Below are 54562 nucleotides of genomic sequence, written 5' to 3' on the forward strand. Positions count from 1 at the left end.
ATATATTCCTCTCAGCCCGCCAATCCAGGCGGCAAGGGAGGGGAATCCACTTGCGTAGAGCACCGGTGCGACGCTTACTCGTTTCGGCCACAGTGTTGGCCCTCGGGGCAGCAATGACCGCTACTTCCTATGCGGTTGAGGAGCCGGTTGGTACACCTCCTGAGGAAGTCACGTCAGATCAAATTGTCACCCAGGAGACGAGCAGCACTGCGGTCGAGGGGCCTGTGATGTCGGCCCAAGAGATGGCCGCCGAGAGGGAGCTCAACGCTCTGCCAGAAGTGACGGGCGAGGGTGATGTAGGGACGCAGCGTTGCGACAATCCCTACAAGAAGTGGTACGCGCTTTCGGGTCGGAAGAAGAGCTATCACATCCCGTCCTGGTGGAACGGCACCTCATACAAGGATGGGCCGGGTGGGACGATGACGGTCGAGGTCACGAAATCCGGAAAGATCAGCCTTGAGGTGAGCGGGACCATCTCGGCCGAGGCCGGTGTTCTCCTCGCGAAGGCCAAGACGGAGTTTGGCGCCAAGGTGGTTGGCGAGCTCGGAATTGGAACGGGGCACAAGTACACCCAGCGCATCAGGAGCGGGTACTACGGGCACATGCGGTACGGCTCCTGGGGTGAGAAGTATAACTGGGTAAAGTACGAAACTAGTGCCAACCGCTGCGGCAAGAAGAAGCTTGGGTCCGGTAGCGTGAAGATGCCGACCAGGGAGGAAGGGTGGCGTTACTGGGAAACGCGGACATGATCTACGGAAAGTGGTTCACGCGCCGCGGTGCTACCCTCCTCGTCCCGATCCTGTCTGCTGCCTTCCTCGTTGGATGCAGTGGCGAGTCTGAGGATAATGGCGGGCCGTCAAAGAGTCCCAAACCCAGCGCTTCCCCCTCTGCGACAAGTGACCAGAGGAAGGTTCTCGAGAAGCGGGCGGAAGAGGCGCTAGGGATTGTAGAAATCGACGAACTTGGCGACCTGTTCGTACAGTCGGGATTGGAGCGCGTAAGCGACGGAATCCACCACCGCCCGGTCCTGTCGAGCGGCAAGTCCTACACGCTTGCTGTTGTCTGCTCAGGGGCAGGGGAGGTCCGCCTCACTGTGACCATGAAACGCCCAGAGCGGCAGACCGTGGCATGCGACAGTGTCCCGGTCCGTCAACGTATTATGGATGTCACGGCGCAAATCGAGATCGATGTCGATGGACTTGCGGGATCATCTGGAATCGTTGGTTGGCGGATCGATGAACTAGCCAAGTAGGCATCAGGGACGACTGCGCTCCGCATCAGATACTCTGCTGCGGAGCGCAGTTGCCTGCACGGGGGAGAACCGCATACGTGAATCCTGCCGAGCGTATACATGTGACATTTGCGGAGTGATCCCGGGCCCTTGCTGCTCCTAGGGCTAAGCCGTTCTGCAACAGGGCCGTAGCCGTCGGCACGGGCCTGATGTTTTGGGCGTCTCGGCCGCCCGGACTGGTTCGCGACCGTAGCCACTCGTCCTGGTCTCAATCCTGGTCTCAATCCTGGTCTCAATGTGCCCTGATTCCACTGACGTCCGTTGGTGTCTGAAGCCGGAAGACCTGCCTGAGCGGCGATGTCTCACGCTTCGCGAACTCCGGCGGACACCACCGGATCAAGATCCGACAACTTGTGATGCGTAGGTCGTCGGTTCGAATCCGACAGGGGGCTCTCTCACTGCCCAGGCCGGAGCTTTCCGGGCCTGGGCTTTTGGTTCAGGTGGTGGGCCATGCCCAGGTGGGTGGGGTCGAGGGGGCGTTCGTCCTCGATGTCCCACAGGGCGTTCTGCAGGAGGCGGCCGAGGGTCCAGGCGTGGGCGCGGGGGCGGTCCAGGGCGAGGATGTCGGTCATGGCGTCGAAGCGCCAGCGGACGTCGTCCGGGTCGTAGCGGTTGGCGAGGGCCGGCCAGAGTTCGAAGCCGGGGTCGCCCGCCAGGGGCTTGGGATCGATGGCGAGCCAGGGGGCGCGGTCGGAGGCCAGGACGTTCTCGTCGTGCAGGTCCCAGTGCAGGAGACGGTCGCCCGGTTCGTCGACGACCTCGCGTACGGCGGCCGCGCAGTCGGCGACGAGGCGCCTGGACTCCGGGTCGGGGATGCGGGTGAGGGCCCAGGGGGTCCGGTCGAGCATGTCGTGGGCGATGTCGCCGAGGCGGCGCAGGCCGGGCGGCGCCGGGGAGGCGGTGAGGTGGGCCAGGAGCTCGGCGATGGTGACGACGGCCTGGTGGGGGTCGGGCACGTGGGAGAGCATCCGGGTCTCGTCGAGGCGCTCCAGCAGCATGGTGCCGGTGGTCTCGTCGTGGTCGAGGAGGCGGACGGCCCCGTCGCCGTCCCAGAAGCGCAGGGCGACCGGTTCGCCCTCGCTCTCCTCGTCGAGGACCTGGAGCTTGAGGACCGCGGGCGCACCGTCCCGGCCGCGGACCGGCAGGACCAGGGCGGACGCGCCGTGCATGGGCGGTCCGTCGGGTGTCAGGGCCCAGTGGCCGAGGAAGTGGGCCGTCCGGTCCGGCAGGGCGGCGATGAAGGCGCGGCCCGCCTCCCCGTTGTACTTCTCCTGTGCCACGGCCAGTTCCCGGGGAATCTCGATCACGTCCGGCACGGTAGTGGGGCGCCCCCGGGGCGTCATGTGGATTTCGAGGGGCGGCCGTGCCGGGCCGGACGGGACGCCGGGTCAGGGTTCGAGGACCACCTTTCCGACCGTCCCCCGATTCTCCAGCGCGCGGTGCGCCGCCGCGGCCCCGGCGAGGGGAAAGCGCTGCACGGCCGGGGTGAGCCGGCCCGCGGCGGCCTCGGCGAGGGCGCGCAGTTCGAGGGTGCGCACCGGGTCGGGGCCGCCCGCCCTGTTCAGCATCACGGGGCCGAGGACCTGCTCCGACACCCCTTCGACCAGGTAGGGCCCGCCCTCCCGGATGCCCTCGCCGGACCAGCCGAAGACGATGTGCCGGCCGCCGGGGCCGAGCAGCGCGACGGTCTCGCGGGCCACCTCGCCGCCCACGCCGTCGAAGACGACGGTGGCGGTCCGGCCGCCGAGGTGGGCGCGGACCTTCCCGGGCCACTGCGGGTCCGTGTAGTCGACGGCGAGGTCGGCGCCGCCCGCCCGCACCCGGGCGGCCTTCTCCGGCCCGCCCGCCAGCCCGACGACGGTGGCCCCGGCGTTCCTGGCGTACTGCACGAGGAGGGTGCCGATGCCCCCGGCGGCCGCCGGGACGATCGCGACCGAGTCCGGGCCGAGCTCGGCGAACTGCACGATCCCCATCACCGTACGGCCGGTGCCGATCATGGCGACGGCCTCGGCGAAGTCCAGGTTCCCGGGGATCTCGTGCAGGCGTCCGGCGTCGGTGACGGCCAGCTCGGCGTAGCCGCCGGGGACGAAGCCCAGGTGGGCCACGACCCGTTTGCCGAGCCAGCCCGGGTCGGCCCCGGCGCCCAGGGACTCCACGACGCCGGCGACCTCACGGCCGGGGATGGTGGGCAGGACCGCCGGCTCGTTGGCCGGGCCGCCCGGCATGCCCTCGCGCAGTGCCGCGTCCAGGAGGTGGACGCCCGCCGCCCGTACGGCGATCCGGACCTGGCCGGGGCCCGGCCGGGGGTCCTCGACCTCCTCGTGGACGAGGTTCTCGGCCGGGCCGAAGGCGTGCAGGCGGATGGCGTGCATGGCGGGCTCCTCTTGTGGTCGGGATCTGCGCGCCAAGCCTGCGACCTCAAGCTTGCTTGAGGTCAAGCTCGCGCCGGCCGAGGGCCAGGGACACCGCCGTCAGGGCGCTGTTGAAGGACACCTCCGACAGCACACCGGGGGCCGCGACCTGGTCGCCGGCGAGGTAGACACCGTCGCCCCGGTCCACGGCCGGCCGGTCCCGCCAGCTGGTGCCGGGCGGGTCGACCGCGCCCGTCCGCCCGTTCGCCACGGCCTCGCGCCGCCAGGTGACGCGGTCGCGCCAGCCCGGGAAGCCCAGGTCGAGCAACTGCTCGGCGCGGGCGGTGCCGTCGGCCTTCGTCTCGTGCGGGGCGATCGGGACCTGGCCCTGGATCAGCTGCTCGCCCGCCGGGGCCAGGGTGCGGTCCTGGGCGGTGAACCGTTCCAGCCAGCCGGGCGCGTCCAGGTCCGAGACCACGAAGGCGTCCCCGCGGCGGGTGCGGACGGCCAGGTCGACCAGGACGGTACGACCGCTCGGCCAGGTCAGGGAGGCGTCGCCGAGCAGGCGCCGGGCGGCGTCGAGGGAGGTCGCGACGACCACGGGCGTGTCGGTGGGGAGCGTGTCGACGCGGGACGTCGTCTCCATCCGGACGCCCAGGTTCCAGGCGCGGGCGGCCATCCGGTCGATGACGCTCGCCCAGCCGCCGCGGGGGTAGTGCGCCTCGGGCGGCAGCTTGGTGGCGCGCCGCAGCCGCTCCTGCACGAACGCCGCCGACAGGGAGCCGGGGTCGTGGTGGAACAGGGCGACCGCGGAGTAGTGGGCGGCGGCCCGGGCGCCCTCCTCGCCCGCGATGCCGGCCGCCCAGGTGAGGAAGTCGGCGTCGACGGGCGCCTGCGCGGCGGTCCGGCGCAGCAGCTTCAGCATCGCGAAGGGCGGGGTGCGGCGCAGTACGCCCTGGTGGCGCAGCCGGAGGCGGGCCGCCTCCAGGGGCGGGAGCGGGGCGAGCGGGCCGATGAGGCCGCGCTGCTTGAGCCAGGCCCAGTGCGGGCCGCCGTTGTAGAGGGCGTGCGGCCCCTCGTTGGTGCGGTAGGGGCCCTCGGCGGTGCGGGCCCGGCCGCCGAGGGTGTGGTGGGCCTCGTGGACGGTGACCTTGGCGCCGGCCTCGGCGGCGGTGATGGCCGCGGTCAGTCCGGCGAAGCCGCCGCCGATGACGGTGATGCGGTGCATGACTGGGCGTCTCCCTCGGGTCGTGATGGCTTTCCGGTAGGACGACCGGGTGAGGCCTGCCGAATGTGACATGGGCGGTGTCCGTGCAGGTCGGAGGCGTTGTCAGTGGCGGGGTGCAGCATGGGGGCATGGCGAGGAGAGCGGCGGGCGGCACGGGTGTGAAGGGGGCGCGGCGACCGGAGGTGCGGCTGCCCCGGCTGGAGCCGTACGAGGGGGGCGGCCTGGAGCCGGACGGGGACTACGACGGGCTGGAGTTCCGCGAGCGGGACCTGCGCGGCCAGGACGGTTCGGGCGCGCGGTTCATGGACTGCGCCCTGACCGGGTGCGCCCTGGACGAGACGCGGCTGCGGCACGCCCGGGTCCTGGACTCGGTCCTCGGCGGTGTCCGGGGTGTCGGTACGGACCTCGCCGAGGCGACCCTGCGGGACGTGGAGCTGACCGACGCGCGCCTCGGGGGGCCGCAGTTGCACGGGGCGGTGCTGGAGCGGGTGCTGATCCGCGGCGGCAAGATCGACTATCCGAACCTGCGCACGGCCCGGCTCAGAGACGTCGTCTTCGAGGGCTGCGTGCTCGTCGAGCCGGACTTCGGCGGGGCCCGGCTGGAGCGGGTGGAGTTCGCCGACTGCGTGCTGAAGGGGGCGGACCTGCACGCGGCGACCCTGGTGGACGTCGACCTGCGCGGGGCCGCGTCCGTGGAGATCAGCCGGGGCCTGGACCGGCTCGCCGGGGCGGTGATCAGCCCGGCCCAGCTGCTGGACCTGGCACCGGCGCTGGCGGCGCAGTGGGGGATCCGGGTGGAGGGCTGAGGACTGAGGGCTGATGACTGAGGGCTGACCCTGGGCGGCGTCGACGGGAGGCGGGTCCCGGCGGTCGGTTGCGGCAGGCCCGGGGAGGCGGGCCCCGGCGGGCGGTTACGGCAGGCGGGGGAAGCGGGACTGGAGGGTCCAGATCGCCGGGTTCTCCGCGAGGTCGTCGTGCAGGTCGGTGAGGTCGGCGATCAGGTCGTGCAGGAAGTCCCGGGCCTCACGGCGCAGTTCGGCGTGCGAGACGGTGAGCGGGGGCTCCTCCGCGCGCATCCAGTCGGCCTCGATGTCCACCCACCCGAAGCGGCGCTCGAAGAGCATCCGGTCGGTCGACTCGGTGAAGTCCAGTTCCGCCCGCTGCGGCCGGGACGCCCGGGAGCCCGCCGGGTCCCGGTCGATCCGCTCCACGATGTCGCACAGCGCCCACGCGAAGTCGAGCACCGGCACCCACCCCCAGGCCGTGGACACCTCGTGGTCGGTCCTGGTGTCCGCCAGGTAGACGTCGCCGCAGAACAGGTCGTGCCGCAGGGCGCGGACGTCCGCGCGGCGGTAGTCGGTCTGCGGCGGATCGGGGAAGCGGTTGGAGAGGGCGTAGCCGATGTCGAGCACGCAGGTGATGGTGTCACGTGACCTCTAGGATCACGGGCGTGGCCCGATCCGTACCTGTTGTCCCCGCCCTGCTCGCCTGTCTGCTCGCCCTCACCGGGTGCGGCGGCGGAGTGCACGGCACCCCGGGTGGCTCCGGCGTACGCGACCCGTTCTTCCCGAAGGCGGGCAACGGCGGCTACGACGTCTCCCACTACGATCTGCGCCTCGCCTACGACCCGGACGCGCACCACCTCACCGGCACGGCCACCCTCACCGCACGGGCCACCCAGGACCTGTCGGCCTTCAACCTCGACCTGCTCGGCCTGGAGGTGGGGAAGGTGACCGTCGACGGCGGGACCGCCCGTTTCAACCGCGCGGGGCAGGAGCTCACGGTCCGGCCGCGCGAGGAGATCGGCCGGGACGAGACGTTCCGGGTGACCGTCCGCTACGCGGGCGCGCCCCAGACCGTCACCGACCCGGACGGTTCCCGGGAGGGCTGGCTGCGCACCGCGGACGGGGTGCTCGCGCTGGGCGAGCCGACCGGGTCGATGACGTGGTTCCCCGGCAGCCACCACCCCTCCGACAAGGCGGCGTACGACCTCACGGTGACCGTGCCGCGGGGGCTGCGGGCCGTGTCCAACGGGGAGTTGCGCAGCGAGAGGACCGCGCGGGGGCGGACGACGTTCGTGTGGCGGACCTCCGAGCCGATGGCGAGCTACCTCGCCACGCTCGCGATCGGCCGCTTCGACATCAGCCGGTCCCGGGCCGGGGGCGGGCTGCCCGTGTACACGGCCCTCGACCCGTCGGAGGCGGCGGCGAGCCGGCCGGTGCTCGGCCGGATCCCGGAGGTGCTGCGCTGGGCGGAGCGGTGGTTCGGGCCGTATCCGTTCTCCTCCACCGGCGCGATCGTCGATCACGCGCCCGACCTCGGCTACGCGCTGGAGACCCAGACCCGGCCGGTCTTCCCGGGCGCCCCCGACATCACGCTCCTCGTCCACGAGCTCGCCCACCAGTGGTACGGCGACTCGGTCTCGCCCGGGAGCTGGCGGGACATGTGGCTCAACGAGGGGTTCGCGACGTACGCGGAGTGGCTCTGGGAGGAGGAGCACGGCGGGCGGAGCGCGCAGGAGACCTTCGACGCGCTGTACTCCGGCGAGTACTTCGCCACGGCGGAGGCCGGCGAGGCCGTCTGGGCGTTCCCCCCGGCGGACCCGCCGAGCGCCGCGCGGATCTCCGACCCGCCGGTGTACTGGCGGGGCGCGATGGTGCTGCACGAGGTCCGCCGGGCCGTCGGCGACGAGGAGTTCCGGCGGATCCTCAAGGGCTGGGCGGCCGCGTACCGGCACGGGAACGCCGACACGGCCGACTTCACGGCGTACGTGGAGCGGCGGGCGCCCGGGAAGGACTGGGCGGGCCTCTGGGACGACTGGCTGTACGGGGAGGGGAAGCCGGAGCGGGCCTGAGCTCTGCCCTGGGCCTGACCGCCCTGTGGGGCGGTCCCGCTACGGCGTGAGCAGTTCCTTGCGCAGCACCGCGCAGGGGCGCCGGCGTTGCAGGTCCTCGCGGTGGTCGACGGGCTCGTAGCCGAGGGACGTCCAGAAGGCCAGGGCGCCGGTGTTGCCGTCGAGGACGGCGAGACGGGCGGCGGTGCGGCCGGACGCGCGGAAGCGCTCCTCCACGAGGGCGGCCAGCCGGCGGCCGTGGCCCTGGCCGTGCAGGTCCGCGTCCACCATCAGCAGGCCGATCCAGGGATCGGGGTCGGCCGGGTCGGGGTGGTGGGCGAGGGTGACGGCGATGCCGATGAGCCGGCCGAAGCTGCGGGCGAGCAGGATCTCGGTGCCGGGGTGCTCGCGCTCCTCCGCCAGGGCGGCCGCGACCTGCTCCGGGCGGATGTCCTTCGGGTCGGGGAAGTCGCCGGTGAGGGCGTGGAACTCGTGGTTGGAGGCGTAGAGGGCGGTCAGCTCCGCGAGGAGGGGGTCGCCCAGGGGGGCCGCGGGCAGGGGGTCGAGGATCACGTGGGGAACGTACCCCGGGCGGCAGGGTTTCCACGCGGCACGGGGGCCGGGTGTTCCGCCCGGCGCGGGCCGGTGGTGGCCGCGGTGCGGCTGCCCGCGCCCGTGAACGGGAGTCTCCCCCGGGCCGGCTGTCCGGCCCGGGGGAGACTCCCTTCATCGCGCTCAGGCGTCCGTCAGACGTTCACGCCGAAGTCCTGGGCGATGCCGACCAGGCCGGAGGCGTAGCCCTGGCCGACCGCGCGGAACTTCCACTCGGCGCCGTTGCGGTACAGCTCGCCGAAGACCATGGCCGTCTCCGTGGCCGCGTCCTCCGACAGGTCGTAGCGGGCGATCTCGGCGCCGCCGGCCTGGTTCACGATGCGGATGTAGGCGTTGCGGACCTGGCCGAAGTTCTGGCTGCGGTTCTCGGCGTCGTAGATCGAGACCGGGAAGACGATCTTGTCGATGTCGGCCGGGAGGGCGGCGAGGTTGACGTTGATCGCCTCGTCGTCGCCGGCGCCCTCACCCGTGCGGTTGTCGCCGGTGTGGACGATGGAGTTGTCCGGCGTCTGCTTGTTGTTGAAGAAGACGAAGTGGGCGTCCGAGTAGACCTTGCCCTGGTTGTTGACCGCGATCGCGGAGGCGTCGAGGTCGAAGTCCGTGCCGGTGGTGGTGCGGACGTCCCAGCCGAGGCCCACGGTGACGGCGGTCAGGCCCGGAGCCTCCTTGGTGAGCGAGACGTTGCCACCCTTGGACAGGCTTACAGCCATTGTTGGGAGTCCCTTCCCTCGTGTGCGTGCGGCAAAGAAGCTGCGGCACAGAAGCTACAGCTACCCCCAACAACGTGGAGAGGGGTACGCGAGGTTCCAGGTCCTTTACTTTCTTTACCCGCCGATATTCGGGTGACGTGGACCGGACAGGAGCGGGAACATGGACGGCATGTCCGGTCCCCATGTCATCCGCGGCTCCGTCTCCCTGCCCGAGGCCGAGCTCATGTGGCGTTTCTCGCGGTCGTCGGGGCCGGGCGGGCAGCACGTCAACACCAGTGACTCCAAGGTCGAGCTGAGCTTCGACCTCGCGCGCACGCAGGCGCTGCCGGAGGTGTGGAAGCGGCGGGCCCTGGAGCGGCTGGCGGGCCGCCTGGTGGACGGCGTCGTCACCGTACGGACCTCCGAGCACCGCTCGCAGTGGCGCAACCGCGAGGCCGCCGCGGTGCGCCTCGCCGCGCTCCTGGCCGAGGCCACCGCGCCCCCGCCCAGGCCCCGCAAGCCGACCCGTGTCCCGCGCGGCATCAACGAACGCCGCCTGCGGGAGAAGAAGCAGCGCGCCGAGACCAAGCGCGGGCGCTCCGCGCAGAACTGGAGCTAGGGCCCGTCTGACCACTCCCGCCTGCCTCGCGGGCGACGACGGGAATGGTCAGACAGGCCCTAGGACAGCTCCAGCACCCCCACCCGCTGGCCCCCGCTGGTCTCGCCGGTCGGGCGGAAGCCGAGGCGCAGGTAGAAGTCCTCGGGGCCGTCCGGGCCCGGGTGCCAGGTGACGTGGAGCTGCCCGGTGCCGCGCCGGCGCAGTTCCCGCGCGACCGACTCGACGGCGAACCGGCCGTACCCCATGCCCTGCTCCGTGGCCGCGATGTTCAGCCGCCACAGGCCCGACCGGCGGACGCTGCCGTCCCCGTACCAGTCGACGCCCAGGAAGGCCATGAGGAAGCCGACCGGGCGGCCCTCGTCGACGATCAGGCGCGGCCAGGCGACCCCCGGGTGGACGTAGGCCTCCGCGAGCGACTTCACGACCGGGGCGACCGCGTGCTCCTGGACGGGGTGGACGCGGATGCCGAGGGCGGCGTCGAGGTTCGCCGGGGTGATCTCCTCGAGACGCGGGCCGGTCGTGGTCATGGGCGCACCCTAGACGCGCGGCCCGGGCCCGGTGAAACGGTTTCTCAGCCCAACTGCCGGTAGCGGCCCCGGAAGTAGGTCAGCGGGCCGCCCTCCGTGCTCGGCACGCGGGCGGTGAGGACCCGGCCGACGACCAGGGTGTGGTCGCCCGACGGCACGCGCTGTTCGGTGCGGCACTCCAGGACGGCCAGGGCGCCGCCGACGAGGGGCGCGCCGGTGTACTCGCCGCGCGTGTACGGGATGTCGGCGAACAGCAGCCGGTCGCTGACGCGGCCCTTCATGGCGAACCGGCCCGCGATGTGCCGCTGGCTCTCCGACAGCACCGACACCGCCCACAGCTCCTGCTCCTCCAGCAGCTCGTCCATGCGGGAGCCGTTGCGCAGGCTCACCAGCACCAGGGGCGGGTCCAGGGACACCGACATGAAGGCCGTGGCCGTCATGCCCACGTCCTCGCCGCCGGGCGCCGCGGGGTCGTCCGGGTCGAGCGGCGCCTCCTGCGCGGTCACCAGGACCACGCCCGAGGCCAGCCGGGACATGGCGGCGCGGAACTCGTCGTTGCTCACCCCCTCAGCATGCCCGGGACTGGGCGGCGGAATGATCGGCGACGGGGCGGCGGGAGTATTCGGCACGGTGGAAACGCTAATCTCCCTGGCGCGCGCCGCGCATCGGGCCCCCGCCCGATCACGGTCCTAGGACCAGCGGCGGACGCCGGGGCCGGCCGGAGAAGAACACGTGCGCAATCCGACAAAGTCCGCGTTCGGTGGCCGCACGTGAAGAACGCAGAAACTCCACGCAATTGTTCATGTTTGCCTGTGACTTGAGTCACAAGGGGCAGGAATTGTTGACCCTGTGTACCGAGTGGGCAGCGCGCTGTGATTCAGTGGCGGGGAAGCTGCCAGGACAGTACGCCGATGAGAACCCTTGATTCTTGATTCGCTGCGAGGTACTCGGGGGGAGGGCGAGCATGGAGACCGAGTCGGAGCCCTACGTCCGCCTTGCCTCCCTGCGACAACTGCACCAGGTCATGGCCGACATGAACACGGCCCGCAGCCTGGCGGACACACTGCAGACCGTCGCGGAGGGCGTCGTCGCCGCCCTCGGGTACGAGCTGGCGTGCGTGAACCTCGTACGGCCGGACGGCGACCTCGTCGTCGCCGCCTTCGCCGGGAACCCCGCCGCCGAGGCCCTCATCACCGGCCGGGTCGGCTCGCGCGAGTCCTGGGAGCGCCGCCTCGGCATGGGTGAGCACTGGGGCGACCTGGTGTTCATACCGCACACCGAGGGCTGGGTCCTCGACGACGACGACGTCCCGCAGTGGTACACCGACGGTCCCGCCCCCCGCTTCGAGGACGAGTGGCACCCGTCCGACCGCCTCTTCGCGCCGATGTACGCGCCCGGACCGCAGGGCAGCGCGGCCTGCGGCGAGCTGATCGGCGTGCTCTCCGTGGACCGGCCGCGCAACGGCCGCCGCCCCGGCGCCTGGGGCCGCGAGGCGCTCCAGATGTACGCCTTCCAGGCCGCCATCGCGATCAGCAACGCCCGGCTGCGCGCCAACATGCAGCGCGCCCTGGTCCGCCTGGAGCGCGAGCAGCAGGCCCTGCGGGCGAGCGAGGAGAGCTTCCGGCAGGCCTTCGAGTACGCCCCGTCCGGCATGGCCATCGCCGAGATGGGCGGCGACCAGCACGGCCGGATCCTGCGCACCAACGACGCCCTGTGCCGGCTGCTGGGCCGCCCCGCCTCCGCGATGCGCCGCTACTCGTTCTCCGACCTGGTCCACCCCGAGGACATAGGCACGCTGCTGCGCACCTCGGCGGAGGGCGGCCGGGCCGAGCTGCGCCTGGGGCGCCGGGACGGCACGTACGTGTGGGTCAGCCTGCGCAACAGCGTGGTCGCGGACGCCGCCGACGGCCCGCGCTTCCTGCTCACCCACGTCGAGGACATCGAGGAGCGCAAGCGCCGCGAGCTGCAGCTCGCCCACCGCGCCTCGCACGACTCGCTCACCGGCCTGCCGAACTCCGCCGAGCTGCGCTCCCGGCTCTCCGCGCGCCTGTGCCAGCGCGCCACCCCGCACCCCGCCGTCGCCGAGTCCCACGACGCGGCCTACGGCCACCCCGCCTTCGACGTGGTCGGGCCCGGTTTCGACTTCCGGCAGGGCGTGGAGCCGTACGACGCCTACGACCACCACGTGCACACCGTCGCCCCGGACGGGGACCACGACGACGGCACCAAGGGCCTGGCCGTGCTCTTCTGCGACCTCGACGGCTTCAAGTCGATCAACGACCGGTTCGGGCACAACGCGGGTGACGCGGTGCTCATCGAGGTCGCCCGGCGGCTGAGCAACGGCGTGCGCGACGGGGACACGGTCGCCCGGCTCGGGGGTGACGAATTCGTCATCCTGGCCGACGGGCTCGGCCGGGCCGACGCGCAGGACCTCGCGGTCCGCCTGCGCAACGAGATCATCCAGCCGATCCGCGCCGAGGGGCGGGCCGTCCGGGTGGGCGCCAGCTTCGGCATCGGGTGGGCACACTGTGGAATGACGGCGGACGAAGTGTTGAAATCCGCTGACGAGCGGATGTACGTCGAGAAACGATCTCGTCCCAAACAACACAGACGCGCGGGCTGAACCCCTGGTCAGCGAGTTGATGCGGTCTGAGTCACCCGTTTGGGTCACTGGGAGCGGGTAGGCTCGCGTTCTCACGACCCGTACCGCATGCACCGCACCTGACTGAGGAGACCAAGGGATGACGCCCGGCAACAACGGCGCGAGCACGCCCGAGGACGACGACCCGTTCGGCTATCTCTACGCCGACGGGCAGGCCAACGGAGCCCAGCCGCCGTCCGGTGGCTACGGCTACCCGAACTCGGTCAACCGGGTACGCACGGTCGGCACGCGCCAGTACGGCCAGCAGGCCCAGCAGGCGCCCTACGGGCAGGCCCCCCAGCAGGGCGTCTACGGCCAGCCGAACGCGCACTACGCCGCGCCGGAGACGCTGCCCGGCGGCGCCCCCACCACCCAGACGGCGATGGCCTCCGGCGGCCACGGCGGCGGCCGGGGCGGGCGCGGCCCGAACACCAAGGGCCTGCTGATCGGCGCGATCGCGGTGGTCGCCGCGGTCGTCATCGGCATCGGCGTGGCGATGGTCGGCGGCGACAAGGACAAGGGCGAGTCGGACAACGCGGGGGGCACGGCCCCGACCCAGTCCGAGGAGCCGACGCCGAGCGCCTCGGCCAGCAAGAGCGGAGCGGCCGAGACCGAGCTCCCGGAGATCGACGCGAAGGCCCTGCGGCTCGGCCCCGGGGTGACGACGGCCTCGGACTTCAAGGGCGCGAAGGCCGACGGCGGCGTCTACGTGACGGGCTTCAACCAGGTCGGTGCCAAGGTCACCTGGACGGTGAACGGCATCGACAAGGCCGACACCTACCGGCTCTACGTGCGCTACGGCATCCCGGGCGTCGACGCCAACGCGACCCTGCTGGTCAACGGCGAGGCCCAGTCCCGTCCCGTGAACATGAAGAACTTCGGCGGGACGCCCAAGGGAGACTGGGAGAAGGGCTGGCAGGAGACGTGGTCCAACGTCAACCTGACCAAGGGCACCAACACCATCGAGCTCGCCTGCAACGAGGGCAACCAGTGTGACGCGGTCCTCGACCAGCTGTGGATCACCCCGGAGCAGGGCTCCTAGGGCAGCGGCAGTCCGGCGAAGGGGGCCGGGACCGCTCAGGCCGCGCTGACCTCACCGGTCACCGCCACCCTGCCCAGCAGTTCCTCGTACACCTCCCGGTCGAACTCGCCGGCCACCGGTGCCGCCACCGTCGCCGCGGACAGCGCGGTCGCCCGGGTGAGGCGGTCCGGCCAGGGGAGGTGGTCGGTCAGGGCCGACAGCAGGCCCGCGACCGCCGCGTCGCCGGCGCCCGTCGGGTTGCCCCGGAGAGGGGCCGGCGGGGTGGCTCGCCAGCGGCCCTCGCGGGTGGCTGCCAGCAGACCCCCGGGGCCGAGGGACGCGACCACCGCCCCGGCGCCCCGGCGGCGGGCGTCCTGGGTGGCGCGCAGCGGCTCGTGGGAGCCGGTCAGCTCCGCCAGCTCGTCCGCGTTCGGCTTGATGATGTCGGGGCGGGCCGCGACGCCCCGGCGCAGCGGTTCGCCGCTGGTGTCGAGGACGACCGGCACCCCGGCGGCCCGCGCCGTGCGCACCAGGCCCGCGTACGCGCCCACCGGCACGCCCGGCGGCAGGCTGCCGCACAGGGCCACGGCGGTCACGCCGTGGAGCAGGTCCGCGTAGGCCTCCTGGAAGGCCGACCATTCGGCGGGTGTGATCGTCGGGCCCGGTTCGTTCAGCTGCGTCGTGTCGCCGGCGTGCTCGTCGACCACGGCTATCGTGCGCCGGGTCGCGCCGGAGACCGGCACCAGGGCGTCGGCCACCCGCGGGACCGCCGCGAGCTGCTCCTGCAGGACGCGGCCCGTCGCCCCGCCCGTGAAACCGGTCACCGTCACCTCGTGCCCGAGCGCCGCCAGGACCCGGGCCACGTTGACGCCCTTGCCGCCGGGGCGTTCCGTCACCTCGGAGACGCGGTGGGAGGCGTGCGGCCGGAGGGACCGCACGCGGTAGGTGATGTCGAGAGCGGTGTTCAGCGTGACCGTGAGGATCACCTGGGCCGACCTCCCCCGATGCGCTGGCTGACGTGAACTGTCCGGAAGCCCGATCATGCCAAAGAGACGGCGGCCGGCCCAGTCCCGGCGTCGGCCACCGTCTCCCGACTGCGGGATGGATCAGCCCAGTTGGGGACCGACCACCCATTCACCCCGGCGCATCACGCCCTTGAGCTCGTACGCGGAGTCCAGGAGCACCAGGTCGGCGTACTTCCCGGGCTCCAGTGAGCCGATCGTGTCGTCCATGCCGAGCAGCCGGGCCGGGGTGGCCGACAGTGCCGCCACCGCGTCCTCCACGGACAGGCCGTCGACGGTCACCGCCCGCTGGAAGGCCCGGTCCAGGGTGAGGGTCGAGCCGGCGATCGTGCCGTCGGCCACCAGCCGGGCCACGCCGTCGGCGACCTCCACCTCCAGGGGGCCCAGCCAGTAGCGGCCGTCGCCGAAGCCGGCCGCGTCCATCGCGTCCGTGATGAACGCGACCCGGTGGGCTCCCGCGTGGTGGAACGCCAGCTGGAGGGCGGCCGGGTGCAGGTGTGTGCCGTCGTTGATCAGCTCGACCGTGATCCGCTCGTCCTCCAGGAGGGCGGTGATCGGGCCGGGGGAGCGGTGGCCGAGCGGCGGCATGGCGTTGAAGAGGTGCGTGGCGACGGTGGCGCCCGCGTCGATGGCCTCCACCGTCTGCTCGTAGGTCGCGTCCGTGTGGCCGACGGCAGCGATCACCCCGTGGTCGGCCAGCAGGCGTACGGAGTCCAGGCCGCCGGGCAGTTCGGTGGCCAGGGTGACCATCTTCGCCCGGCCCCGGGCCGCGTCGACGAGCTTGCGGACCTCCGCGGGGTCCGGGTGGCGCAGCAGCGCCTCGGAGTGGGCGCCCTTGCGGCAGGGGGAGATGAACGGTCCCTCGAAGTGGACGCCGGCGATCTCGCCCTGCTCGGCGAGTTCGCTGAGCAGGCCCGCGCGCCGGGTGAGGGAGTCCATGTCGCCGGTGACGGTGGAGGCGACCAGGGTGGTCGTGCCGTGCAGGCGGTGGGTGTGGATGCCCTTGAGGATGTCGTCGACCGAGCCGGAGGTGAAGGAGGCCCCGCCGCCGCCGTGGTTGTGCAGGTCGACGAAGCCGGGGAGCACGTAGTGGCCCGTCACGTCGATGACCCGGGCGTGTTCCGGGGCCGTGGGGGCGATCCGGGTGCCGTCGACGGTCACCTGGCCGTTCTCGACGGTTCCGGTGGGGAGGACGACGGTCGCGCCGGTGAGGACCGTGGGGTGTCCGGCCGTTGCGGGGTGCGGGTGGTCTGTGGCTGGTCGCGCAGTTCCCCGCGCCCCTGGGGGCGTTGCCATCAGGTGGTTACCTCCGAACGGTCGGTCGATGCCAGAAGATCCCAGGCCAGCAGACCCGCCCCCAGACAGCCGGCACCGTCGCCCAGCGCCGCCGGGACGAGGGACGGCTGCTTCTGGAAGGTGATGCGGCTGCGGATCGCTTCCCGCAGGGGTGTGAACAGGGTTTCCCCCGCCTCCGCGAGACCGCCGCCGATGATCAGGGTGCGCGGGTCCAGCAGTGTCAGGGCCGTCACCAGGCCGTCGGCCAGGGCGTCCACGGCCTGCTGCCAGACCGCCCGGGCCTTCGGGTCGCCGGCGTCCACCGCCTTGGCGCAGTCCGCCGCGTCCGCGCCCGGGGTGCCGGAGGCCGCCGCCCAGGCCTCGCTGACGGCCGCCGCCGAGGCGAAGCGCTCCAGGCAGCCGCGCTGGCCGCAGGGGCAGGGGGCGCCGCCGGGGCGTACGACGATGTGGCCGATCTCGCCCGCGAAGCCGTGCGCCCCCGCCTCCACCCGGCCCTCGACACCGATGGCGCCCGCGATGCCGGTGCCCAGTGCCACGAACAGGAAGCGGTCGGCGCCCCGGCCCGCTCCGACCCGGCCCTCGGCGAGGCCGCCGGTGCGCACGTCGTGCCCGAGGGCGACCGGGAGGCCCAGCCGCTCGGCCAGCAGCCGGCGCAGCGGGACGTCGCGCCAGCCGAGGTTGGCCGCGTAGACGGCGATGCCCCCGGTCTCGTCGACGATGCCCGGGACGGCCACGCCGGCGGCGGACGCGGGCGTGCCGAGCTGCTCGGCGCCGTACGCGCGCAGCTCGGCCGCGAAGTCGAGGATGTGGGCGACGACGGCGTCCGGGCCCTGGGCGCGCCCGGTGGCCCGGCGGGCGCGGTGCAGGACCTCGCCCTCCGGCCCGGTCAGGGCGGCTTTCATCCCGGTGCCGCCCACGTCGAGGGCGATGACATGTCTCACGGAGAACAGTGTGACCCGGGGACCCGCAAGAGGTCTAGTCCACTCACGTGGTGTAGACCTTACTCCGGATATCGAAAAGTTTCGGGTGGCGGGCCGTGCCGGAGTGCGGCGCGGGACGCCAGGGTTGGGGAAGAACAGCGGTGCAGCGTCGGCGAATGGCAGGAACGATCGCGGTGGTGTCCGCCCTGGGCATGACGGCGGTCCTCGGCGGCTGCGGCGTCACGGGGGGCTCGGAGGACGTCACCCTGAAGCTGGTCGCCGCCGACTACGGCGACAGCGCGGCCAACAGCTCGAAGAAGTACTGGGACAAGCTCGTCGCGGAGTACGAGGCCGACCACCCCGACGTCACGATCGACGTCAGCGTCTACTCCTGGAACGACGTCGACCGCAAGGTCCGGGAGATGGTCTCCGCCGGTGACCCGCCGGACATGGCGCAGATCGGCGCGTACGCCGACTACGCGGCGCAGAACCAGCTCTACAAGGCCGACGACCTGCTCTCCATACCCGTGCAGGCCGACTTCGTCGGGCAGCTGGCCTCCGCCGGCCAGGTCAAGGGCGTGCAGTACGGCATGCCGTTCGCCTCCTCCACCCGCGTGCTCTTCTACAACAAGACCCTCTTCGCCAAGGCCGGCATCACCCCGCCCGAGAGCTGGGACGACCTGGCCGACGCCGCCGAGGCCCTCAAGGGCGAGGGCGTGAAGTACCCCTACGCGCTGCCCCTCGGCCCCGAGGAGGCGCAGGCCGAGACCATGCAGTGGATGCTCAGCGGCGGGGGCGGCTACACCGACAGCGTCGGCAGCTACGGCATCGACTCCGCGGAGAACATCGACACCTTCACCTGGCTGAGGAACGAGCTCGTCGGCAAGGACCTGACCGGACCGGTCGCGCCGGGCGAGCTGAACCGGGCCGACGCGTTCGCCGCCTTCGCCAAGGGCCAGGTCGGCATGCTCAACGGCCACCCCTCGCTGATGAAGATCGCCGGGGAGAAGGGCGTGAAGTACGGCATGGTGCCCATGCCCGGCAAGGAGGGCCCGAGCAAGTCCACGCTCGGCGTGGCCGACTGGATGATGGCCTTCAACGAGCACGGTCACCGCGACCAGATCGGCGACTTCCTCGACTTCGTCTACAGCGAGAAGAACGTGCTGGCCTTCTCCCGCGAGTACGACCTGCTGCCGGTCACCTCCTCCGCGTCCGCGACCATGACCGCCGCCGACCGGGACAAGCACCTCCGGCCGTTCCTGGAGGAGCTGCTGTCCTCCGAGCTGTACCCGGTCGGCAAGACCTCCTGGGCCGACGTCAGCGCCCAGGTCAAGACGCAGATCGGCAAGGCCGTCGCCCCCTCGGGCAGCCCCTCGGGCGTCCTGGGCCACCTCCAGGCGTCGGCGGTGCGGGCCGAGAGCGCCGAGTAGCCCCGCTGTCGGTGGCGGGCGTTACGGTGCCGTCCATGGACGAGCACGCCGACGATGACGCGGACGGCCGGGGTCTCGGGCGCAGGGAGCGGGACATCCTCGCGCTGGAGCGCCGCGGCTTTCCCGGGCCGGGCGCGAAGGAACGGGCGGTCCGTGAGGAGCTGGGCCTGGCCCCCGTGCGCTACTACCAGCTCCTCAACGCCCTGCTGGACGACCCGCGGGCCCTGGCCCACGACCCGGTGACGGTCAACCGGCTGCGCCGGATACGGGACAGGCGCCGGGCGGAACGCTGACCCCCGGGCGGCGGGTTCAGCCGATCCGGCCGGCCAGCTCGCGCAGCAGCGTCACGACGCCCTCCGGGCCGTCCACCACCACGTCCGCGCGCTCGCGCAGCTCGGTCACCTCGTCGCTGCCGCTGCACACCAGCAGGCCCGCGGTGCCCTCCGCGCGCAGGGCGTCGACGGCCCCGTAGGCGGGCAGGTCGCCCAGGTCGTCACCGGCGTAGAGGACCGACCCGGCGCCGGTCTCCCGGGCGAGGGCGTGCAGGGCGACGCCCTTGTCCATGCCGGGCGGGCGCAGTTCCAGGACCATGCGGCCCGGCTCGACGATCAGGCCGTGCCGCCGCGCCAGCCCGGTCAGCGGTGCGCGCAGGGCCTCGAAGGCGGCCTGCGGGTCGGGGGCCCGGCGGGTGTGCACGGCCACGGCCCGGCCCTTGTCCTCCACGAACGTCCCGGTCCCGTCGAGCAGCCCGGGCAGCTCGGCGCGGACGGCCGCCACACCCGGATGCGGCTCGGGGGTCCTCACCTCGCCGCTGCGGGCGTCCCACCGCTCGGCGCCGTAGTGGCCGAGGACGACGAGGTGCTCCAGGCCCGGCACGCCGGCGAAGGCGCCGTTGCGCACGGCGACCGCGGCGGGCCGGCCGGTGATCACCGCCACGGCGGCGACCTTCGGCGCGAGCGCGGCCAGCGCGGGCACGGCGTCGGCGTGGGCCCGGGCCAGCTCGGGGTCGGCGACGATCGGCGCGAGCGTCCCGTCGAAGTCCAGGGCGATCAGCGCCTTGCCGGGACGGGCGAGCAGCGCGTCCAGGCCCTCCCGGCCCGCCTCGGTGACGGGGGTGGGCAGTGACGGCGAGGCGGGCATCGGGCCGCTCATCCCTTCAGCGCTTCCAGCTGGTCCACGAACCACCGCGCCGGCGGCAGTGCCGTGGCCGCCGCCGCCAGCCGCTTGCTGCGCTCGGCCCGCTCCTCCGGGCGCATGGACAGCGCCTCGTGCAGGGCCGCGGCCGTGCCCGTGATGTCGTAGGGGTTGACCGTGATCGCGTCCTCGCCGAGCTCCTCGTGCGCCCCGGCCTCCCGGGACAGCACCAGCGCGCAGCCCGCGTCGGAGACCACCGGGACCTCCTTGGCCACCAGGTTCATGCCGTCGCGGATGGGGTTGACCAGGGCCACGTCGGCCAGCCGGTAGGCGGCCAGGGAGCGGGCGAAGTCGTCCTTGACGTGCAGCACGACCGGCGTCCAGCCCGGTGTACCGAACTCGGCGTTGATCTCGTCCGCCAGGCGCTGCACCTCGGCCGTGTAGTCCCGGTAGACCGCGAGGTCCTGCCGCGAGGGGTAGGCGAAGGCGACGTGCACCACGCGCTCGCGCCACTCGCCGTGGGCCTCCAGCAGCCGCCGGTAGGCCAGCAGGCCGCGCACGATGTTCTTGGACAGCTCGGTGCGGTCGACGCGGACGATGGTGCGGCGGCCCTCGCCGATCTCCTCGCGCAGCGCCGCCATCCGCTCCTCGACGTCCGGCCGGTGCGCACGCTCGCGCAGGAAGTCCGCGTCGGCGCCCAACCCGTGCACGCCGATCCGCGTGCCGCCGAGCCCGCCCGCGAACCGCTCCGCGCACGCGGTGAAGGCGTCCGCCCAGCGCTGCGTGAGGAAGCCCAGCCGGTCCGCGCCCAGCATGCCGCGCAGCACCTGCCCGGCCACGTCGTCCGGCAGCATCCGGAAGTACTCCGGCGGCGCCCACGGCGTGTGCGAGAAGTGGCCGATGCGCAGGTCCGGGCGCAGTTCGCGCAGCATGCCCGGCACCAGCGTCAGGTGGTAGTCCTGCACCACGACGACCGCGCCCTGCGCCGCCTCCTCGGCCAGCGCCTCGGCGAACGCCCGGTTGTACGTCTCGTAGGACGCCCACTGGCGCCGGAACTCCGCGTCGAAGACCGGCTCCAGCGGCGTCTGGTAGAGCATGTGGTGCACGAACCACAGCACCGAGTTGGCGATGCCGTTGTAGGCGTCGGCGTGCACGTCGGCCGGGATGTCCAGCATCCGCACGCCGTCCTCCCCGGCCCCGCGCCGGACCGCCTCCCGGTCGCCGTCGGACAGCGCCGAGCACACCCACAGGGCGTCCGCGTCCGAGCCGATCGCGGAGAGCCCCGAGACCAGCCCGCCGCCGCCCCGCTTGGCGTCCAGCGAACCGTCCTCACCGACCGTGTAGGAGACCGGGCCCCGGTTGGAGGCCACCAGTACCCGTGCAGAACCGTGCGTCGAACCCATAGGCCTCAACCTAGCCCGCCTGTAAACGCTCAAACGTACGGACCTGCCGCGTCCGGCCGAAAACGGTCCCGGTCAGGCGGCCCGCCGGGCCTGGTACTCGGCGATCTCCACCATCGGCGGGCGTTCCTCGGTGTCGACGGAGTACGTCCGCGGCTCGAAGCCGTCGCCGCCCCGCTCGAACTGCGTCAGGGACGGCCGGATCAGGTGCCCGCGGGCCAGCCGCAGCTGGGCCGTGCGGTAGATCTCGGCGGCCATCCGGCCCAGCGCCTGCCCGTCCTGGTGCCGGTGCTTGCGCACCCCGACGTCCACCTGCGCGAGGGCGTCCAGGCCCACCAGGTGCAGGGCGTCCACCAGCATGCCCAGCTCGACGCCGTACCCGACGGGGAAGGGCAGCTGCTCCAGCAGTGAGCGGCGGGCCGCGTACTCCCCGCCCAGCGGCTGCACGAACCCGGCCAGCTGCGGCCAGTGCATGTTCAGCAGCGGGCGGGCCATCAGCTCGGTGACCCGGCCGCCCTGCCCCGCGGCGCCGCCCAGCGGGCGGTCGTACATGCCCTTGACCAGGTCCACGTCCGGGTCGGTCAGCAGCGGGCCGACGATCCCGGAGACGAAGTCGGACGAGAAGTCCCGCAGGTCCGCGTCGACGAAGCAGACGACGTCGCCGCGCGTGACCAGCAGCGAGCGCCACAGCACCTCGCCCTTGCCGGGGGCGGCGGGCAGGCGCGGGAGTATCGCGTCCCGGTGCACCACCCGCGCGCCCGCCGCGGCGGCCACCTGCGCGGTGCGGTCGGTCGATCCCGAGTCCACGACGACCAGCTCGTCGACGAGCGGGACCTGCAGCATCAGGTCGTGCCGGATGACGGCGACGATGTCGCCGACCGTCTCCTCCTCGTTCAGCGCGGGCAGCACCACGCTCACCGTGCGGCCCGCGCGCTGCTTGGCAGCGAGGATCCGGTGGAGCGGACGCTCGGTCGCGGACCAGGAACGGGTGCTCAGCCAGCGCTCGACTTCTTCCAGCACCGTGGCGGCTCCTTAGCGTTCTCTCGGCGGGACGGACTGTGAGCCATCTCGCGGTTCGGACGACTATCTCAACTGTCCTGGTCGTCGGTTACAGTCTTGGACAACGCGGGTGACCATCGCATGTCCGGGGTCGCCCTCGTTCACAACCACATACAGCTCATCCAGAGGGGCAGAGGGAAACGGCCCGATGAAGCCCCGGCAACCCTCCAGTCGGTTCTCGTAGGTCACTGGCGACCACAGCGCGAGGCTCCCGGCTAGGGAAGGTGCCAAATCCGTCTCACGGCGAGATGCGTCGTGAGGAAGATGAGGAGAAAGGGCCTCGCCTCACATGGCTGTGCAGACTGTTGCAAGCACCACGAACTCCACCGTAGACCTCGGCCCGGCCGCCGCGCTGAGCTGCCGCGAGTGCGGTCACCGCGTGCCCCTCGGCCCGGTCTTCGCCTGCGAGGAGTGTTTCGGCCCGCTGGAGATCGCCTACGACTTCTCGGGCTACGACACCGAGGAGCTGCGCAAGAAGATCGAGGCGGGCCCCGCGAACATCTGGCGTTACGCCCCGTTGCTGCCGGTCCCGGCCGACGTCGCGGACAAGCCGAACATCAACCCGGGCTGGACCAAGCTGGTGCGGGCCGACAACCTCGCCCGCGAGCTGGGGGTGGACGCCGGCAAGCTCTTCGTCAAGGACGACTCCGGCAACCCGACGCACTCCTTCAAGGACCGCGTCGTCGCGCAGGCCCTGGAGGCCGCCCGCGCCTTCGGCTTCACCACCCTCTCCTGCTCCTCCACCGGCAACCTGGCCGGCGCGGTGGGCGCCGCCGCGGCCCGCGCCGGCTTCCGCTCCTGCGTGTTCATCCCGCACGACCTGGAGCAGGGCAAGGTCGTCATGGCCGCGGTCTACGGCGGCGAGCTCGTCGGCATCGAGGGCAACTACGACGACGTGAACCGCTTCTGCTCCGAGCTGATCGGCGACCCGGCCGGCGAGGGCTGGGGCTTCGTCAACGTCAACCTGCGGCCGTACTACGCCGAGGGCTCCAAGACGCTGGCGTACGAGATCTGCGAGCAGCTCGGCTGGCGGCTGCCCGAGCAGATCGTGGTGCCGATCGCCTCCGGCTCCCAGCTCACGAAGATCGACAAGGGCCTGCAGGAGCTGATCAGGCTCGGGCTGGTCGAGGACAGGCCGTACAAGATCTTCGGCGCGCAGGCGCTCGGCTGCTCCCCGGTGTCGACGGCGTTCAAGGCCGGGCACGACGTGGTGCGCCCGCAGAAGCCGGACACGATCGCCAAGTCGCTGGCGATCGGCAACCCGGCGGACGGGCCGTACGTGCTGGACATCGCGCGGCGCACGGGCGGTGCGGTGGAGGACGTGACGGACGAGCAGGTCGTCGACGCCATCAAGGTCCTGGCCAGGACCGAGGGGATCTTCGCGGAGACCGCCGGTGGTGTGACGGTGGGTGTCACCAAGAAGCTGATCGAGAGCGGGCTGCTGGATCCGTCCAGGACGACTGTGGTGCTCAACACCGGGGACGGTCTGAAGACGCTGGACGCGGTGGCGGGCACGGGGCTGACCGCGACCATTCGGCCCAGCCTGGAGTCGTTCCGTGAGGCCGGGCTCGTCTGATCGTTGCCATCTGCGGGCCGGTGGGGGTTGTTCGCGCAGTTCCCCGCGCCCCTGGGTTCGTCACCAACCGGAGGTTCCGAAGTCATGAGCGTCACCGTTCGCATCCCCACCATCCTGCGTACCTACACCGGCGGGCAGGCCGAGGTCGCCGCCGAGGGGGCGACCCTGGGCGAGGTCATCGCCGACCTGGAGAAGAACCACACCGGGATCGCCGCCCGGGTCCTGGACGACCAGGGGAAGCTGCGCCGGTTCGTCAACGTGTACGTGAACGACGACGACGTGCGGTTCGAGCAGGGGCTGGAGACGGCCACCCCGGACGGCGCCGGCGTGTCGATCATCCCGGCCGTCGCCGGAGGCTGAACCGGCCCTGGCGTTACCTGGAGTAATGCCGGTTACCGAGCGTGCATCGAATTGCCCCCACCGTGAGAGAAGCGGAGGGGGCAATTCTGTGTGATTGAGCGCGGTACAGTTGGGGAACGCGGTTCCGATCGCCTGACCGGAACCCTGAATTCCTGCCGCGAGCCCGACAAGATGTAGCCAAAGTGTGCGCGTCTTTCGTGGCTTTTGCGTATTTTGTGTGGCCCGACTTGCCCTGAATTCAGGCGAATTCTCCCCACATTCCGGACCCGGTGCGTCCAGAATTCTCGTCCGATTGACCTGTTGCAGACGGCAGTTGGACAGATACATTCAGCCGCGGTCGACGCGTTCCGGCGCACGCCCCCAACCGTGGGGGGTGAGGTCTGACCCGGGTCCGCGAAGTGTGGATCTGTGCAAGGGCCAGTAATAGGGGAGTTAGGCATGGCTCAGGGCACCGTCAAGTGGTTCAACGCGGAGAAGGGGTACGGCTTCATCGCGGTCGACGGTGGTGCGGATGTTTTCGTCCACTACAGCGCGATCCAGATGGACGGCTACCGCACCCTGGAAGAGGGCCAGCGGGTCGAGTTCGAGATCTCGCAGGGCCAGAAGGGCCCGCAGGCCGACATGGTTCGCGTCACCGCCTGAACGCGCACCACGACCAACGCGCAAGCGACAGGTCTTCTCTGAAGGGCCCGCACCCCCCGGGGTGCGGGCCCTTCGGCCTGCTCGCAGGGGGTGCAGGGGGGTGTTCGCGGGTGGCTGACGCCCCCGCCCGATCCCGGGGAGGCGCTTGCACTCACCATGCCCGAGTGCTAATCATTGCGTTAGCACTCTGAAGGTGAGAGTGACAACGTAAGGACCGGGTCGGTGAGGCCGCGGACCAGGTGGGGCAAGGAACCACCGGTCGGGGGCCGTCCGTCGCGGGCGCGGGCGCGGTCCGAAGTAATCACCCCCAGTCCTGGAGGGACCACTTCACATGGCCAAGATCATCGCGTTCGACGAGGAGGCGCGGCGCGGCCTCGAGCGCGGCATGAACCAGCTCGCGGACGCCGTGAAGGTGACGCTCGGCCCCAAGGGCCGCAACGTCGTCCTCGAGAAGAAGTGGGGCGCGCCCACGATCACCAACGACGGCGTCTCCATCGCCAAGGAGATCGAGCTCGAGGACCCGTACGAGAAGATCGGCGCCGAGCTGGTCAAGGAAGTCGCCAAGAAGACGGACGACGTCGCCGGTGACGGTACGACCACGGCGACCGTCCTCGCCCAGGCCCTGGTGCGCGAGGGTCTGCGCAACGTGGCCGCCGGTGCCAACCCGATGGCCCTGAAGCGCGGTATCGAGAAGGCCGTCGAGGCCGTCTCCGCCGCCCTGCTGGAGCAGGCCAAGGACGTCGAGACCAAGGAGCAGATCGCCTCCACGGCCTCCATCTCCGCCGCCGACACCCAGATCGGCGAGCTCATCGCCGAGGCCATGGACAAGGTCGGCAAGGAAGGCGTCATCACCGTCGAGGAGTCCCAGACCTTCGGTCTGGAGCTGGAGCTCACCGAGGGTATGCGCTTCGACAAGGGCTACATCTCGGCGTACTTCGCCACCGACATGGAGCGTATGGAGGCCGTCCTCGACGACCCGTACATCCTGATCGCCAACTCCAAGATCTCCAACGTCAAGGACCTGCTCCCGCTCCTGGAGAAGGTCATGCAGTCGGGCAAGCCGCTGCTGATCATCGCCGAGGACGTCGAGGGCGAGGCCCTGTCGACCCTGGTCGTCAACAAGATCCGCGGCACCTTCAAGTCCGTCGCCGTCAAGGCCCCGGGCTTCGGCGACCGCCGCAAGGCGATGCTGCAGGACATCGGCATCCTCACCGGCGGCGAGGTGATCTCCGAGGAGGTCGGCCTCAAGCTGGAGAACGCCACGCTCGACCTGCTGGGCAAGGCCCGCAAGGTCGTCATCACCAAGGACGAGACCACCATCGTCGACGGTGCCGGCTCCGCCGAGCAGGTCCAGGGCCGGGTCAACCAGATCCGCGCCGAGATCGAGAACAGCGACTCGGACTACGACCGCGAGAAGCTGCAGGAGCGCCTGGCGAAGCTCGCCGGCGGTGTCGCGGTCATCAAGGCCGGTGCCGCCACCGAGGTGGAGCTCAAGGAGCGCAAGCACCGCATCGAGGACGCCGTGCGCAACGCCAAGGCGGCCGTCGAGGAGGGCATCGTCGCCGGTGGTGGCGTGGCCCTGCTGCAGGCCTCCCAGGTCTTCGAGAAGCTGGAGCTCGAGGGTGACGAGGCGACCGGCGCCAACGCCGTGAAGCTCGCGCTGGAGGCCCCGCTGAAGCAGATCGCCGTCAACGGTGGTCTCGAGGGCGGCGTCGTCGTGGAGAAGGTCCGCAACCTCCAGGTCGGCCACGGCCTGAACGCCGCGACCGGTGAGTACGTCGACATGATCGCCGAAGGCATCATCGACCCGGCGAAGGTGACCCGTTCCGCGCTGCAGAACGCCGCCTCCATCGCCGCGCTGTTCCTCACCACCGAGGCCGTCATCGCCGACAAGCCGGAGAAGGCCGCCGCGCCGGCCGGCGGCGGCATGCCGGGCGGTGACATGGACTTCTGATCGACCCCGTCGATCGACGTCCTTTCCCAGGGCGGCACTTCCTGTTCGCAGGGGGTGCCGCCCTTCGGCGTGTGCGGGATCACAGGAGGCACGGGATGGCGGCGGCGGGCCGCATGGTTGAACCTGGGGTCCGATGCACGTGCACATACTGCCTGGTATGAGCATACTGTCCGTATCCGAAGGAGCCCCCACGTGACCGTCGCCTCCCGTGCCGCCGCAATCCTGTCCCGGCCCGTCACCCTGGGCGGGCTGACCGTCCCGAACCGGATCGTGATGGCGCCCATGACGCGCATGTTCTCCCCGGGCGGCGTGCCCGGCGAGGACGTGGTCTCCTACTACGCGCGCCGCGCCGCCGCCGGGGTCGGCCTGATCGTCACCGAGGGCACCTACGTCGGCCACGAGTCGGCCGGGCAGAGCGACCGCGTGCCGCGGTTCCACGGCGAGGAGCAGCTCGCGGGCTGGGCGAAGGTCGCCGAGGCGGTGCACGCCGCGGGCGGCACGATCGTGCCGCAGCTCTGGCACATCGGCATGGTCCGCAAGCAGGGCGAGCCGCCCGTCGCGGACGCCCCGGCCGTCGGCCCCTCCGGGCTGCGCATCGGCGCCGACGAGCCCACCGGCAAGGCCATGACGCAGGCCGACATCGACGCCGTCGTCGGTGCCTTCGCCGAGGCCGCCGCGGCCGCCGAGCGCATCGGCTTCGACGGGGTGGAGCTGCACGGCGCCCACGGCTACCTGCTCGACCAGTTCCTCTGGGAGGGCACCAACCGCCGCACCGACGCCTACGGCGGCGACCGGGTCGCCCGCACCAGGTTCGCGGCGGAGATCGTCGCGGCCGTCCGTGAGAGCGTCTCGCCCGGCTTCCCCGTCATCTTCCGCTACTCCCAGTGGAAGCAGGACGTCTACGGCGCCCGCCTGGCCGAGACCCCTGAGGAGCTGGAGTCCATCCTCACCCCGCTGGCCGCCGCCGGAGTCGACGCCTTCCACGCCTCCACGCGCCGCTACTGGCTGCCCGAGTTCGACGACTCCGACCTGAACCTCGCCGGCTGGACCAAGAAGCTCACCGGCAAGCCCGCCATCACCGTCGGCTCCGTCGGCCTCAACGGCGACTTCGTCAAGGCCTTCCAGGGCCAGGGCGCCGAGCTGGGCGACCTCGACAACCTCCTGGACCGCTTCGAGCGCGACGAGTTCGACCTGGTCGCCGTCGGCCGCGCTCTGCTGCAGGACCCGCAGTGGGCCGAGAAGGTCCTCGCCGGCCGCCTCGACGAGCTGGCGCCGTACGACGCGGCGTCGCTGAAGACCCTCAGCTGACACGGAGGTCCGCCCACGGGTGTCTGGATCCGGTTGCCCCGGTCAAGCACACTGGCCGAGCGCCTGATCACCGGCACCCGTGAGGAGACCCAGATGACGACGACCGAGTCCCACCCGCCCGCGGAGAGCCCCTCCGGACAGCCCGGGCCGGTGGTGCGCACCACCGCCGGCGCGGTGCGCGGACTCCGCGAGGAAGGGCTCGCGGTCTTCCGCGGCGTCCCGTTCGCCGAACCCCCGGTCGGCGAGGCCCGGTTCATGGCGCCGCGCCCCGCCCGACCGTGGGACGGCATACGGGACGCGGACGCCTTTGGCCCGCCGCCCCCGCAGGACCTCGGCCTGATGGGCGGCCCGGCGCTGCTGCGCGCCCCCGAGGGCGACGACTGGCTCACGGTCAACGTCTGGACCCCCGACCCGGACCCGGCCGCCCGCCGCCCGGTCATGGTGTGGATCTACGGCGGCGCCTACAAGCTCGGCCACGCCGGCAGCCCCGGCTACGACGCCCGGCGCATAGCGGCCGACGGCGACGTCGTGGTCGTCACCTTCAACTACCGCGTCGGCATGGAGGGGTTCGCCCACATCGAGGGGGCGCCCGCCAACCGCGGCCTGCTCGACCAGGTGGCCGCGCTGGAGTGGGTGCGCGACAACATCGGCGCGTTCGGCGGCGACCCGCGGCAGGTGACGGTCTTCGGCGAGTCGGCGGGCGCGGGGTCGGTGGCCTCGCTGCTGGTGATGGACCGCGCGGCCGGGCTGTTCCGGCGGGCCATCGCGCAGAGCGTGCCGGGGACGTTCTTCTCCGCCGCACTGGCCCGGGACATCGGCACCGCCCTCGCCGCCGAGGTGGGCCTGCGCCCCACGGTCGCCGACCTGTCGACGGTCGACCCGCGCCGGCTCACGTCGGCGGGGGAGGCCCTGGGCCCGAAGATGCCGCAGTACCTCGACCGGTGGGGCCGGGCGGCGCCCACGGTGACCCCCTTCTCCCCGGTGGTCGACGGCGAGGTCCTGCCGGCGACGCCGTGGCAGGCGCTCGCGTCCGGGGCGGCGCGGGAGGTCGACCTGCTCGTCGGCCACAACCGCGACGAGTACCGCCTCTTCGCCGCCCTGGCCGGGCAGCTCGGACAGATCACCGACGAGCGGGCGAGCGCGGCCCTGCGCCTGTTCGCCCCCGGCCCGGGCGGGGAGGCGGCCTACCGTACGGCCTTCCCCGGCGCCTCCCCGGGCGAGCTGTACGAACGCGTCCAGACGGACTGGCTCTTCGCCATGCCCTCCCTGCACCTGGCCGAGGCCCACCGGGCGGGCGGCGGCAGCGCGCACGTCTACGAACTGACCTGGCCGGCCCCCGGCAACGGCGGCGCGCTCGGTGCCTGCCACGGCCTGGACATCCCGCTGCTGTTCGGCACGTACGGGGCGGACCTGGGCGCGCTGGTGTTCGAGGGCGCCGAGCCGCCCGCCGAGGCCCTGGCGCTGTCGTCCCGCTTCCGCTCGTCCTGGACGGCGTTCGCGAGGACCGGCGACCCGGGCTGGCCCGCCTACGACGAGGAGCGGCGGCTGGTGCAGGTGCTGGACGCGGAGCCGGTGGTCACGGCGTACCCGGAGGAGGCGGCGCGGCGCCTGTGGCAGGGGCACGACTTCGAGGCCCTGCCCCTGCTGTGATCTACAGGTTGCCCATCGGCTCGATGTCGATCCGCACGGGCGTGCCCCACACCCGCAGCACCTCGTAGTCGGTGAACTCGTGCACCAGCCGGTACGCCATGGCGGCCCGGGGCGCGCGGCGCTGGGCGGCGATGTACAGCTCGGCCTCGCGGCGGTCCCGGCGCGGGGTGCCGCACAGCTGCCAGGCCTGGCCGTTCCACAGCTCCGGCAGCCAGCGCTGCTGGGGCTGCGGGCGGTCGCCGCGCACACCGTAGCGGGACTGGACGGGCTCGGTCTGCGGCTGGTGCGGGGCGGGCCCGTTGAACTCGTTCCGGCGGGCCGCCCGGCGCCGGGTCTCGCACAGCAGGCACAGGTCGGGCGCGGCCTCGTCGACCGGGCCGTTCGGGTGCTCGGGGCACCGGGTGCTGGGCGCGGCGTTCGAGACGCTCTCCTCCAGCAGGTCCAGGGCCCGCCGCAGATCCGCCCTCACCTCGTGCAGCTTGGCGTCCGGGGTGTCGGCGGTGAGGGCCTCCCCGTGCTCACCGAGAAGCCGGAGGGCACGGCCGAGTGCGGTCAGCTGGGCGTGGTTCATGCCGTCCATTGTCCCCGGTCGGCGGATTCCGCTCCCGGCGGCGTTGGGACATCGCGGCGCGGATCCCGGCCGCGTGCTCGTGCACGGACGGGGCGGGCAGGGGTGCGGGGGGTCGTGCGGGGTCGCTTTCACCTCGGCAGGCGCTGCAACGCCCGCCCGGCAGGGACTCCGGGCGTCCCGGAGCGCCGCAGCTCGCGCACTCCAGGACCCGCAGCGGCGGACGCGGGGCCGGTGGAGGCGGGAGTTTGCCGGTCAGGCGGGTGCGGACGAGGGCGGCGGGGTGGTGGACGGGTGTCGGCAGGCCGGCCGTGAGGGCGTGCAGGACGTCGTCCTCCGAGGCGCCCCGCTCGAACCACTGCGTGACGAGAGGGGCGAGCGCCGCGCAGTCGGTCTGGGAGAGCGACAGCACGGGTGCGGTGCGGCCGAGGGCGGCCAGCAGGATCTGCGCCCGGGAGCGGGTGGGGCGCTGCGGTGCCTGCGGCACGTCCCCGCGCGTGAAGGCCGCCCACCAGTCGTCGTCCCGGGCCGTGCGGGACCACCACGATCGGGTGATCCAGCGGGAACCGCCGTCGTCGGCCGTGACGCACTCCCGGCCCCGGCGCAGATGCCCTGCCTGCTGGAGGCGGTTGAGGGCGGTGCTCAGGGCGCACTGCCCGTACGGCAGCTGTTTGGCCAGCGTCTTCACGGAGATGTCGGCGCCGTCGGGGAGTCGGTCGAGGTAGGCGGCGATGGCGGCTTCGCGGGGTGGGAGGTGCGCGAAGTCGTGTCCTGTGGCGCGGAGTTGATCGGGAGTGGAGCGTTTGCCGTAGCCGGGGGCCGCCATTGGATGCGCGGACGGGAGGGCAGCACTAAGCTGGGACTCAGCCATGGGACCGAACTGTTCCTTCGATCTCGTTGGTTAAGCCCCCGCAGGTGTTGGCGCACCGGGCGGGGGCTGTTGCTTGTCCAGGAACGTTAGAGGCAGGTGACTGTCCGTGGCAAGCCGGACGCGTCGCGTCAACTCGCGGGGCGGGAGGGCGGGTTGAGGCCCTCCTCCCATTCCTTGAAGAGAGGGCTCGAAGCCCGGGTCCCGAAGCTCAGGCCGTCTCGTCCTTGAGGTTCGCGACGAACGCGGCCCAGGCGGAGGCCCGGAACACGAGCTTCGGGCCGTGGGGGTTCTTGGAGTCGCGGACGGGGACGAACGCGGTTGGGCCGTCCGCTGTCTCCAGGCAGTCGCCGCCGCTGCCGCCGCTGTAGCTGGACTTGCGCCAAGTGGCCTCAGTGATGCTCCTCATGGCCGTAATCCTGCGCGATGTCCTCGATGAGGGCCAGGGAGTCGGCCGGAGAGAGGGCGCAGGCGGAGAGGAGCTGGAAGGTGCGCCGCTGGTACCGGACGATGGTCGGGTCGTCCTCCAGTCGTCCCGTGCCGACTCCCTCGAAGTACAGCAGCGGAGGCGCGTCCTCGAAGTCCATCAGCTTCATGGAGCCCTCCATCGACGCGTGGGCACCGGCACCGAACGGCAGCACCTGCACGATGACCCGGTTGCGGCGGATCAGGCTCGCCACGTGGCGCAGTGCCTCCGCCATCACCTCCCGGCCGCCGGTCCGCCGACGCAGGGCCGCCTCGTCAAGGACCGTCCACAACAACGGGCCTGTTGGATCGTCGAGGAGTGCCGTCCGGTCCATCCGGGCCGCGACCAGCTCCTCGATCACCTCCGCCGGTGCCGTCGGCCGGTATGCGCGGAACACGGCTCGTGCGTAGGCGGGTGTCTGCAGCAGCCCGGAGATCAGGAGCGGCGCGTACTGCCGGATCTCGGTCGCCTCCGCCTCCGCTTCCGCCGCCTCCGCGAAGTGCTCCGGATACCTCGACTTCGCCGCCGCCCCGCAGTGCCGCTGGAAGAAGTCCTCCGTCCCCAGCGCCTCGTCCAGCAGGCGCGCGTACTCCCGCTGCATCCTGCGCGTGCCCGCCTCCAGTTGGCCGATGAACGAGCCGCTCACGAAGAGCCGCTGGCCGAGTTCCTCCTGGCTGAGGCCGGCCTTCTCGCGGGCGTGGCGGAGTTCGGCGCCCAGGAGGGCCCGCGGTGAGGAGGAGGGGTCGAGGTCCCTGGGTCCGGGCATGGGCAACTCCCTGTCGTACACATCGGGTTGTTGGACCGCCGTATCTGGCCAGGTTAGAGGCGGATCGGACACGCTGTGTGGCGAATAGCCAACTCAGCGTGGAGGTAGGGAAGCGTGCGCTCGACCGAAGAGATCGTGGAGTCACTGCGGGACGCACTCGCGGGAGTCGGTGTCGTGCTGCCGTCCCTGTGCGTCGACCCCGTCACGGCCGCGCGGGACGAGCCGTTCGCCCTGGTCGATCTGGGGCGGTGCAACGTGCGGACGGCCGAGCACCTGACCGACGTGCTGCGGTCGCTGCCCGTCGGGGAGGCGCTGCGGGCTCGCGTGCGGCAGGTCAATCGGGAGGTGAAGTCGCGGTGAAATGACAGTGATCGGCGGGTGGACTACAACCATTGGCCCGGCATCGTCGTCGAACAGGCGTATCGCGCGTACACCCCGGCGTCCGCCCCACCGCACGCCACTCCGGAAGACCGAATTCCTCAGAGAAAGCCTGCCATGACGCTCCGTTGGTGGTGCGGTGTCCTGCGTGTGCGTGGGAAGACCGACCTGTTTCTCGTCCTGCTGTTCGGCGCCGCTTTCGCCGCCCTGCCCGTCTTCGCGCTGCTCCCGTCGCTGTGGGGCTTCGCCGCCGCCTCGGCTGTGAGTTACGCCGCCGACGAGGTGCTGCACACGCGTGCCCCCGCCTTCGTGCGGCGGCTGGCCGCGCTGCAGCTGACGCGCACCATGCGGTTCGCCGTGCGGACGGTGATGCTGCTCGCCCTGGCCGACCGGATGGACGCGCCGGGTGCCGTGCTGGTGGCCGCGCTGGCCGTGTTCAGCGTGCACTTCGCGCTGGTGGTGCTGTACACGGCCGTGCATCACGCCATCCGGCGCCGGCGCGTCCTGCCGGTGGTCGTGCGCAACCTCGACATGAGCGGGGCGGGCATCCCGAAGTCGCCGCCCGCGCTCCTCTACCGGCGCTTCCTGCGCAAGCTGCTGCACCTGGACCTGCCGGCCCACGCCGGTCTGCTCGCCGCGCTCGCGGTGGGGGCGTGGCAGCCCGCCGGTGCCGGGTTCGCGCTGACCGCCGGGCTCACGGCGGCCGCCGTGCTGGCGCTGCTGGGCCAGCTGCGCCGGGCCCGCCGGATGCCGTCGGACGAGCAGGTGATCGGCGAGGTGAACCGTCAATGGCCGCGTACCGGCCCGAGGTGGCGCTGTACTTCAGCTTCGCGTCCGTGTCCCGGGACTTCATGTACCAGGTGAACATGTGGATCGAGACGCTGGAGCGGCTCGACCGGCGGCCGCTGATCATCCTGCGGGAGCGGGCCTCGTTCCGCTATCTGAGCCGTACCTCGATCCCGGTGCTGTGCGTGCCGAAGGCCGACGACGTGGCCCAGCTGGAACTGCCCGAGCTGCGAGTCGTGCTCTATCCCGGCAACGCGGGCAAGAACGTGCACATGCTGCGGGTCGCCGAGGCCAAGCACGTCTTCATCGGGCACGGCGACAGCGACAAGCTCGCCAGCAGCAACCGGGTGAGCAAGGTGTACGACGAGATCTGGGTCGCCGGGCGGGCCGGCCGCGACCGGTACCGGCGGGTGCGGCACGCCATCGACGACCGGGCGATCGTGGAGGTGGGCCGTCCGCAGCTGTCGTCGATCCGGCTGCACGCGGACCACGTGCCCGGGCCGCTGCCGACCGTCCTGTACGCGCCGACCTGGGAGGGCTGGAGCGACGACGACTGCCACACGTCCCTGATCCCGATGGGCGTGACGCTGGTCGAGAAGCTGCTCGCGGAGAACGTGCGGGTCCTCTACAAGCCGCATCCGCTCACCGGCAAGCGCTCGCGCGCCGCCGCCGAAGCCGACCGGGCGATCCGGGAGTTGCTGCGCGCGGACAACGAGCGGCGCGACGGGGAACGGGGTGACCGTGAGCGTGTGGAGGCCGCCGTCGCCGCCGCCCGGCCGCGGCTCGCGGAGATCCAGGCCCGGCTCACCGAGCTGTCGGGGCGGCTCGACGGCGACGACGCCGAGCAGACCCGCGAGGCCCGTCTGCCCGATCGGAGCGGCGAGGCCGAGTGGCACGAGCTGCGGGCCGAGTGGCACCGGATCTTCTGGGAGAGCCGGGGCGCCGTCCGGCACCAGGTGATCCTCAAGCAACTGCCCGCGCTGTACGACTGCTTCGACCAGGCCGACCTGCTCATCAGCGACGTGTCGTCCGTGGTCGCGGACTTCGTGGCGAGCCTCAAGCCGTACGTCCTGACCAACGCCGACGACCTGCCCGACGAGGCCTTCCGGGCCGCCTACACCACCGCCGGGGGCGCCTACCTCCTGGACCGGGAGTGCGTCCGGCTGCCGGAGATCCTCCGCGCGGTCCGCGCACCCCTGCACGACCCGATGGCACCCGAGCGCCGCGTCCTCAAGGAGTACGTGCTGGGCCCGGACCACCCCACCTCGACGGAGCGGTTCAACGCGGCCGTCAACGCCCTGGCCGACCGGGCCGCGGCGGAGCGGGAGCAGCAGTCGGAGGAGGTGCGGCAGGCGGTCGTGCAGGTCTCCGGCTGAGCGGGCCCTTCAGTCCGGCCCGCCGCAGGACCGGTCCGGTCTACGCACGGGCCTCCAGGGCCGCCCGCAGGTGCCCGTCGGAGTCCTCCAGGAGGCGGGCCGCCGTCGGGCCGTCCACACCGGCCAGGATCGTCAGGATCGCGTTCTTCACCTCGCCGCCGGTGGCGGCCAGGGCCCGCTCGATCTCCTCGTCGGCGGCGCCGGTGGCGAGGGCGACGATGCGGTGGGAGCGGGCGCGGAGCTTGTCGTTGGAGGCGCGGACGTCGACCATCAGGTTCCCGAAGGTCTTGCCCAGCCGGATCATCGTGATCGTCGACAGCATGTTCAGGACGAGCTTCTGCGCCGTGCCGGCCTTCAGGCGGGTGGAGCCGGTGAGCAGTTCGGGACCGACGACGATCTCGATGCCGTGCTCGGCGGCGGCCGCGAGCGGGCTGCCCGGGTTGCAGGACAGGCCGACGGTGAGGCAGCCGCGGGCCCGGGCGTGCTCGACCGCGCCGACGGCGTAGGGCGTGCGGCCGGACGCCGAGACGCCGACCACCGTGTCGTCGGGGGTCAGGCCCAGCGGCTCCAGATCGGCCCGGGCCAGCTCCCGGGAGTCCTCGGCTCCCTCGACCGAGGTGACCACGGCTCCCGGGCCGCCCGCGATCAGGCCGACGACGCGGGAGGGGTCGGTGTTGAAGGTGGGCGGGCACTCGGAGGCGTCCAGGACGCCCATCCGGCCCGCCGTGCCGGCGCCCGCGTAGACCAGGCGGCCGCCCCGGGCCATTCGCTCGGCCACGGCGTCGATCGCGGCGGCGATCTCGGGCAGCCGTGCCGCGACCGCCCCGGCGACCGTCGCGTCCTCGCCGTTCATCAGCCGCGCGATGTCCAGGGTGGGCAGCCGGTCGATGTCGGCGAGCTCCGGCCGGAAGGCCTCGGTGGTCAGGGACTCCAACTCGGCTCGGACGTCACGGGGGTGGGAGGTGGGGGTCATGGACGGCTCTTTCCGTGTCTTTCCGGTGCGGTGCGGGGCGGCGGCCTTCAGGGGCGGTGCCGGTGGGCCAGCGCCTCGTACGACGCGGAGAGCGCCGGCGCCGCCGTGTCGTACGTCCGCTGCGCCACCCCGACGAACAGGCAGTCCACCACGAGGAGCTGGCCGGTCCGGGACGACATGGCCGCGGGGCGCAGCTCGCTCTCGCGGGCGGTGGACGTGGTGAGGACGTGGTCGGCGTACTGCGTGACCGGGCCGTCCGGGCGGCCGGTGATCGCCACGGTCGTCGCCCCGCGCTCGAAGGCCACCCGCAGCGGTTCGATGACGTCCCCGGTCGAGCCGGAGTGCGTGATGGCGATCGCGACGTCGCCCGCGCGCAGTTGCACGGCGTTGGTGACGGCCAGGTGCGGGTCGCTGTGGGCGTGCGCCATCAGCCCTATGCGCAGCAGCTTCTGCGTGAGGTCCTGGGCGACGAGCCCGGACGCCCCGACCCCGTACACATCGGTGCGGCGGGCGCCGGCCAGGGCGGCGACGGCCGCGCCCAGCTGGGCCGTGTCGAGCCCCGCGGCGGTGTCGGCGAGGGTCTGCTGCTCGTCGTGGGCGAGCTTGGCGACCACGTCGGCGATCGGGTCGTCCACCGCGATGTCCGTCGTGATGGCCGGGGCGCGGCCGGACTGCTGCTGCGCGGCGAGGCCGGCGAGGGCCAGCCGCAGGTCCCGGTAACCCGGATAGCCCAGCAGCCGGGCCGTGCGTACGACGGTCGCCTCGCTGGTGCCGGTGAGTTGGGCGAGGCCGGTGACCGTGAGGGCCGCGCAGCCGGCCGGGTCGCCCGCGACGGCCTCGGCGACGCGCTGCATGGAGCGCGTCATCGACGGGGCGAGTGTGCGGACCTTGGCCGCGAGGGCGGCCGGAGCGGGCGGGGCGCCGCCCGTGCCGCCCGGGCCTGAGCGCTCGCTCGCGAAAATTTCCTTCACTCTTCGGGTCACCTCTGAAAGATATTTTCGGCTCGGCGCCGGGGTCAAGAGTGCGCACAATGGGGGCATGGACCCCATCAGCCCCCTGGAGCAGACGCTGCACGCCGCGCGCGCCCTCGTGCTCGCCGACCTGGTCGCGGGACGCGTCGCCGACGCCGACGTCGTGTCGCTGGTGGAGGAATCCGTCACCCAGCGGCGGTGGTGGGTCGAGCAGTGGCCGGAGGGCGCGCGGTTCGTCGCCGGCCTGGTCGCGCAGGACGTCCAGGACGCCCTGCTGGAGCGCTACGGCCGCTGGCCGCTGTGCCCCGTGTGCGGCACCGGCGACCCGCACGCGCTGGACGTGGAACCGGAGTTGGGGCCCGACCCGCACTGGGTGTGCGGCCAGGCCGGGGTGAAGGTCGCGGCGGTGGGCTCGCTCGGCGAGGCCCTCGGCGGACCGGCGTCCTCGTGAGACCGGCGTGACGATCTACATCGACCCGCCCACCTGGCCCGGCCACGGCCGTCTCTGGTCCCACCTGGTCAGCGACGTCTCCTACGACGAACTGCACGCCTTCGCCGCCCGCCTGGGCGTGCCCCGCCGCGCCTTCGAACGCGACCACTACGACATACCCGCGCAGCGCTACGCGGAGGTGGTCGCCGCCGGGGCGGTGGAGGTCGGCAGCCGCGAGGTGGTGCGGCTGCTGCACGGCTCGGGGCTGCGGCGGCGCAAGGGGCGCTACCGGCCGCCGGACGCGCCCAGTTCGTAGGTCAGGAGCTCGGGGTCCTCGGCTACCCGGGTGAACCCGGCCCGGGCGAGGACGTGCTGCGAGGGCAGGTTGCCCCGCTCGACGTTGGCGACGACGATCCGCGCCTCCGGCCGGGCCAGCGCCCACGACGACAGCGCGCGCAGGGCCTCGGTGGCGTAGCCGTGGCCGCGGGCCGCCTCGACGAGGTCGTAGCCGACCTCGACCCGGCCGGCCTCGTCCGGGACGCCGTGGAACCCCATGGCGCCGAGCGCGCGGCCGTCCTCCCGGCGGACCAGCGCGTACATGCCCCACTCCGGCCGGTGCAGGCCGTCCTCGTACTGCTTGTACACCAGCCCGGCGCCGATCCGGGTGCCTTCGACCGGCCCGCCGTCGAGCCAGGCGAAGCCGCCGTCGCCGACCGTGGACAGATCGGCGGCCGCCGCCGGGGTGACGCCCTGGAGGGTGAGCCGCTCGGCGTCGATGACCAGGTTGTTGCTCCACCGCCACTCGGTGACGGGCGCGCGCCCGGGCAGCTCACCGCGGCCGGTGGCCCACAGCAGGGTCCGCCAGGGGGTGGGGCCGGGCCGGACGTGCGGGAAGATCCGCGTGAGGACGAACGCGCACAGCGCCGGGTCGGGTTCGTACGCGACGCCGAGCCCCTCGGCGATGTCGTGGGTGTGCAGCAGCACCTCGGCCACGCCCATGGCGGCGAAGCCCTCGCGGTTGGCGCTGCGGAACGGGTAGGGGTGGAAGGCCCGCACCTCGCGCGGGGTGGTGCGGACGGCGGCGGCCAGCAGCGCGCCCATCGCCGCGATCACCCGCAGCGCGCCCGCGTTGCCGGTCCCCTTCTCCAGCGCGATCTCGAACGGGCCGTACTCCTCGGTCTCCCGCCCCGCGAGCTGCCCCGCGTACGCGATCAGGTCGTCCGCGATGTGCTCGGCGGCCTCCCGGCAGCTCCACTCCAGCCGTCCGGCCCGCACCCCGGCCCAGTCCCGCCCGGTGACCGGCCCCAGCACGCCCACGCACTCCGCGACGGCCTGTTCCACCTGTTCCGCGCCCGTTGTCCACATGGTGGGCAGGCTACGAGGGATCGTGCGCGGGGAGCGAGAGCATTTCCAGCTCGGCGGTGAGGTTGTACCGGGCCGTCGCCTCCCAGCGCTCCGCCCCGTACGGGGTCCGGAACAGGCGCGGCAGGGCGAGGAGTTGGCGCAGGATCGCGGCCCGGCCCGTGCGGAAGGCGTCGTTCGGGACGAAGTGGTACTCCTCGCGGACGGCGGTCGTGTACGCGGCGTACGCCGACGGCGGCGAGGCGAGGACCGCCAGGTCGGCGTCGCACAGGACCTGGCCGTCGGGGTCGTCGTCCGCCGGGTCGTGCGTGACCGTGAGGCGGACCAGACGGGCCACCTCGGCCGTCCTCGCCTCGGGCACACCGGCCTCCGCCAGGGCCCGTTCGGCCAGCCGCGCGGAGCGTTCCTCGTTCTCGGAGCGGTCGGGCAGGTAGACCGCGTCGTGGAACCAGGCCGCCAGCCGCACCGCCTCCGGGTCCCGCGCGTACTCCTGGAGCAGCTCGACGCGGTCCAGGACCGCCGCCAGGTGCTCGACCGTGTGGTAGCGGCGCTGGGGCTCCCGCCAGCGGCCGAGCAGGTCCTCGGCGTAGGGCGCCGGGTCCGGACCGCCGGCCGGCCCCCGTGCCGCTTCCAGGGTGCGGGCGAAACGGGTGCGCAGGGTGTCGAGATCGGCCATGGGGTCATTCTCCCGCCGACCGGGGCGCGGCACCTAGCGTGGGGTCCATGACGACTCCTGCCGATGTGTACGACGTACGGGACCCCGAGCAGCCCGGGCGGCTGCTCACGATCGAGCGTGACGCGCTGATCCCGCTGCTGCGGGGCAGGGCCGGGGAGGACTTCGCACGGCCCGTCGCCGCGTGCCCGGGCTGGACGGTGCGGGACGTGCTGGCGCACTGCTCGGCCGCCCTGACGCGGGTGGCGCGGGGCCGGTTCGAGCCGGGCGTGTTCTCGCCCGAGTCCAACGACCGGGACATCGCCGAACGGGCCGGCTGGAGCGACGCGCGGGTCGTCGACGAACTGGAGCGCGGGATGACCGAGGCCGGGCCGGCGATCGCCAAGGCGGACGGGAAACTGGACGGCCTGGCACTGGGGGAGTGGGTGCACGCCGGTGACGTGCGCGAGGCCCTCGGCGAGCCGGGGGCGTACGGCGGGGCCGGGCTGCCGGACGCGCTCGCCCTGCTGGCCCGGCTCACCCGCGAGCGCGGGCACGTGCCGCTCCACGCCGACCTCGACGACCTGGACGAGCCGCTGCGGCTGGGCGAGAGCGGCGGGGAGCGGCCCCCGGGGCGGTTCATCGGGGACGGGCCGACCCTGGTGCGGCTGTACACCGGGCGGCCGGTGGACGGGGCGCCCGCGTTCGAGCTGGCCGGGGTGGAGGCGGCGGAGCTGAACATCTACGGGTGACGGCCCCGGGGTCCCGAGGGTGCTTGGGAGCCGGCCGGAGTGGGCAGCGTAGTCTTTGATTGGACTAGACCTGTCACCGAACGCCGACGCCATGCCGACGAAGGGGCCCCATGAGCAAGCGTGCAGTCCTGGAGGTGATCGCCCTCGGCGTCGAGGACGCCGTCGCCGCCCAGGAGGGAGGCGCGGACCGCCTTGAGCTGGTCACCGACATGGCGGCCGACGGGCTCACCCCGTCGGCAGCGACCGTCGCCGGGATCCGGCGTGCCGTGGACATCTCGCTGCGGGTGATGATCCGGCTGGCGGACGGCTTCGCGGCCGGGGACGTCGACCGGCTCGCCGGTGCGGCCGCGGAGTTGCGCCAGGCCGGGGCGGAGGAGTTCGTGCTCGGGTTCCTGGACGAAGGGGGCTCGGTGGACCTGGCCGCCGTGGAGCGGGTGGTGGGGGTGCTGGACGGGTGCCCCTGGACGTTCCACCGGGCCATCGACCGGGCCGCCGACCGGGACGCCCTGCGCAAGCAGCTGGACGGGATGCCCGGTCTCGACACGTACCTGACGGCCGGCTCGGCGGACGGGGTCGACGGCGGGCTGCCCGTGCTGCTCGCGGAGGCCGGGCGGGCCGGGGAGCCGGGCTACGGGCAGCAGCTGCTGGTCGGCGGCGGGCTGCGGCTCGACCATGTGCCGGTGCTGCGCAAGGCCGGGGTCGACGGGTTCCACATCGGCGGGGCGGCCCGCCCCGGGGGCTGGGACGAGCCGGTCTCCGCCGGGGCCGTCGCCCAGTGGCGGGCCGCGGTCGACGCTTCCTGAAGCGTGCCCGGCGCTTACCCGAGCTGCTCCGGCAGGGGCGCCGCGTGGGTCACCGTCAGGCCCGAGACCGCTCGGGTCAGGGTCACGTACAGGCGGCGCAGGCCCGTGCGTTCGTCCGGTTCGCCGTCGACTACCGCGCCGGGCTCGTCCAGGACCACGTAGTCGTACTCCAGGCCCTTGGCCAGCGATGCCGGGACCAGGGTCAGGCGGGTGTCCCGGGTGGTCTCCTCGCCGGGGCCGAGGTACGGGATGCCGGCGTCCGTCAGGGCCGCGGCCAGTGCCGGAACGCGGGCGTCCGCCGCGATCAGGCCCGTCGAGCCCTCGTGGCGCAGCGACTCCCGGCAGGCGGTGACCACGTCGGCGGCCCCGGAGACCCGGCGGACCTCGAAGCGGCCCGGGTTCTCGCGGATCGACACCACCGGCGTGAGACCCGGGGCGATGTGCGGCAGCAGGCGTGAGGCGTAGGCGATGACGTCCGTCGGGACGCGGAAGCCGGCCGTCAGCTCCTCGATCACCGCGTCCCGCTTGCCCAGGTGGGTCAGCGCCTCCTGCCAGCTGCGGGTCGCCCACGGCGTGGTGCCCTGCGCCAGGTCGCCGAGGACCGTCGCGCTGCCCGTGGTGCAGCGGCGGCCCACCGCCCGGTACTGCATGGGGGACAGGTCCTGCGCCTCGTCGAGGACGACGTGCCCGAGGGAGTGCGTGCGCCGGACCAGGTCCGTGGCCTCGTCGATCAGCACGGCGTCCGCGGCGCTCCACCGGGCCGACTTCACGCTGCGCGCCGGCTTCGCCCAGAGGATCGCCTTCTGCTCGTCCGCGTCGAGGATCCCCTCCGCGTGCGCGGCGAGGAACTCCGGGTCCGACAGCAGCCGCAGCACCAGTTTCGCCGGGTCGACGGGCGGCCAGACCGCCTTGACCGCCGCCTTGACCGCGCTGTTGCGGGCCACCGCGTCCTGCACGCGGTCGTCGGGCGCCTCGCCCGAGCGTTCCATCCGCACCAGCACCGCGTGCGCGATGCGCTGCGGCAGGGCCTCGCGGGCGGCGCCGTAGCGCATGTCGCGCTCGAGCAACTCGCGGACGATGTCCTGCAGTTCGTGGGCCGGGACCCGCCAGCGGCGCGAGCCGCGCACCACCACGACCGGCTCGGTGGGCGGCGTGACGTGCGAGTAGAGGGCCCGGCGCAGCACCTCGGCCATGCGGGCGTCGCCCTTGACGACCGCGGCCGTCGCGTCGTCCGTGCCCCTGATCTCGACGTGCGCGACCAGGTCCTCGACGGTGGCCTGCCGCACGGTCAACTCGCCGAGAGCCGGGAGCACCTGCTCGATGTAGTGCAGGAAGGACCGGTTGGGTCCGATGACCAGCGTGCCGGTGCGGGCGAGGCGCTCGCGGTGGGCGTAGAGGAGGTAGGCGACCCGGTGCAGGCCGACGGCGGTCTTGCCGGTGCCGGGGCCGCCCTGCACGCACACCGTGCCGGCGAGGCCGGACCGCACGATCTCGTCCTGCTCGGGCTGGATCGTCGCGACGATGTCGCGCATCGGGCCGACGCGCGGCCGTTCGATCTCCTGCTGGAGCAGCCTGCTCGTGCGGGCCGCCTCCGCCGGGTCCGACAGGTGCTCGTCCTCGTAGGCGGTGAGGTCGCCGCCGGTGTAGCCGAAGCGGCGGCGCAGCGCGACGTCCATCGGGTCCTTCCTGGAGGCCCGGTAGAACGGCTGGGAGACCGGGGCGCGCCAGTCGACGACCATGGGGTCGCCGTCCTGGTCGTGCACGTGCCGCCGCCCGATGTAGAAGCGCTCCCCGTCCGCCCCTTCGGCCCGCTCGCTCCCCGGCGCGTGCAGGTAGTCGAGCCGGCCGAAGAACAGCGGGGTGTCGCTGAGGTCGGCCAGGGCCTTGACGCGTTCCTCGATCTGGCGGGCGAGGACCTCGGCGTTGACCCAGTTCGCGGTGACGTCGCTGATGTCGAGGGCCTCGACGTCCTCGCGCATGGCGCGCAGGGCGGAACGGGACGCGGCGAGGTGGGAGCGCTCACGCGCGAGCGGGTCGTCGACGGGCGTGGACAAGGGAGTGCCTCCGGAAGGGACCTGCTGGGAAGGGCGGTGAGATGCCGGCCGGTTTCCGTCCGGCCGGCGGCACTCCGTCGAGGGAGGCGGGCAAGAGCGGAGATCCTAGCGAGCGGGCGCGGCCGACGCGAACGGTTTTCCCGTCCCCTAGGGGACGCCGCCCTCCTCCCTGGGTGCACGCGTCAGCCCGGGGACGTACGCGGGGCGCTCGCAGGTTCGGCCCCGAGGCCGACGCGGGTCTTACGGGGCGAAACGCACCATGGAGACATGAGCGCAGCAACCATCCACCCCGCCCCGGCACCGGGCCGCCCGTCCGGCGCCACCGCCGTGTCCGGCAGCCACCGCCACCGCCTCGGCGACGCCCTGCGCGCCGTCAGGGTCTTCGCGGGCGCCGCCTTCGAGGTGGTCGTCCTCGGTCAGTACGGAGAGGAAGTCGGCGTGGTCCGCCGCAAGTGACCGGCCCGGGCCGGTCTCAGCTCTCCGCGAGCAGCTCGTCCGCGTCCATGATCCGGTACGCGTACCCCTGCTCCGCCAGGAAGCGCTGCCGGTGCGCGGCGAAGTCCTGGTCGATGGTGTCCCGGGCGACCACGGAGTAGAAGTGCGCCTGGTGGCCGTCCGACTTGGGCCGCAGCACCCGGCCGAGGCGCTGGGCCTCCTCCTGCCGGGAGCCGAAGGTGCCCGAGACCTGGACGGCGACCGTCGCCTCCGGCAGGTCGATCGAGAAGTTCGCGACCTTGGACACCACGAGCACGCTGATCTCGCCCTCGCGGAAGGCGTCGAAGAGCTTCTCCCGCTGCGCGTTCGACGTCTCGCCCTTGATCACGGGCGCCCCGAGGTGCTCGCCGAGCTCGTCGAGCTGGTCGATGTACTGGCCGATCACCAGGATCTGCTGCCCGGCGAAGCGGCGCACGATCGCCTCCGTGACCTTCCGCTTGGTCGCGGTCGTCGCACAGAAGCGGTACTTCTCCTCCGTCTCGGCCGTGGCGTACGCGAGCCGCTCGGAGTCCGTCAGGTTGACCCGGACCTCCACGCAGTCGGCGGGCGCGATGTAGCCCTGCGCCTCGATCTCCTTCCACGGCGCGTCGAACCGCTTGGGTCCGATGAGGGAGAACACGTCCGACTCGCGGCCGTCCTCCCGCACCAGGGTGGCGGTGAGGCCGAGCCGGCGGCGCGCCTGCAGATCCGCCGTGAACTTGAAGACCGGCGCGGGCAGCAGGTGCACCTCGTCGTAGACGATCAGCCCCCAGTCCCGCGAGTCGAACAGCTCCAGATGCGGGTAGACGCCCTTCCGGCGGGTCGTCAGCACCTGGTAGGTGGCGATCGTGACGGGCCGGATCTCCTTCCTCGTCCCGCTGTACTCGCCGATCTCGTCCTCGGTGAGCGAGGTCCGCCTCACCAGCTCGTGCTTCCACTGCCGGGCCGAGACGGTGTTCGTGACGAGGATCAGGGTCGTCGACTTCGCCTGGGCCATCGCCCCGGCCCCCACCAGCGTCTTGCCGGCACCGCAGGGCAGGACGACGACGCCCGAGCCGCCGTGCCAGAAGTTCTCCACCGCCTGCTTCTGGTACGGCCTGAGCGCCCAGCCGTCCTCGGCCAGCTCGATCGGGTGCGCCTCGCCGTCGACGTACCCGGCGAGGTCCTCGGCCGGCCAGCCCAGCTTCAGCAGCGTCTGCTTGATCTGTCCCCGCTCGGAGGGGTGCACGGCCACCGTGTCGGGGTCGATGCGGGCGCCGACCAGGGGGGCGATCCGCTTCGACTTCAGGACCTCCTCCAGCACCGGGCGGTCCGTCGTCGTCAGGACCAGGCCGTGCGCCGGGTGCTTGGAGAGGGTGAGGCGGCCGTAGCGGTCCATCGTCTCGGCGACGTCGACGAGCAGCGCGTGCGGCACCGGGTAGCGGCTGTACTGCACCAGCGCGTCCACGACCTGCTCGGCGTCGTGCCCGGCCGCGCGCGCGTTCCACAGCCCCAGCGGGGTCACCCGGTAGGTGTGGATGTGCTCCGGCGCCCGCTCCAGCTCCGCGAACGGCGCGATGGCCCGACGGCAGTCGTCGGCCTGCTCGTGGTCGACTTCCAGGAGCAGGGTCTTGTCGGACTGGACGATGAGAGGTCCGTTCAACGCGGGTCCCTTTCTGGAGGCAGCACCCCGGCGCGAGTGCTCGGCCAAACGTCCAGTGTGCCTGATCGTCCGCGTGCGGTGGTGTGACGTACGCGTCCCGGGAACGACTCCGGTCATACTGAATGCCTATTCATCCCAACGTGTGGTGTGAATTCAGTTTTTCCATGGCGGACCCCGAGAATGGCGCAGGTGCAGAACCCGCCGACCACCACGCTCGGATACGCCCTGTTCGCCACCCGCTGGCTCCAGGCCCCCCTGTACTTCGGGCTGGTGGCCGCCCAGGGCGTCTACGTCTACAAGTTCTTCAAGGAGCTGTGGACCTTAATCGTCATGTGCGTGAGCGGGCACGCCACCGAGACGTACGTCATGCTCGCCGTCCTCAAGCTGGTCGACGTCGTGATGATCGCCAACCTGCTGATCATGGTGATCGTCGGCGGCTACGAGACGTTCGTCTCCCGCATCGGCCTCCAGGGCCATCGCGACCAGCCCGAATGGCTCTCGCACGTCAACTCCAACGTGCTGAAGGTCAAGCTCGCCACGGCGATCGTGGGCATCTCCTCGGTCCATCTGCTCCAGATGTTCGTGGACGTCCACCACACCTCGCGGCACGCCCTGCTGTGGGGGACGGTGATCCACATGGCGTTCATCGTCTCGGCCGCGATCCTGGCGTACATGTCGGGACCGATGGCCGCGCTCGGGGACCGCGGGCACGCCGCCCGGACCGCCGTGGAACACCCCCGGCCCGGGCACGCCCCCGAGCCCCAGCACGAGCCGCGGCCCGAGCACGTCCTCGAGGCCCGGCCGGCGGCGGCCGCGGCGGCCGTCCCGGCCGTGCCCCGGCAGCCCGCGGGCCCGGACGACGGGGCGGAGACCAGGATCCGCGCCGCCGGCTTCCCCGCCCGCAAGGTGCTGGAGGACTTCGACGAGCGGCACCCGCGGGGCTTCGACCGCGAGACCGTGGCCCGGCTCGGCAAGGCGGAGTTCGTCACGGCCCGGCGCAACGTGGTGTTCGTCGGCCCGCCCGGCACCGGCAAGACCCACCTGGCCGTCGCCCTGGGCGTGCGGGCCTGCCAGGCCGGGCACCGGGTGCTGTTCGCGACCGCGGCCGAGTGGGCCGCCCGGCTGACCGACGCCCGGGCCGCCGGGCGGCTCGACACGGAGCTGGCCGCGCTCGACGATCACCCCCTCCTGATCGTCGACGAGGTCGGCTACACGCCCTTCGACCCGGACACCGCCGGTCTCCTCTTCCGGCTGGTCGCCCACCGCTACGAGCGCGCCTCCCTGATCGTCACCAGCGACCGCCCCCTCGGCCGCTGGAACGAGGTCCTCGGCGCGTCCGCCCCGGCACTGACCGACCGCCTCGCCCACCACGCCGAGATCGTGCGGCTGGACGGCGACAGCTACCGGACGCGGCGGCCTAGCGCAGCGTGGGCAGACTGACGTTCTGGATCAGCGGGCCCTCGACGGTGACCCCCTCGGTGACCAGCGACTCCGCAGCGGCCACCGGCAGCGGCAGGGGCAGCGCCCCGGCCGCCGCGGCGGGAGGCGCGAGCGCGCCCACGAGGACGACGGCGGTGAGGGCGACGGCGGGCAGCTTTTCACGCATGCGGACGGCAGGGCCTTTCTGGGACGGCTCCGGGTGCGACGGACAGGTCCGCGGGCCGGCCCGGGGACGCCGGGGCCGGCCGACGGACGTGCGGCGCGGCGGTCAGATCTGCGGTGTCTCCAGCACGAGGCCGGCGACATCGATGCTCACCGCGGCGGCCGGCGTGGCCAGCCCCCCGAACGTCATCAGGGCGGCGGTGGCCAGGACGGCGGCGACTCGACGAACAGCGCGCATGCGGGGAGTTCCTTTCGACAGCGCTCACAGGGACACCCGGTGGCTGCCCCCGGACTCCCGCAGTGATGCGGCAGGCCCGGCAAGGTCGCCCGAGGGTGGGACATCCCCGGCGTGGCGTGCATGAACGCCGCCGTGCACCCGAACGGGTGAGAGGACCGGGCGGGCGCCGTCAGCCCGCGTCGTCCGCCAGCTCCGCGACCCCGGTGATCCGGTGCAGCGGATACGTGCGGACCTCGTCCGCGGTGTGGTCGTAGGCCGTGACGAAACCGCCCTCGACGCGGATCGGGGCGATGACTCGCTGGCTGGCGGCGCCCTCGGCGTTGACGTAGCCGATCCACAGGGCCTCACCGGTCAGGACGGCGGCCTGCACGGTGGCGAGCGTCTCGGCGGAGCCGGTGCGCGGCGGCTGCCCGTCGGCGGCCGGGACCGTGCCGGGCTTGCGCGGCGCGGTGGAGGCGAGGTCGCCCGCGCGGATGGCGCGCAGCGCCGCCGCGAGGAGGGTGTCGTCCGGGACGGGCGGACCGTCCGGGACCGGCTCGGGCGCGGACCGGGGCGGGGTGCGGTGGGCCAGGGCGCGGGTGATCAGCACGTCGCCCTCGGCGGACTCGGCGGCCGGCGCGAACCCCATCGCCCGCAGCCCTTCCAGGAGTCCCGCCGGGTCGGCCTGCGCGGCCAGCACGGTCGGGGCCAGCCGGCGCAGCCCCAGGGAGGCGGCCCGCTTGTCGGCGAGGATCTCGCCCAGCGTCGCGTCGTCGTCGCAGCGCACGTACGCCGACGCCGCGCCCACGCGCAGCTGCCCGTGCCTGCGGGCCACGTCGTCGATCAGGTACGACAGCGGCTGCGGCACCGGCGTACGGGAGTGCGCGGCGAGGAAGGCGTGCAGGTCGGCGGCGGTCTGCCCGGCGTCCAGGGCGCGCCGCACCGACCCGGGCGTGAACCGGTAGACGGTGGCCCCGCCCTTGGACTCGACGTCCGCCAGCACGCCCAGCATGTCGGCGAGCGGCCGCTCCAGGGGCCCGGGCGCCACCGCCGTGAGGTCGGCCTGGAGCAGCACGTGGTCCAGCGGCTCGGGCAGCAGCGGGGCGAGCAGCCGGGCCGCGGCGGCGGAGGCGACGGCCTGTTCGGCGGGGGAGAGGGGCGTGAGCGGGGCGGTGCGGTGGTGGTGGACGGGCAGCTTGTCGCCCGGGCCCGAGGGCTCCGGCTGCGGGTCCTTCGAGGGAGCCGGGGGCGCGCCCAGCAGGGCCCGGCCGTGGGCCGACAGCGCGCCCCGGCCGGTGACGCCCAGCAGCTCCGCCTCGGACAGCGCCCAGCGGGCGAGCCGGCCGCGCAGGTCGTCCTCGGGCCGGGCCCCGCGCAGCGGGCGCTCCCAGCGCAGCCGGGCCAGCACCGACTCCGGGTCGGGCGCGGCCCCCTCCGGCAGCGCGGCCAGCAGCGCGAGCACCCGGTGCCGTACCTCCGGCGCCGCCGACCGGTCGAGCCCGGGACCGAGCGCCGACAGCGTCCGGTCCTTCGCGTCCCGGCCGCCGGCCAGCCCGGCCGTCCGGGTCGCCGCGAGCCACGCCGTGACCAGCGCCGACCAGCGCTCGGCGGGGGGCTGCTCGCGCCACTCGTCGTAGGCCGGGGTCGCCGCGTACCGCTCGTCGGCCGCCCCGTCCGAGGCGATCAGGCCCGCCGCGTACGCCAGCTCCACCCAGAAGGCGGCGACCGGCTCCGGCACGTCCAGGGCGACGGCGGTCCGCTTCAGGTCCCGCACGCTCAGGCCCCCGGCCCGCAGCACCGCAGGGCCGCCCTCGTCCCAGTCCTTCAGCAGCTCCTCGACGGTGGCCAGCGCGGTGTACGCCTGCCCGGCCGCCGTGCTGTCCACAACCTGTGGACGGTGCGCCGCGGCCACCTCCACCGCCGGCGGCACCGGCTCGGGCGTCCGGTGCGCCAGCCCTCGCCGCAGGTGCAGGGCCACCTCGCGCGGCAGGACGACCGTCCCTGGCGCCGTCGGCAGCAGCAGCCCCCGGTCCAGCAGCCAGCGCAGCCGGGGCGCCGGATCGGCCGTGACCTGCCCGTAGGGCGGGCCCCACACCAGCCGCTCCAGCACCTCCAGGGAGTCGGCCGGGGCCTGCGCGAGCAGCGCCGCCATCCGCTCGCGGTCGCCGAACAGCCCGGTCAGGGCGGTCACCGCGGAGACCGAGTCGTGCGTCGAGGGCAGCCCAGCCGTCGTGACGATCTCCTGGATCCGCCCCGGGGACATCCCGGCGGTGGCCTCCTGCACGGTGGGCCCGAGCCCCGTCGGCGAGGGGTGCTGCGGCGAGGGCGCCAGCAGCTCACGGGCGGTGCGGACCAGCCGCAGCCGGTCGTCGCCGCCCCACACCAGGGCCTGCTCGCGCAAGGTGTCCACGGCGTGCGGCAGGGCGGCGACCACGGCCGGGTCGGCCGCGTCGCCCGCCATGAGCCCGAGCAGGTCGTCGTAGGCCGCCGGGTCCGGGGCCACGGCCAGTGCCTCCGCCGTCTGCAGCGTGAACCGGTCCAGCCGCTCCAGGGCCCGCACCACCGAGGCGCGGGTGCCGGCGCGGGTCGCGAGCTGCGTGAGGTCGGTGGGCACGGGCGTGATGAGGTCCGGTCGGCTGCGCAGGAGCGCGCCCAGCGCGGCGTCGCCCCGCGCGCGGAGCGCTTCCGCGAGGGAGCGGGGGGCCACGGGCCTGTCCTCGGTGCTCATCCGGTCCACGGTAGCGGGTCGCCTCCGGCGCCCGGGCCGACCGTGCGCGGGCTCGCACCCGGACACCCCACGGCCTTTTGGAAGCCGCGCCGGTCCGCGCGGTACCGTCGTCCGACGGCGTCACGCAACGCACCCGCCCCGGAGGGGACTTCGTGGGGATTGAGAGCGACCAGGTCGTTTACGAGTATCTGAGCCGCGTCGGCGACGTGGCCCAGCAACAGCAGCTGTCGTCGGCCACCCGTATGCGCCTGGTCGCCGGCCTGCGCGACGAGATCGACCGGCGGCGCGCCAAGGCCACCGTCGACTCGCCCGCCGCCGTCCGCCGCATCCTGACCCGCCTGGGCAGCCCCGACGAGGTCGTGGCCGCCGCGGCGGACGGGCGTCAGCCGCAGGGCGCCGCCCCCGCCGCCGTGCCCGCGCAGCCCGACCGCGAACCGCAGGGGCGGGAGCGGCCCAAGGGGATGGCGCGGCGCGTCGTGCCGCGTCCCCGTCCGGCGCGGCCCGCCGAGCAGGCGCGGCCCGCGCACGCCGACGGCCCGGCCCCGCCCCACCTGGCCACCGGGCACGAGCTGGGCGACAGCGCGGTCCAGCCGGACTGGTGGCGGGTCGACAGCAGCCCCTTCGGCGTGGGCGACGAGGTGCCGGGCTTCGTGGGCGGGGTGGAACTGCCGGACCTGCTCAAGCCGCCGCCGCAGCGGAAGGCGGAGCCGGAGACGAGGGAACCGGCCCCCGCCGTCGAGGCGGCCGAGCCGGTGGAGGCCGTGAAGGGGGGCCGTCGCCGTCTGGCGGGCCTGCCCGCCGCCGGGAGCTGGAGCAACCCGCTGCTGCTGGCCGCCGCCGCCCTCCTCGTCGCGGGTGCCGTCCTCGGCAACTGGTTCGTGCTCCTCCTCGGCTGGCTCATCGCCTACGCCTCCCGCCGCCTGAGCCCGGCCGAGACGAAATGGGCGGTGGTGATCCTGCCGGGCACGGCCGTCATGGCGGGCCTGGTGTGGCTCTGGGGCAGGACGGACGGCCGCTGGGGCGACCCGATCGCCGAGGGCGCGATGAACGACGCGGTGGCGCAGACCTGGCCCTGGGTGGTCCGGGGCGCGGCGGTGACGTCGGCGCTGTTCCTGGTGTGGCGTTCACAGCGCGGCCGCTAGCTCCCCGCGGGCGCGCGTCTGCCGTGCGCACCCGCTGGGCACAATGGCCCATATGGCATTCACCGTCGGTTTCGACCTGGACATGACCCTCATCGACTCCCGCCCCGGCATCCGGGCCTGCTACCAGGCGCTGTCCGAGCGGACGGGGACGTACATCGACGCCGACCTGGCGGTCACCCGGCTCGGGCCGCCGCTGGCCGAGGAGCTGGTCAACTGGTTCCCGGCCGAGGAGGTCGAGGCCGTGGCGGACGTGTACCGGGAGATGTACCCGACGATCGCCATCGCGGCGACCCCGGCCCTGGCGGGCGCCCGGGAGGCCGTCGCGGCCGTACGGGAGGCCGGCGGGCGCGCGATCGTCGTCACCGCCAAGTACGAGCCCAACGCCAAGCTGCACCTCGCCCACCTGGGGCTGGAGCCCGACGCGGTCATCGGCGACCTGTGGGCCGAGCAGAAGGCCGAGGCCCTGCGCGAGCACGGCGCGTCCGTCTACGTCGGCGACCACGTCGGGGACGTGCGCGGGGCCCGCACGGCCGGCGCGCTCTCCGTCGCCGTGGCCACCGGCCCCTGCTCCCCGGAGGAACTGCGCGCGGCGGGCGCGGACGTGGTCCTCACCGGGCTGGGCGAATTCCCCGGGTGGCTTTCGGACTACCTCCCCGCGCGCGCCTGACGCCGGCCGGCCGAGACGGAACGCAGCACCCCCACGCCGGCCATCAGGAAACCGACCGCCATGAGCATGCTCAATCCGAACATGTACGTCGGAAAGGGCGTCGTTCCGAGGAACAGCGGGGCGACCGTGACCAGTGTGGCCACGGCACCGATGAAGAAGACGACGGCTCCGGCACGGACCAGACGGTCACCGGGCGCGGCGGAATTCGTTTGGGTTTTGTCACGCACCCGACCAGGGTAGTTCCCAGCGCGAAGGAACAACCGGGTGACGTCTTGTCACCGGCTGCAAGAGCATTAGCCTTGGTACCGGCGGGTCGTACGACCCGCCCGAGTGCTATCAAGAGCCGTTTCAGAAGCAGTTTTCCGACGAGTACGAGGACGAGGACAGACGTGCCTACCGGCAAGGTCAAGTGGTTCAACAGCGAGAAGGGCTTCGGCTTTCTCTCCCGCGACGACGGCGGTGACGTCTTCGTCCATTCCTCGGTCCTCCCCGCCGGAGTCGAGACGCTCAAGCCGGGACAGCGCGTGGAGTTCGGGGTCGTGGCCGGACAGCGCGGCGACCAGGCGCTGTCCCTGACGATCCTGGACCCGACCCCGTCCGTCGCGGCGGCGACCCGCAAGAAGCCCGACGAGCTGGCCTCGATCGTCCAGGACCTGACGACGCTCCTGGAGAACATCACGCCGATGCTGGAGCGCGGCCGCTACCCCGAGAAGACCGCCGGCAAGAAGATCGCGGGCCTGCTGCGCGCGGTCGCCGACCAGCTGGACGTCTGAGCCTCGCGTCAGGGGAACCGCAGCGCGTCCGGGCCGAGGGGCGGGACGAGCCCCTCGGCCGCCGCGCGCGTCAGCAGCCCGCGTACGGCGGCGTAGCCGTCCTCGCCGAGGTCGGCGGTGAACTCGTTGACGTACAGCCCGATGTGCTGGTCGGCCACGGCCGGGTCCATCTCCTGGGCGTGCTCCATCACGTACGGCCGGGACGCCTCCGGGTCGTCCCAGGCCGCCCGCACGGACGCCCGGACCGCGTCGGCGAGCAGCCGCAGCGTCTCCTCGCCCAGCGACCGCTTGGCGATGATCGCGCCGAGCGGGATCGGCAGGCCGGTGGTGTGCTCCCAGTGCTCGCCCATGTCGGCGAGCTTGTGCAGGCCGTAGGTGCGGTAGGTGAAGCGGGCCTCGTGGATGACGAGCCCCGCGTCGACCCTCCCGTCGCGCACGGCCGGCATGATCTCGTGGAACGGCATGACGACGATCTCGCCGACCCCGCCGTCCAGCGTGTCCGCGGCCCACAGCCGGAACAGCAGGTACGCGGTCGACTTCTCGCTGGGCACGGCGACGGTCCGCCCGGTGAGGTCGGTACCGGCCTCCCGCGTCAGCACCAGCGGCCCGCAGCCCCGCCCCAGCGCGCCGCCGCAGGGCAGCAGGGCGTACTCGTCGAGGACGTAGGGCAGCACCGCGTACGACACCTTCAGCACGTCCGACTCGCCGCGCTCGGCCATGCCGTTGGTGATGTCGATGTCGGCGAAGGTCACGTCCAGCGCGGGGGCGCCGGGCACGCGGCCGTGGGCCAGGGCGTCGAAGACGAACGTGTCGTTCGGGCAGGGGGAGTACGCGATCTGCAGCTGTTCAGCGGTCATGCCGGTTCCAACCCTCCAGTACGGGCGCGAGCTTCCCGAAGCCCTCGGTCAGGGCCGCCAGCGCGTCGGGGATGCGCCAGGCGTCCCGGTCCCTGGGGCCGACCGGATTGGACACCGCCCGGATCTCCAGCACGGGCACGCCCTGCGCGGCGGCGGCCTCGGCGACCCCGAACCCCTCCATGGCCTCGGCGAGGGCGGTGGGGTGCCGCTCACGGAGGGCGGCGGCCCGGGCGGCCGTCCCGGTCACGGTGGACACGGTGAGCACGGCACCGGCCCGGGCCCCGGTGGCCTCGGCGACCCGCCGCACCAGCTCGCCCGGCGGCTCGTGCCGGACGGTCCCGAACCCCAGCTCGGTGACCGGCAGGAACCCGTCCTCGGTCTCCGCCCCCAGATCGGCCGCGACGACCTCGTCGGCGACGACCAGCGACCCCACGGGCGCCTCGGGCTGGAACCCGCCCCCGATCCCGGCGGACACGACGAGGCCGTAGGGCCTGCCCCGGAGGGCGGCGGCGGTGAGGGCGGCGGCGGTGGAGGCGGCGGCGAGCGCGGGCCCCACACCGGCGGCGATCACATCGCCGTCGCCGTCGCCGACACCGGCGGCCGCACGGCCGAGGCCCGCCGCCACCGCGTCCCTCTCCACGGGAACCGCGGTGGCGACCAGCACCCGGCCAGGCCCGGCGGCAGCGATCAGGCGTCCTTCTTGAGCTTGAAGTTCCAGAGGCCCGACGGCTCCTTGTCGCCCTCCTTGATGGAGACCAGCGTCGAGTTGCCCTGCGCGCCGTACTGGGCGTTGAAGAACACGCTGCCCGGAATGGTGCGGTACGTCTTCTTGCTGGCGTCGGTCAGCGGCTGACCGTTCATCAGGATCGTCCAGCCCTTGTCGGCGATCTCCGGGTCGACGCCGAAGCGGACGGTCTCGTCCGGGTCGACGGAGATGCTCTTGATGCCCTTGTCCTTCAGGCACTGCGTGAGGTCGGACTGCTTCAGCGCGTCGCCCTCACCACCACAGGTGGCCTCGGTGTTCACCGAGTCGCTGCCCACGGTCACCGTGGCCATCGGCGTCGGCTTGTCACAGGCCGACAGGACGAGCAGTCCGGCGGATACGACACCGGCGACGGCGACGGCGCGGCGGCGTCGCACAGCGGATTGCAACGTGTTCATGGCGGAAGGCTATCGGGCGGGCCGGGCGGAGCTCCCACGCGGGGTGTGACGTGACCGCGCGGTTACGCCACACGCGCCCGTCCCGAGCCCCCGCGCCTGGCCGAGCCGACCAGCCCCCGCACGGTCGTCAGCCACCCGGTGCCGACGATCGCCGCCCCCACCGCGAGCCCGAGCGTGCCGTTGAGCGGCATGGCGATGCCGACCGCCCCGCCCAGCACCCAGGACATCTGCAGCAGCGTCTCGGAGCGGGCGAAGGCCGAGGTCCGGACCAGTTCGGGCACGTCCCGCTGGATCAGCGCGTCCAGGGAGAGCTTGGCCAGGGCCTGCGCGAAGCCGGCGATCGCGGCCAGGCCGGCGACCAGGACCGCGCCGAAGAACACCGCGGCCGTGAGCGCCGCGCCCAGCACGCACGCCACGACCGTCACAATGATGATCTCCGGCGCCCGGGAGCGCAGCCACGCCCCGACCGCCGTGCCGAGCGCGTTGCCCACGCCCGCGGAGACTCCCACTATCCCCAGGGACACGGCGGCG

At 72.9% G+C, this 54562-nt stretch carries 58 protein-coding genes, 1 pseudogene and 1 riboswitch (1 of these 60 cut by a window edge); of the genes and pseudogenes, 27 read left to right on the forward strand and 32 right to left on the reverse strand.

The features are described from left to right. The first annotated feature begins 113 nt into the window (after positions 1-113). Complete coding sequence (locus AC07DA_RS00580) at positions 114-749, forward strand: hypothetical protein (protein WP_423522398.1); 636 nt, start codon at positions 114-116, stop codon at positions 747-749. Next, entirely contained in the window at positions 746-1252 is a 507-nt protein-coding gene (locus tag AC07DA_RS00585) for a hypothetical protein (protein WP_479123208.1), read from the forward strand. The genes AC07DA_RS00580 and AC07DA_RS00585 overlap by 4 nt, the downstream gene beginning before the upstream one ends. A 434-nt stretch (positions 1253-1686) precedes the next feature. On the opposite strand, the gene AC07DA_RS00590 is transcribed toward AC07DA_RS00585, so the two are convergent. The 3 genes from AC07DA_RS00590 to AC07DA_RS00600 are packed head-to-tail and all read right to left on the reverse strand — an operon-like array spanning position 1687 to position 4870. After that, positions 1687-2634, reverse strand: coding sequence for an aminoglycoside phosphotransferase family protein (locus AC07DA_RS00590; protein ID WP_479123210.1), 948 nt, complete (start codon positions 2632-2634; stop codon positions 1687-1689). A gap of 45 nt (positions 2635-2679) precedes the next feature. Then, positions 2680-3663 (reverse strand): zinc-binding dehydrogenase, encoded by a 984-nt coding sequence (locus AC07DA_RS00595; protein WP_479123212.1) that lies wholly within the window; start codon positions 3661-3663, stop codon positions 2680-2682. A gap of 46 nt (positions 3664-3709) precedes the next feature. After that, positions 3710-4870 (reverse strand): FAD-dependent oxidoreductase, encoded by a 1161-nt coding sequence (locus tag AC07DA_RS00600; protein WP_479123214.1) that lies wholly within the window; start codon positions 4868-4870, stop codon positions 3710-3712. 128 nt (positions 4871-4998) lie between these two features. Here AC07DA_RS00600 and AC07DA_RS00605 point away from each other — a divergent pair, with 128 nt between their 5' ends. Next, positions 4999-5676, forward strand: a complete 678-nt coding sequence (locus tag AC07DA_RS00605) for a pentapeptide repeat-containing protein (RefSeq protein WP_479123216.1) — start codon at positions 4999-5001, stop codon at positions 5674-5676. Between the two features lie 105 nt (positions 5677-5781). Here AC07DA_RS00605 and AC07DA_RS00610 read toward each other — a convergent pair whose 3' ends face one another. Then, positions 5782-6282 (reverse strand): hypothetical protein, encoded by a 501-nt coding sequence (locus AC07DA_RS00610; protein ID WP_479123218.1) that lies wholly within the window; start codon positions 6280-6282, stop codon positions 5782-5784. A gap of 38 nt (positions 6283-6320) precedes the next feature. On the opposite strand from AC07DA_RS00610, the gene AC07DA_RS00615 reads away from it, so the two are divergent. After that, on the forward strand, positions 6321-7724 hold the full coding sequence (locus tag AC07DA_RS00615; protein WP_479123220.1) for a M1 family metallopeptidase: 1404 nt from the start codon (positions 6321-6323) through the stop codon (positions 7722-7724). Positions 7725-7763: 39 nt separating this feature from the next. On the opposite strand, the gene AC07DA_RS00620 is transcribed toward AC07DA_RS00615, so the two are convergent. After that, positions 7764-8276: a GNAT family N-acetyltransferase gene (locus AC07DA_RS00620; protein ID WP_479123221.1), complete on the reverse strand. Its 513-nt coding sequence runs from the start codon at positions 8274-8276 to the stop codon at positions 7764-7766. A gap of 173 nt (positions 8277-8449) precedes the next feature. After that, the gene (locus AC07DA_RS00625) at positions 8450-9025 is read right to left on the reverse strand and encodes a TerD family protein (protein ID WP_031113707.1); all 576 of its coding nucleotides are present in this window, start codon (positions 9023-9025) and stop codon (positions 8450-8452) included. A 160-nt stretch (positions 9026-9185) separates the two neighbouring features. Between AC07DA_RS00625 and arfB the strand changes: the two genes are divergently transcribed. Then, positions 9186-9623 carry an alternative ribosome rescue aminoacyl-tRNA hydrolase ArfB gene (gene arfB, locus AC07DA_RS00630; protein ID WP_479123222.1) on the forward strand — a complete coding sequence of 146 codons (438 nt, stop codon included), beginning with the start codon at positions 9186-9188 and terminating at the stop codon, positions 9621-9623. 59 nt (positions 9624-9682) lie between these two features. On the opposite strand, the gene AC07DA_RS00635 is transcribed toward arfB, so the two are convergent. Both AC07DA_RS00635 and AC07DA_RS00640 read right to left on the reverse strand, forming a co-directional pair. Beyond that, positions 9683-10150 (reverse strand): GNAT family N-acetyltransferase, encoded by a 468-nt coding sequence (locus tag AC07DA_RS00635; protein ID WP_479123224.1) that lies wholly within the window; start codon positions 10148-10150, stop codon positions 9683-9685. A 44-nt stretch (positions 10151-10194) separates the two neighbouring features. Continuing rightward, positions 10195-10779: a flavin reductase family protein gene (locus AC07DA_RS00640; RefSeq protein ID WP_479123225.1), complete on the reverse strand. Its 585-nt coding sequence runs from the start codon at positions 10777-10779 to the stop codon at positions 10195-10197. Positions 10780-11114: 335 nt separating this feature from the next. Here AC07DA_RS00640 and cdgB point away from each other — a divergent pair, with 335 nt between their 5' ends. Both cdgB and AC07DA_RS00650 read left to right on the forward strand, forming a co-directional pair. Then, complete coding sequence (cdgB, locus tag AC07DA_RS00645) at positions 11115-12773, forward strand: diguanylate cyclase CdgB (protein ID WP_479123227.1); 1659 nt, start codon at positions 11115-11117, stop codon at positions 12771-12773. A gap of 118 nt (positions 12774-12891) precedes the next feature. Beyond that, positions 12892-13833: a carbohydrate-binding protein gene (locus AC07DA_RS00650; protein ID WP_479123229.1), complete on the forward strand. Its 942-nt coding sequence runs from the start codon at positions 12892-12894 to the stop codon at positions 13831-13833. 35 nt (positions 13834-13868) lie between these two features. Here AC07DA_RS00650 and AC07DA_RS00655 read toward each other — a convergent pair whose 3' ends face one another. From AC07DA_RS00655 to AC07DA_RS00665, 3 genes are all read right to left on the reverse strand, one after another. Further along, entirely contained in the window at positions 13869-14798 is a 930-nt protein-coding gene (locus tag AC07DA_RS00655; protein ID WP_479123231.1) for a 1-phosphofructokinase family hexose kinase, read from the reverse strand. Between the two features lie 120 nt (positions 14799-14918). Continuing rightward, positions 14919-16130, reverse strand: coding sequence for an N-acetylglucosamine-6-phosphate deacetylase (gene nagA, locus AC07DA_RS00660; protein WP_479123232.1), 1212 nt, complete (start codon positions 16128-16130; stop codon positions 14919-14921). Next, a complete protein-coding gene (locus tag AC07DA_RS00665) occupies positions 16130-17071 on the reverse strand; it encodes an ROK family protein (protein WP_479123234.1) in 942 nt (313 codons plus the stop codon). The genes nagA and AC07DA_RS00665 overlap by 1 nt, the downstream gene beginning before the upstream one ends. A 155-nt stretch (positions 17072-17226) precedes the next feature. On the opposite strand from AC07DA_RS00665, the gene AC07DA_RS00670 reads away from it, so the two are divergent. Both AC07DA_RS00670 and AC07DA_RS00675 read left to right on the forward strand, forming a co-directional pair. Continuing rightward, the gene (locus tag AC07DA_RS00670; RefSeq protein ID WP_479123236.1) at positions 17227-18480 is read left to right on the forward strand and encodes an ABC transporter substrate-binding protein; all 1254 of its coding nucleotides are present in this window, start codon (positions 17227-17229) and stop codon (positions 18478-18480) included. 35 nt (positions 18481-18515) lie between these two features. Beyond that, a complete protein-coding gene (locus tag AC07DA_RS00675; protein ID WP_479123238.1) occupies positions 18516-18773 on the forward strand; it encodes a DUF3263 domain-containing protein in 258 nt (85 codons plus the stop codon). Positions 18774-18789: 16 nt separating this feature from the next. Here the strand turns inward: AC07DA_RS00675 and otsB are convergent, their stop codons facing one another. The 3 genes from otsB to AC07DA_RS00690 all read right to left on the reverse strand — a co-directional run bounded on the left by otsB (position 18790) and on the right by AC07DA_RS00690 (position 22034). Next, positions 18790-19632, reverse strand: a complete 843-nt coding sequence (gene otsB / locus AC07DA_RS00680) for a trehalose-phosphatase (protein WP_479123240.1) — start codon at positions 19630-19632, stop codon at positions 18790-18792. After that, positions 19629-21017 carry an alpha,alpha-trehalose-phosphate synthase (UDP-forming) gene (locus tag AC07DA_RS00685; protein ID WP_479123242.1) on the reverse strand — a complete coding sequence of 463 codons (1389 nt, stop codon included), beginning with the start codon at positions 21015-21017 and terminating at the stop codon, positions 19629-19631. Before AC07DA_RS00685 ends, otsB begins: the two co-directional genes overlap by 4 nt. Positions 21018-21089: 72 nt before the next feature. Beyond that, a complete protein-coding gene (locus AC07DA_RS00690; protein ID WP_479123244.1) occupies positions 21090-22034 on the reverse strand; it encodes a glucosyl-3-phosphoglycerate synthase in 945 nt (314 codons plus the stop codon). 154 nt (positions 22035-22188) lie between these two features. Continuing rightward, positions 22189-22344, forward strand: a riboswitch (SAM riboswitch). A gap of 18 nt (positions 22345-22362) precedes the next feature. Between AC07DA_RS00690 and thrC the strand changes: the two genes are divergently transcribed. The 6 genes from thrC to AC07DA_RS00720 all read left to right on the forward strand — a co-directional run bounded on the left by thrC (position 22363) and on the right by AC07DA_RS00720 (position 29563). Next, the gene (gene thrC, locus AC07DA_RS00695; protein WP_479123245.1) at positions 22363-23649 is read left to right on the forward strand and encodes a threonine synthase; all 1287 of its coding nucleotides are present in this window, start codon (positions 22363-22365) and stop codon (positions 23647-23649) included. A gap of 84 nt (positions 23650-23733) precedes the next feature. Next, positions 23734-24009: a ubiquitin-like small modifier protein 1 gene (locus AC07DA_RS00700; protein ID WP_010035955.1), complete on the forward strand. Its 276-nt coding sequence runs from the start codon at positions 23734-23736 to the stop codon at positions 24007-24009. A 438-nt stretch (positions 24010-24447) separates the two neighbouring features. Further along, on the forward strand, positions 24448-24651 hold the full coding sequence (locus tag AC07DA_RS00705) for a cold-shock protein (RefSeq protein WP_004986573.1): 204 nt from the start codon (positions 24448-24450) through the stop codon (positions 24649-24651). Positions 24652-24982: 331 nt separating this feature from the next. After that, positions 24983-26605, forward strand: coding sequence for a chaperonin GroEL (gene groL, locus AC07DA_RS00710; RefSeq protein WP_365089857.1), 1623 nt, complete (start codon positions 24983-24985; stop codon positions 26603-26605). A gap of 192 nt (positions 26606-26797) precedes the next feature. Beyond that, positions 26798-27913 (forward strand): NADH:flavin oxidoreductase, encoded by a 1116-nt coding sequence (locus tag AC07DA_RS00715; RefSeq protein WP_479123248.1) that lies wholly within the window; start codon positions 26798-26800, stop codon positions 27911-27913. Positions 27914-28006: 93 nt separating this feature from the next. Continuing rightward, positions 28007-29563 (forward strand): carboxylesterase/lipase family protein, encoded by a 1557-nt coding sequence (locus tag AC07DA_RS00720; RefSeq protein ID WP_479123249.1) that lies wholly within the window; start codon positions 28007-28009, stop codon positions 29561-29563. Position 29564: 1 nt separating this feature from the next. Here AC07DA_RS00720 and AC07DA_RS00725 read toward each other — a convergent pair whose 3' ends face one another. The 4 genes from AC07DA_RS00725 to AC07DA_RS00740 all read right to left on the reverse strand — a co-directional run bounded on the left by AC07DA_RS00725 (position 29565) and on the right by AC07DA_RS00740 (position 32231). Beyond that, complete coding sequence (locus AC07DA_RS00725) at positions 29565-30134, reverse strand: hypothetical protein (RefSeq protein ID WP_479123251.1); 570 nt, start codon at positions 30132-30134, stop codon at positions 29565-29567. After that, positions 30082-31002: a hypothetical protein gene (locus AC07DA_RS00730; protein WP_479123252.1), complete on the reverse strand. Its 921-nt coding sequence runs from the start codon at positions 31000-31002 to the stop codon at positions 30082-30084. The genes AC07DA_RS00725 and AC07DA_RS00730 overlap by 53 nt, the downstream gene beginning before the upstream one ends. 208 nt (positions 31003-31210) lie before the next feature. Next, the gene (locus AC07DA_RS00735) at positions 31211-31408 is read right to left on the reverse strand and encodes a DUF397 domain-containing protein (protein WP_479123254.1); all 198 of its coding nucleotides are present in this window, start codon (positions 31406-31408) and stop codon (positions 31211-31213) included. Further along, positions 31392-32231: a helix-turn-helix domain-containing protein gene (locus AC07DA_RS00740; RefSeq protein ID WP_479123256.1), complete on the reverse strand. Its 840-nt coding sequence runs from the start codon at positions 32229-32231 to the stop codon at positions 31392-31394. The genes AC07DA_RS00735 and AC07DA_RS00740 overlap by 17 nt, the downstream gene beginning before the upstream one ends. A gap of 114 nt (positions 32232-32345) precedes the next feature. Here AC07DA_RS00740 and AC07DA_RS00745 point away from each other — a divergent pair. From AC07DA_RS00745 to AC07DA_RS00755, 3 genes and pseudogenes are all read left to right on the forward strand, one after another. Then, positions 32346-32537 (forward strand): annotated as a pseudogene (locus AC07DA_RS00745) (hypothetical protein); the annotation flags it as partial. 222 nt (positions 32538-32759) lie between these two features. Continuing rightward, positions 32760-33473 carry a hypothetical protein gene (locus tag AC07DA_RS00750; protein WP_479123257.1) on the forward strand — a complete coding sequence of 238 codons (714 nt, stop codon included), beginning with the start codon at positions 32760-32762 and terminating at the stop codon, positions 33471-33473. Then, positions 33398-34771: a hypothetical protein gene (locus AC07DA_RS00755; RefSeq protein ID WP_479123259.1), complete on the forward strand. Its 1374-nt coding sequence runs from the start codon at positions 33398-33400 to the stop codon at positions 34769-34771. Before AC07DA_RS00750 ends, AC07DA_RS00755 begins: the two co-directional genes overlap by 76 nt. A gap of 40 nt (positions 34772-34811) precedes the next feature. Here AC07DA_RS00755 and murQ read toward each other — a convergent pair whose 3' ends face one another. Next, positions 34812-35744, reverse strand: a complete 933-nt coding sequence (gene murQ / locus AC07DA_RS00760; protein ID WP_479123260.1) for an N-acetylmuramic acid 6-phosphate etherase — start codon at positions 35742-35744, stop codon at positions 34812-34814. Between the two features lie 47 nt (positions 35745-35791). Next, a complete protein-coding gene (locus AC07DA_RS00765) occupies positions 35792-36727 on the reverse strand; it encodes a MurR/RpiR family transcriptional regulator (protein WP_479123262.1) in 936 nt (311 codons plus the stop codon). A gap of 55 nt (positions 36728-36782) precedes the next feature. On the opposite strand from AC07DA_RS00765, the gene AC07DA_RS00770 reads away from it, so the two are divergent. Together AC07DA_RS00770 and AC07DA_RS00775 are read left to right on the forward strand one after the other, a co-directional pair. Further along, entirely contained in the window at positions 36783-37166 is a 384-nt protein-coding gene (locus AC07DA_RS00770) for a hypothetical protein (protein WP_479123263.1), read from the forward strand. A 7-nt stretch (positions 37167-37173) separates the two neighbouring features. Then, positions 37174-37461 (forward strand): DUF4031 domain-containing protein, encoded by a 288-nt coding sequence (locus AC07DA_RS00775; protein WP_479123264.1) that lies wholly within the window; start codon positions 37174-37176, stop codon positions 37459-37461. Here AC07DA_RS00775 and AC07DA_RS00780 read toward each other — a convergent pair. Beyond that, complete coding sequence (locus AC07DA_RS00780; protein WP_479123266.1) at positions 37431-38510, reverse strand: GNAT family N-acetyltransferase; 1080 nt, start codon at positions 38508-38510, stop codon at positions 37431-37433. The two genes, AC07DA_RS00775 and AC07DA_RS00780, sit on opposite strands and share 31 nt — an antisense overlap. 10 nt (positions 38511-38520) lie before the next feature. Next, positions 38521-39183, reverse strand: a complete 663-nt coding sequence (locus AC07DA_RS00785) for an HD domain-containing protein (RefSeq protein ID WP_479123268.1) — start codon at positions 39181-39183, stop codon at positions 38521-38523. A 47-nt stretch (positions 39184-39230) separates the two neighbouring features. Between AC07DA_RS00785 and AC07DA_RS00790 the strand changes: the two genes are divergently transcribed. Beyond that, positions 39231-39911: a maleylpyruvate isomerase family mycothiol-dependent enzyme gene (locus AC07DA_RS00790; protein WP_479123269.1), complete on the forward strand. Its 681-nt coding sequence runs from the start codon at positions 39231-39233 to the stop codon at positions 39909-39911. A gap of 110 nt (positions 39912-40021) precedes the next feature. After that, positions 40022-40714 (forward strand): copper homeostasis protein CutC, encoded by a 693-nt coding sequence (locus AC07DA_RS00795; protein ID WP_479123271.1) that lies wholly within the window; start codon positions 40022-40024, stop codon positions 40712-40714. 14 nt (positions 40715-40728) lie between these two features. Here AC07DA_RS00795 and AC07DA_RS00800 read toward each other — a convergent pair whose 3' ends face one another. Continuing rightward, positions 40729-42768 (reverse strand): HelD family protein, encoded by a 2040-nt coding sequence (locus AC07DA_RS00800; RefSeq protein ID WP_479123273.1) that lies wholly within the window; start codon positions 42766-42768, stop codon positions 40729-40731. A gap of 267 nt (positions 42769-43035) precedes the next feature. Between AC07DA_RS00800 and AC07DA_RS00805 the strand changes: the two genes are divergently transcribed. Next, positions 43036-43224 (forward strand): hypothetical protein, encoded by a 189-nt coding sequence (locus AC07DA_RS00805; protein WP_479123275.1) that lies wholly within the window; start codon positions 43036-43038, stop codon positions 43222-43224. Between the two features lie 16 nt (positions 43225-43240). Here AC07DA_RS00805 and AC07DA_RS00810 read toward each other — a convergent pair whose 3' ends face one another. Further along, a complete protein-coding gene (locus AC07DA_RS00810) occupies positions 43241-44884 on the reverse strand; it encodes a DNA repair helicase XPB (protein ID WP_479123276.1) in 1644 nt (547 codons plus the stop codon). A 180-nt stretch (positions 44885-45064) separates the two neighbouring features. On the opposite strand from AC07DA_RS00810, the gene istB reads away from it, so the two are divergent. Then, on the forward strand, positions 45065-46324 hold the full coding sequence (gene istB, locus AC07DA_RS00815; RefSeq protein ID WP_479123277.1) for an IS21-like element helper ATPase IstB: 1260 nt from the start codon (positions 45065-45067) through the stop codon (positions 46322-46324). On the opposite strand, the gene AC07DA_RS00820 is transcribed toward istB, so the two are convergent. The 3 genes from AC07DA_RS00820 to AC07DA_RS00830 all read right to left on the reverse strand — a co-directional run bounded on the left by AC07DA_RS00820 (position 46302) and on the right by AC07DA_RS00830 (position 49431). Continuing rightward, positions 46302-46490 (reverse strand): hypothetical protein, encoded by a 189-nt coding sequence (locus tag AC07DA_RS00820; RefSeq protein ID WP_479123278.1) that lies wholly within the window; start codon positions 46488-46490, stop codon positions 46302-46304. The two genes, istB and AC07DA_RS00820, sit on opposite strands and share 23 nt — an antisense overlap. 102 nt (positions 46491-46592) lie before the next feature. Beyond that, entirely contained in the window at positions 46593-46724 is a 132-nt protein-coding gene (locus AC07DA_RS00825) for a hypothetical protein (protein ID WP_256984351.1), read from the reverse strand. Between the two features lie 169 nt (positions 46725-46893). Further along, positions 46894-49431, reverse strand: coding sequence for a helicase-associated domain-containing protein (locus tag AC07DA_RS00830; RefSeq protein ID WP_479123280.1), 2538 nt, complete (start codon positions 49429-49431; stop codon positions 46894-46896). Between the two features lie 152 nt (positions 49432-49583). On the opposite strand from AC07DA_RS00830, the gene AC07DA_RS00835 reads away from it, so the two are divergent. Together AC07DA_RS00835 and AC07DA_RS00840 are read left to right on the forward strand one after the other, a co-directional pair. After that, positions 49584-50573 carry a hypothetical protein gene (locus AC07DA_RS00835; RefSeq protein ID WP_479123282.1) on the forward strand — a complete coding sequence of 330 codons (990 nt, stop codon included), beginning with the start codon at positions 49584-49586 and terminating at the stop codon, positions 50571-50573. Positions 50574-50616: 43 nt separating this feature from the next. After that, on the forward strand, positions 50617-51240 hold the full coding sequence (locus tag AC07DA_RS00840) for an HAD family hydrolase (protein ID WP_479123284.1): 624 nt from the start codon (positions 50617-50619) through the stop codon (positions 51238-51240). Here AC07DA_RS00840 and AC07DA_RS00845 read toward each other — a convergent pair. Continuing rightward, positions 51219-51467 (reverse strand): hypothetical protein, encoded by a 249-nt coding sequence (locus AC07DA_RS00845; protein WP_479123285.1) that lies wholly within the window; start codon positions 51465-51467, stop codon positions 51219-51221. The genes AC07DA_RS00840 and AC07DA_RS00845 overlap by 22 nt on opposite strands. A 162-nt stretch (positions 51468-51629) precedes the next feature. Between AC07DA_RS00845 and AC07DA_RS00850 the strand changes: the two genes are divergently transcribed. Beyond that, a complete protein-coding gene (locus tag AC07DA_RS00850) occupies positions 51630-52013 on the forward strand; it encodes a cold-shock protein (protein ID WP_010035896.1) in 384 nt (127 codons plus the stop codon). Positions 52014-52021: 8 nt separating this feature from the next. Here the strand turns inward: AC07DA_RS00850 and AC07DA_RS00855 are convergent, their stop codons facing one another. The 4 genes from AC07DA_RS00855 to AC07DA_RS00870 form a co-directional block, all read right to left on the reverse strand. Then, positions 52022-52870, reverse strand: coding sequence for a 1,4-dihydroxy-6-naphthoate synthase (locus tag AC07DA_RS00855; protein ID WP_479123287.1), 849 nt, complete (start codon positions 52868-52870; stop codon positions 52022-52024). Then, positions 52860-53588: a futalosine hydrolase gene (locus AC07DA_RS00860; RefSeq protein ID WP_479123856.1), complete on the reverse strand. Its 729-nt coding sequence runs from the start codon at positions 53586-53588 to the stop codon at positions 52860-52862. Before AC07DA_RS00860 ends, AC07DA_RS00855 begins: the two co-directional genes overlap by 11 nt. Then, positions 53558-54031: a DUF2771 domain-containing protein gene (locus AC07DA_RS00865; RefSeq protein WP_311681406.1), complete on the reverse strand. Its 474-nt coding sequence runs from the start codon at positions 54029-54031 to the stop codon at positions 53558-53560. Before AC07DA_RS00865 ends, AC07DA_RS00860 begins: the two co-directional genes overlap by 31 nt. A 62-nt stretch (positions 54032-54093) precedes the next feature. Then, positions 54094-54562, reverse strand: the end of a protein-coding gene (locus AC07DA_RS00870; RefSeq protein WP_479123289.1) for an MFS transporter. The gene runs 968 nt beyond the window's last position; 469 of the gene's 1437 nt are visible here — the last part of the coding sequence; the start codon falls outside the window, past its right edge — the gene reads right to left on this strand; it ends in the stop codon at positions 54094-54096.

The organism is Streptomyces sp. NPDC044921 (assembly GCF_056432865.1).

Coding starts and splice junctions, on each gene's coding strand:
- AC07DA_RS00580 (WP_423522398.1), top strand. CDS start 114: ATGACCGCTACTTCCTATGCGGTTGAGGAGCCGGTTGGTACACCTCCT.
- AC07DA_RS00585 (WP_479123208.1), top strand. CDS start 746: ATGATCTACGGAAAGTGGTTCACGCGCCGCGGTGCTACCCTCCTCGTC.
- AC07DA_RS00590 (WP_479123210.1), bottom strand. CDS start 2,634: ATGACGCCCCGGGGGCGCCCCACTACCGTGCCGGACGTGATCGAGATT.
- AC07DA_RS00595 (WP_479123212.1), bottom strand. CDS start 3,663: ATGCACGCCATCCGCCTGCACGCCTTCGGCCCGGCCGAGAACCTCGTC.
- AC07DA_RS00600 (WP_479123214.1), bottom strand. CDS start 4,870: ATGCACCGCATCACCGTCATCGGCGGCGGCTTCGCCGGACTGACCGCG.
- AC07DA_RS00605 (WP_479123216.1), top strand. CDS start 4,999: ATGGCGAGGAGAGCGGCGGGCGGCACGGGTGTGAAGGGGGCGCGGCGA.
- AC07DA_RS00625 (WP_031113707.1), bottom strand. CDS start 9,025: ATGGCTGTAAGCCTGTCCAAGGGTGGCAACGTCTCGCTCACCAAGGAG.
- arfB (WP_479123222.1), top strand. CDS start 9,186: ATGGACGGCATGTCCGGTCCCCATGTCATCCGCGGCTCCGTCTCCCTG.
- AC07DA_RS00635 (WP_479123224.1), bottom strand. CDS start 10,150: ATGACCACGACCGGCCCGCGTCTCGAGGAGATCACCCCGGCGAACCTC.
- cdgB (WP_479123227.1), top strand. CDS start 11,115: ATGGAGACCGAGTCGGAGCCCTACGTCCGCCTTGCCTCCCTGCGACAA.
- AC07DA_RS00650 (WP_479123229.1), top strand. CDS start 12,892: ATGACGCCCGGCAACAACGGCGCGAGCACGCCCGAGGACGACGACCCG.
- nagA (WP_479123232.1), bottom strand. CDS start 16,130: ATGGCAACGCCCCCAGGGGCGCGGGGAACTGCGCGACCAGCCACAGAC.
- AC07DA_RS00670 (WP_479123236.1), top strand. CDS start 17,227: ATGGCAGGAACGATCGCGGTGGTGTCCGCCCTGGGCATGACGGCGGTC.
- AC07DA_RS00675 (WP_479123238.1), top strand. CDS start 18,516: ATGGACGAGCACGCCGACGATGACGCGGACGGCCGGGGTCTCGGGCGC.
- otsB (WP_479123240.1), bottom strand. CDS start 19,632: ATGAGCGGCCCGATGCCCGCCTCGCCGTCACTGCCCACCCCCGTCACC.
- AC07DA_RS00685 (WP_479123242.1), bottom strand. CDS start 21,017: ATGGGTTCGACGCACGGTTCTGCACGGGTACTGGTGGCCTCCAACCGG.
- thrC (WP_479123245.1), top strand. CDS start 22,363: ATGGCTGTGCAGACTGTTGCAAGCACCACGAACTCCACCGTAGACCTC.
- AC07DA_RS00700 (WP_010035955.1), top strand. CDS start 23,734: ATGAGCGTCACCGTTCGCATCCCCACCATCCTGCGTACCTACACCGGC.
- AC07DA_RS00705 (WP_004986573.1), top strand. CDS start 24,448: ATGGCTCAGGGCACCGTCAAGTGGTTCAACGCGGAGAAGGGGTACGGC.
- groL (WP_365089857.1), top strand. CDS start 24,983: ATGGCCAAGATCATCGCGTTCGACGAGGAGGCGCGGCGCGGCCTCGAG.
- AC07DA_RS00720 (WP_479123249.1), top strand. CDS start 28,007: ATGACGACGACCGAGTCCCACCCGCCCGCGGAGAGCCCCTCCGGACAG.
- AC07DA_RS00725 (WP_479123251.1), bottom strand. CDS start 30,134: ATGAACCACGCCCAGCTGACCGCACTCGGCCGTGCCCTCCGGCTTCTC.
- AC07DA_RS00730 (WP_479123252.1), bottom strand. CDS start 31,002: ATGGCTGAGTCCCAGCTTAGTGCTGCCCTCCCGTCCGCGCATCCAATG.
- AC07DA_RS00735 (WP_479123254.1), bottom strand. CDS start 31,408: ATGAGGAGCATCACTGAGGCCACTTGGCGCAAGTCCAGCTACAGCGGC.
- AC07DA_RS00740 (WP_479123256.1), bottom strand. CDS start 32,231: ATGCCCGGACCCAGGGACCTCGACCCCTCCTCCTCACCGCGGGCCCTC.
- AC07DA_RS00755 (WP_479123259.1), top strand. CDS start 33,398: ATGGCCGCGTACCGGCCCGAGGTGGCGCTGTACTTCAGCTTCGCGTCC.
- murQ (WP_479123260.1), bottom strand. CDS start 35,744: ATGACCCCCACCTCCCACCCCCGTGACGTCCGAGCCGAGTTGGAGTCC.
- AC07DA_RS00770 (WP_479123263.1), top strand. CDS start 36,783: ATGGACCCCATCAGCCCCCTGGAGCAGACGCTGCACGCCGCGCGCGCC.
- AC07DA_RS00780 (WP_479123266.1), bottom strand. CDS start 38,510: ATGTGGACAACGGGCGCGGAACAGGTGGAACAGGCCGTCGCGGAGTGC.
- AC07DA_RS00785 (WP_479123268.1), bottom strand. CDS start 39,183: ATGGCCGATCTCGACACCCTGCGCACCCGTTTCGCCCGCACCCTGGAA.
- AC07DA_RS00790 (WP_479123269.1), top strand. CDS start 39,231: ATGACGACTCCTGCCGATGTGTACGACGTACGGGACCCCGAGCAGCCC.
- AC07DA_RS00795 (WP_479123271.1), top strand. CDS start 40,022: ATGAGCAAGCGTGCAGTCCTGGAGGTGATCGCCCTCGGCGTCGAGGAC.
- AC07DA_RS00805 (WP_479123275.1), top strand. CDS start 43,036: ATGAGCGCAGCAACCATCCACCCCGCCCCGGCACCGGGCCGCCCGTCC.
- istB (WP_479123277.1), top strand. CDS start 45,065: ATGGCGCAGGTGCAGAACCCGCCGACCACCACGCTCGGATACGCCCTG.
- AC07DA_RS00820 (WP_479123278.1), bottom strand. CDS start 46,490: ATGCGTGAAAAGCTGCCCGCCGTCGCCCTCACCGCCGTCGTCCTCGTG.
- AC07DA_RS00825 (WP_256984351.1), bottom strand. CDS start 46,724: ATGCGCGCTGTTCGTCGAGTCGCCGCCGTCCTGGCCACCGCCGCCCTG.
- AC07DA_RS00830 (WP_479123280.1), bottom strand. CDS start 49,431: ATGAGCACCGAGGACAGGCCCGTGGCCCCCCGCTCCCTCGCGGAAGCG.
- AC07DA_RS00840 (WP_479123284.1), top strand. CDS start 50,617: ATGGCCCATATGGCATTCACCGTCGGTTTCGACCTGGACATGACCCTC.
- AC07DA_RS00855 (WP_479123287.1), bottom strand. CDS start 52,870: ATGACCGCTGAACAGCTGCAGATCGCGTACTCCCCCTGCCCGAACGAC.
- AC07DA_RS00865 (WP_311681406.1), bottom strand. CDS start 54,031: ATGAACACGTTGCAATCCGCTGTGCGACGCCGCCGCGCCGTCGCCGTC.